The organism is Mesorhizobium australafricanum, assembly GCF_033977265.1.
Classification (GTDB): domain Bacteria; phylum Pseudomonadota; class Alphaproteobacteria; order Rhizobiales; family Rhizobiaceae; genus Mesorhizobium; species Mesorhizobium australafricanum.
In genome coordinates this window covers 110,020-167,224 of sequence record NZ_JAVIIT010000005.1, presented here as the reverse complement: position 1 = coordinate 167,224, position 57,205 = coordinate 110,020, and the positions used below count along the sequence as shown (strand labels likewise).

The 57,205-nt window shown below is 64.2% G+C and carries 48 protein-coding genes (1 of these 48 cut by a window edge); 23 read left to right on the top strand and 25 right to left on the bottom strand.

All coding sequences use genetic code 11. The features are described from left to right. Nucleotides 1-76: 76 nt before the first annotated feature. From RFM98_RS12105 to RFM98_RS12095, 3 genes are all read right to left on the bottom strand, one after another. The gene (locus RFM98_RS12105; RefSeq protein WP_320309086.1) at nt 77-2,182 is read right to left on the bottom strand and encodes a 3-hydroxyacyl-CoA dehydrogenase NAD-binding domain-containing protein; all 2,106 of its coding nucleotides are present in this window, start codon (nt 2,180-2,182) and stop codon (nt 77-79) included. A 362-nt stretch (nt 2,183-2,544) separates the two neighbouring features. Then, entirely contained in the window at nt 2,545-3,135 is a 591-nt protein-coding gene (locus RFM98_RS12100) for a hypothetical protein (protein WP_320309085.1), read from the bottom strand. Nucleotides 3,136-3,180: 45 nt separating this feature from the next. Then, a complete protein-coding gene (locus RFM98_RS12095; RefSeq protein ID WP_320309084.1) occupies nt 3,181-3,789 on the bottom strand; it encodes a TetR/AcrR family transcriptional regulator in 609 nt (202 codons plus the stop codon). Nucleotides 3,790-3,867: 78 nt separating this feature from the next. On the opposite strand from RFM98_RS12095, the gene RFM98_RS12090 reads away from it, so the two are divergent. Further along, a complete protein-coding gene (locus RFM98_RS12090) occupies nt 3,868-5,151 on the top strand; it encodes an MFS transporter (RefSeq protein ID WP_320309083.1) in 1,284 nt (427 codons plus the stop codon). Between the two features lie 305 nt (nt 5,152-5,456). Beyond that, the gene (locus RFM98_RS12085; protein ID WP_320309082.1) at nt 5,457-7,031 is read left to right on the top strand and encodes an alkaline phosphatase D family protein; all 1,575 of its coding nucleotides are present in this window, start codon (nt 5,457-5,459) and stop codon (nt 7,029-7,031) included. A gap of 232 nt (nt 7,032-7,263) precedes the next feature. Here RFM98_RS12085 and RFM98_RS12080 read toward each other — a convergent pair whose 3' ends face one another. Further along, nucleotides 7,264-7,551, bottom strand: coding sequence for a hypothetical protein (locus RFM98_RS12080; protein ID WP_320309081.1), 288 nt, complete (start codon nt 7,549-7,551; stop codon nt 7,264-7,266). Nucleotides 7,552-7,745: 194 nt separating this feature from the next. Between RFM98_RS12080 and typA the strand changes: the two genes are divergently transcribed. Beyond that, nucleotides 7,746-9,575 (top strand): translational GTPase TypA, encoded by a 1,830-nt coding sequence (gene typA, locus RFM98_RS12075; RefSeq protein ID WP_320217589.1) that lies wholly within the window; start codon nt 7,746-7,748, stop codon nt 9,573-9,575. A gap of 61 nt (nt 9,576-9,636) precedes the next feature. Here typA and RFM98_RS12070 read toward each other — a convergent pair whose 3' ends face one another. Beyond that, nucleotides 9,637-10,263: a DUF1062 domain-containing protein gene (locus RFM98_RS12070; protein ID WP_320309080.1), complete on the bottom strand. Its 627-nt coding sequence runs from the start codon at nt 10,261-10,263 to the stop codon at nt 9,637-9,639. Between the two features lie 660 nt (nt 10,264-10,923). Between RFM98_RS12070 and RFM98_RS12065 the strand changes: the two genes are divergently transcribed. Continuing rightward, nucleotides 10,924-11,538: a LysE family translocator gene (locus RFM98_RS12065; protein ID WP_320309079.1), complete on the top strand. Its 615-nt coding sequence runs from the start codon at nt 10,924-10,926 to the stop codon at nt 11,536-11,538. Between the two features lie 64 nt (nt 11,539-11,602). On the opposite strand, the gene RFM98_RS12060 is transcribed toward RFM98_RS12065, so the two are convergent. Together RFM98_RS12060 and RFM98_RS12055 are read right to left on the bottom strand one after the other, a co-directional pair. Next, nucleotides 11,603-11,926 carry a YciI family protein gene (locus RFM98_RS12060; protein WP_320217586.1) on the bottom strand — a complete coding sequence of 108 codons (324 nt, stop codon included), beginning with the start codon at nt 11,924-11,926 and terminating at the stop codon, nt 11,603-11,605. 193 nt (nt 11,927-12,119) lie between these two features. Next, on the bottom strand, nt 12,120-12,683 hold the full coding sequence (locus RFM98_RS12055) for a peroxidase-related enzyme (protein ID WP_320309078.1): 564 nt from the start codon (nt 12,681-12,683) through the stop codon (nt 12,120-12,122). Nucleotides 12,684-12,813: 130 nt separating this feature from the next. On the opposite strand from RFM98_RS12055, the gene RFM98_RS12050 reads away from it, so the two are divergent. Both RFM98_RS12050 and RFM98_RS12045 read left to right on the top strand, forming a co-directional pair. Beyond that, nucleotides 12,814-17,589, top strand: a complete 4,776-nt coding sequence (locus RFM98_RS12050; protein ID WP_320309077.1) for an NAD-glutamate dehydrogenase — start codon at nt 12,814-12,816, stop codon at nt 17,587-17,589. 244 nt (nt 17,590-17,833) lie between these two features. Continuing rightward, nucleotides 17,834-19,213 carry an MFS transporter gene (locus tag RFM98_RS12045; RefSeq protein WP_320309076.1) on the top strand — a complete coding sequence of 460 codons (1,380 nt, stop codon included), beginning with the start codon at nt 17,834-17,836 and terminating at the stop codon, nt 19,211-19,213. A gap of 42 nt (nt 19,214-19,255) precedes the next feature. Here RFM98_RS12045 and purH read toward each other — a convergent pair whose 3' ends face one another. The 3 genes from purH to RFM98_RS12030 form a co-directional block, all read right to left on the bottom strand. Continuing rightward, entirely contained in the window at nt 19,256-20,872 is a 1,617-nt protein-coding gene (purH, locus tag RFM98_RS12040) for a bifunctional phosphoribosylaminoimidazolecarboxamide formyltransferase/IMP cyclohydrolase (protein ID WP_320309075.1), read from the bottom strand. 107 nt (nt 20,873-20,979) lie between these two features. Then, nucleotides 20,980-22,725, bottom strand: a complete 1,746-nt coding sequence (locus tag RFM98_RS12035) for a heparinase II/III family protein (RefSeq protein ID WP_430682296.1) — start codon at nt 22,723-22,725, stop codon at nt 20,980-20,982. A gap of 168 nt (nt 22,726-22,893) precedes the next feature. Next, nucleotides 22,894-23,373, bottom strand: a complete 480-nt coding sequence (locus tag RFM98_RS12030) for an Lrp/AsnC family transcriptional regulator (RefSeq protein WP_320217733.1) — start codon at nt 23,371-23,373, stop codon at nt 22,894-22,896. An 84-nt stretch (nt 23,374-23,457) separates the two neighbouring features. On the opposite strand from RFM98_RS12030, the gene RFM98_RS12025 reads away from it, so the two are divergent. Beyond that, nucleotides 23,458-24,393 (top strand): DMT family transporter, encoded by a 936-nt coding sequence (locus RFM98_RS12025; protein WP_320309073.1) that lies wholly within the window; start codon nt 23,458-23,460, stop codon nt 24,391-24,393. 347 nt (nt 24,394-24,740) lie between these two features. On the opposite strand, the gene RFM98_RS12020 is transcribed toward RFM98_RS12025, so the two are convergent. Next, the gene (locus RFM98_RS12020) at nt 24,741-26,123 is read right to left on the bottom strand and encodes an RsmB/NOP family class I SAM-dependent RNA methyltransferase (protein WP_320309282.1); all 1,383 of its coding nucleotides are present in this window, start codon (nt 26,121-26,123) and stop codon (nt 24,741-24,743) included. Beyond that, nucleotides 26,114-27,148 (bottom strand): zinc metalloprotease HtpX, encoded by a 1,035-nt coding sequence (gene htpX / locus RFM98_RS12015; RefSeq protein WP_320309072.1) that lies wholly within the window; start codon nt 27,146-27,148, stop codon nt 26,114-26,116. Before htpX ends, RFM98_RS12020 begins: the two co-directional genes overlap by 10 nt. A 167-nt stretch (nt 27,149-27,315) precedes the next feature. On the opposite strand from htpX, the gene RFM98_RS12010 reads away from it, so the two are divergent. After that, on the top strand, nt 27,316-27,537 hold the full coding sequence (locus tag RFM98_RS12010) for a DUF1674 domain-containing protein (protein ID WP_320309071.1): 222 nt from the start codon (nt 27,316-27,318) through the stop codon (nt 27,535-27,537). A gap of 379 nt (nt 27,538-27,916) precedes the next feature. Here RFM98_RS12010 and RFM98_RS12005 read toward each other — a convergent pair whose 3' ends face one another. Next, on the bottom strand, nt 27,917-28,582 hold the full coding sequence (locus RFM98_RS12005; protein ID WP_320309070.1) for an HAD-IA family hydrolase: 666 nt from the start codon (nt 28,580-28,582) through the stop codon (nt 27,917-27,919). Nucleotides 28,583-28,751: 169 nt separating this feature from the next. Here RFM98_RS12005 and RFM98_RS12000 point away from each other — a divergent pair, with 169 nt between their 5' ends. From RFM98_RS12000 to RFM98_RS11990, 3 genes are all read left to right on the top strand, one after another. Continuing rightward, the gene (locus RFM98_RS12000; RefSeq protein ID WP_320309069.1) at nt 28,752-29,621 is read left to right on the top strand and encodes a transglutaminase-like domain-containing protein; all 870 of its coding nucleotides are present in this window, start codon (nt 28,752-28,754) and stop codon (nt 29,619-29,621) included. Nucleotides 29,622-29,969: 348 nt separating this feature from the next. After that, nucleotides 29,970-31,385 carry a pilus assembly protein TadG-related protein gene (locus RFM98_RS11995; RefSeq protein ID WP_320309068.1) on the top strand — a complete coding sequence of 472 codons (1,416 nt, stop codon included), beginning with the start codon at nt 29,970-29,972 and terminating at the stop codon, nt 31,383-31,385. Between the two features lie 412 nt (nt 31,386-31,797). Further along, entirely contained in the window at nt 31,798-33,066 is a 1,269-nt protein-coding gene (locus RFM98_RS11990; protein WP_320309067.1) for a class I SAM-dependent methyltransferase, read from the top strand. Nucleotides 33,067-33,084: 18 nt separating this feature from the next. Here RFM98_RS11990 and RFM98_RS11985 read toward each other — a convergent pair whose 3' ends face one another. Both RFM98_RS11985 and acs read right to left on the bottom strand, forming a co-directional pair. Further along, nucleotides 33,085-33,852 carry an MOSC domain-containing protein gene (locus RFM98_RS11985; protein WP_320309066.1) on the bottom strand — a complete coding sequence of 256 codons (768 nt, stop codon included), beginning with the start codon at nt 33,850-33,852 and terminating at the stop codon, nt 33,085-33,087. Next, entirely contained in the window at nt 33,852-35,807 is a 1,956-nt protein-coding gene (acs, locus tag RFM98_RS11980) for an acetate--CoA ligase (RefSeq protein WP_320309065.1), read from the bottom strand. Before acs ends, RFM98_RS11985 begins: the two co-directional genes overlap by 1 nt. A gap of 306 nt (nt 35,808-36,113) precedes the next feature. On the opposite strand from acs, the gene RFM98_RS11975 reads away from it, so the two are divergent. Further along, the gene (locus tag RFM98_RS11975) at nt 36,114-36,386 is read left to right on the top strand and encodes an usg protein (protein ID WP_320309064.1); all 273 of its coding nucleotides are present in this window, start codon (nt 36,114-36,116) and stop codon (nt 36,384-36,386) included. Nucleotides 36,387-36,692: 306 nt separating this feature from the next. Here the strand turns inward: RFM98_RS11975 and RFM98_RS11970 are convergent, their stop codons facing one another. Together RFM98_RS11970 and RFM98_RS11965 are read right to left on the bottom strand one after the other, a co-directional pair. Then, nucleotides 36,693-37,727, bottom strand: a complete 1,035-nt coding sequence (locus tag RFM98_RS11970; RefSeq protein WP_320309063.1) for an aldo/keto reductase — start codon at nt 37,725-37,727, stop codon at nt 36,693-36,695. Between the two features lie 36 nt (nt 37,728-37,763). After that, nucleotides 37,764-38,951 (bottom strand): MFS transporter, encoded by a 1,188-nt coding sequence (locus RFM98_RS11965; protein ID WP_320309062.1) that lies wholly within the window; start codon nt 38,949-38,951, stop codon nt 37,764-37,766. Nucleotides 38,952-39,074: 123 nt separating this feature from the next. On the opposite strand from RFM98_RS11965, the gene RFM98_RS11960 reads away from it, so the two are divergent. Next, entirely contained in the window at nt 39,075-39,980 is a 906-nt protein-coding gene (locus RFM98_RS11960) for a LysR family transcriptional regulator (RefSeq protein ID WP_320309061.1), read from the top strand. Between the two features lie 169 nt (nt 39,981-40,149). Here the strand turns inward: RFM98_RS11960 and RFM98_RS11955 are convergent, their stop codons facing one another. The 5 genes from RFM98_RS11955 to RFM98_RS11935 form a co-directional block, all read right to left on the bottom strand. Next, a complete protein-coding gene (locus RFM98_RS11955; RefSeq protein ID WP_320309060.1) occupies nt 40,150-41,199 on the bottom strand; it encodes an aldo/keto reductase in 1,050 nt (349 codons plus the stop codon). A gap of 384 nt (nt 41,200-41,583) precedes the next feature. Continuing rightward, nucleotides 41,584-41,736 (bottom strand): hypothetical protein, encoded by a 153-nt coding sequence (locus RFM98_RS11950; RefSeq protein ID WP_320309059.1) that lies wholly within the window; start codon nt 41,734-41,736, stop codon nt 41,584-41,586. A gap of 123 nt (nt 41,737-41,859) precedes the next feature. Then, nucleotides 41,860-42,267: a type II toxin-antitoxin system VapC family toxin gene (locus tag RFM98_RS11945; RefSeq protein ID WP_320309058.1), complete on the bottom strand. Its 408-nt coding sequence runs from the start codon at nt 42,265-42,267 to the stop codon at nt 41,860-41,862. After that, nucleotides 42,267-42,521 (bottom strand): type II toxin-antitoxin system Phd/YefM family antitoxin, encoded by a 255-nt coding sequence (locus tag RFM98_RS11940; protein WP_320309057.1) that lies wholly within the window; start codon nt 42,519-42,521, stop codon nt 42,267-42,269. Before RFM98_RS11940 ends, RFM98_RS11945 begins: the two co-directional genes overlap by 1 nt. 85 nt (nt 42,522-42,606) lie before the next feature. Next, complete coding sequence (locus RFM98_RS11935) at nt 42,607-43,269, bottom strand: YggS family pyridoxal phosphate-dependent enzyme (RefSeq protein ID WP_320309056.1); 663 nt, start codon at nt 43,267-43,269, stop codon at nt 42,607-42,609. A 147-nt stretch (nt 43,270-43,416) separates the two neighbouring features. Between RFM98_RS11935 and leuS the strand changes: the two genes are divergently transcribed. Next, nucleotides 43,417-46,044: a leucine--tRNA ligase gene (gene leuS / locus RFM98_RS11930; protein WP_320309055.1), complete on the top strand. Its 2,628-nt coding sequence runs from the start codon at nt 43,417-43,419 to the stop codon at nt 46,042-46,044. Beyond that, nucleotides 46,031-46,612: an LPS assembly lipoprotein LptE gene (gene lptE, locus RFM98_RS11925; protein ID WP_320309054.1), complete on the top strand. Its 582-nt coding sequence runs from the start codon at nt 46,031-46,033 to the stop codon at nt 46,610-46,612. Before leuS ends, lptE begins: the two co-directional genes overlap by 14 nt. A gap of 404 nt (nt 46,613-47,016) precedes the next feature. Here lptE and fsa read toward each other — a convergent pair whose 3' ends face one another. After that, entirely contained in the window at nt 47,017-47,673 is a 657-nt protein-coding gene (fsa, locus tag RFM98_RS11920; RefSeq protein WP_320309053.1) for a fructose-6-phosphate aldolase, read from the bottom strand. A gap of 90 nt (nt 47,674-47,763) precedes the next feature. Here fsa and RFM98_RS11915 point away from each other — a divergent pair, with 90 nt between their 5' ends. Continuing rightward, the gene (locus RFM98_RS11915) at nt 47,764-49,947 is read left to right on the top strand and encodes a primosomal protein N' (RefSeq protein WP_320309052.1); all 2,184 of its coding nucleotides are present in this window, start codon (nt 47,764-47,766) and stop codon (nt 49,945-49,947) included. On the opposite strand, the gene RFM98_RS11910 is transcribed toward RFM98_RS11915, so the two are convergent. Beyond that, nucleotides 49,948-50,403 (bottom strand): type II toxin-antitoxin system VapC family toxin, encoded by a 456-nt coding sequence (locus RFM98_RS11910; protein WP_320309051.1) that lies wholly within the window; start codon nt 50,401-50,403, stop codon nt 49,948-49,950. It abuts the gene before it with no gap. Next, nucleotides 50,400-50,642: a type II toxin-antitoxin system Phd/YefM family antitoxin gene (locus tag RFM98_RS11905; RefSeq protein WP_320309050.1), complete on the bottom strand. Its 243-nt coding sequence runs from the start codon at nt 50,640-50,642 to the stop codon at nt 50,400-50,402. The genes RFM98_RS11910 and RFM98_RS11905 overlap by 4 nt, the downstream gene beginning before the upstream one ends. A gap of 65 nt (nt 50,643-50,707) precedes the next feature. Between RFM98_RS11905 and RFM98_RS11900 the strand changes: the two genes are divergently transcribed. The 7 genes from RFM98_RS11900 to RFM98_RS11870 form a co-directional block, all read left to right on the top strand. Continuing rightward, on the top strand, nt 50,708-51,403 hold the full coding sequence (locus RFM98_RS11900) for an aspartate/glutamate racemase family protein (protein WP_320309049.1): 696 nt from the start codon (nt 50,708-50,710) through the stop codon (nt 51,401-51,403). Between the two features lie 94 nt (nt 51,404-51,497). Then, nucleotides 51,498-51,893: an AGROH133_08824 family phage infection protein gene (locus tag RFM98_RS11895; protein WP_320309048.1), complete on the top strand. Its 396-nt coding sequence runs from the start codon at nt 51,498-51,500 to the stop codon at nt 51,891-51,893. A gap of 350 nt (nt 51,894-52,243) precedes the next feature. Continuing rightward, a complete protein-coding gene (locus RFM98_RS11890) occupies nt 52,244-52,804 on the top strand; it encodes a F0F1 ATP synthase subunit delta (RefSeq protein ID WP_320215208.1) in 561 nt (186 codons plus the stop codon). Further along, complete coding sequence (atpA, locus tag RFM98_RS11885) at nt 52,804-54,333, top strand: F0F1 ATP synthase subunit alpha (protein ID WP_320309047.1); 1,530 nt, start codon at nt 52,804-52,806, stop codon at nt 54,331-54,333. The genes RFM98_RS11890 and atpA overlap by 1 nt, the downstream gene beginning before the upstream one ends. A 29-nt stretch (nt 54,334-54,362) precedes the next feature. After that, the gene (locus tag RFM98_RS11880) at nt 54,363-55,250 is read left to right on the top strand and encodes a F0F1 ATP synthase subunit gamma (RefSeq protein ID WP_320309046.1); all 888 of its coding nucleotides are present in this window, start codon (nt 54,363-54,365) and stop codon (nt 55,248-55,250) included. A gap of 71 nt (nt 55,251-55,321) precedes the next feature. Further along, nucleotides 55,322-56,905: a F0F1 ATP synthase subunit beta gene (gene atpD / locus RFM98_RS11875; RefSeq protein ID WP_320309045.1), complete on the top strand. Its 1,584-nt coding sequence runs from the start codon at nt 55,322-55,324 to the stop codon at nt 56,903-56,905. A 100-nt stretch (nt 56,906-57,005) separates the two neighbouring features. Beyond that, nucleotides 57,006-57,205 carry the 5' portion of a F0F1 ATP synthase subunit epsilon gene (locus tag RFM98_RS11870; protein ID WP_320309044.1) on the top strand. 208 nt of this gene lie beyond the right edge of the window, so only the first 200 of its 408 coding nucleotides appear in the window; it begins with the start codon at nt 57,006-57,008; the stop codon falls past the right edge of the window.

Below are 57,205 nucleotides of genomic sequence, written 5' to 3'. Positions count from 1 at the left end.
ATTAGCAAGGTGCAGCGCCAGCGCTTGTTCTGCGCCGTCGCGTTCGTCCTTGACGGAACGGCATGGATTCCAGGGTCTACGCTTCGCTTCGCCCTGGAATGACGAAGTTACCGGGCGCCGCTGCACCTTCCCAAGACCCCGCCTCGGCAAACCGCCTCAACACCGGCGCGGGCTCGAAAATCGCCCGTCCCGTTTGCCGGTGCCAATGTTCCAGCCGCTCGACGATTTTGCCGGCACCCTCAAGCCCGGCCCAGAACATCGGCCCGCCCTTGCCGATCGGAAAGCCGTAGCCGTTGACCCAGACGACATCGATGTCGGAGGCACGTGCCGCGATGCCTTCCGCGAGGATTTTTGCGCCCTCGTTGACGAGTGGATAGAGCGTGCGCTCGATGATCTCGTCGGCGCCGATCTCGTGCCGGGCGATGCCGAGTTCGGCCGCCTTGGCGCGGATCAGTTCCTCTACCTCCGGATCCGCAACCGGTCCGCGCGAGCCAGCCTCATAGCGGTACCAGCCGCGTCCGGTCTTCTGGCCGAAGTGGCCCTGCTCGCAAAGCGTATCGGCGATCACCGCCGTCTGGCCACGCGCCTTGCGGTTGCGCCAGCCGATGTCGAGGCCGGCCAGATCGCCCATCTGGAACGGTCCCATCGGCCAGCCGAAATCCGTGAACGCCTTGTCGACCCGGGCGGGTGTGGCGCCTTCGAGCAACAAAAGCTCGTTCTCGGTACCTCGCGCTGACAGCATACGGTTGCCGACGAAGCCGTGGCAGACGCCGACGACGACCGCCACCTTGCCGATGCGCCGGGCGAGATCGGTGACCGTAGCCAGCACCTCGGGCGCGGTCTTTTCGGCGCGCACGATCTCCAAGAGCTTCATGACATTTGCCGGCGAAAAGAAATGCATGCCAAGCACATCCTGCGGCCGGGAGGTCGATGCGGCGATCGCGTCGACGTCGAGATAGGAGGTGTTGGTGGCAAGGATCGCTCCGGGTTTGGCGATGGCGTCGAGCTTGCCGAATACTTCCTTCTTCACCGCCATGTCCTCGAACACGGCTTCGATGATCAGGTCGCAGTCGGCGAGGTCGGCATAGTCGGTGCTGCCCTTGAACAGGCCGAGCCGCTGCTGCCTGGCCTCTTCGCTCAGTGAGCCGCGGCTGACCGAGACGGCATAGTTTTTCTCGATGGTCGCCAGCCCGCGCTGCAGCGCCTCTCGGCTCGTCTCCAGCAGGGTCACCGGCAAGCCGCCATTGGTAAAAGCCATGGCGATGCCGCCGCCCATCGTGCCGGCGCCGATGATACCGACGCGTTCTATCCGGCGCTTGCGCAAATCCTTGCCTGGAATCTTCGCCGCCTCGCGCTCGGCGAAGAACAGATGGCGCTGCGCGCGCGACTGATCGCCCGAAACGAGTTTGAGAAAAAGTTGCCGCTCCGCCGCAAGCGCCTCGTCGAACGGCAAGGCGATCGCATTGCGCACCGCTTCGGCGCAGGCAAGCGGCGCTTCCAGTCCGCGGGCCTTCCTGGCCAGTTCAGCCGCCTGGACGTCGAAAGCGGCAAGATCGGCCTCGGCAAGCCGGTCATTGCGATCACGCACCGGCACGAATGGGCCGCCCCGATCAGCCATTTCGCTGGCGAAACGAACCGCCTCCGCCAACAGATCGCCATCGACAACCGCATCGGCAAGACCGACCGCTTTTGCCTCGCTTGCCGAGATCGGCGTTCCGGAAACGATCATGCCGAGCGCTTTCGCGGCACTCACCAGGCGCGGCAGGCGCACCGTACCGCCGCCGCCCGGCAACAGGCCGAGCTTCACTTCGGGCAGGCCGAGCCTGGCGCCGCGATCGGCGACGCGGAAATGGCAGCCCAGCGTCAGCTCCAGCCCGCCGCCGAGCGCCGTGCCATGGATGGCCGCGACTGTTGGCTTGGGAATCGTCTCCAGCAAGGCGACGATGGCGCGCAGCTCCGGCTGCTCGACAGGCTTGCCGAACTCGGTGATGTCGGCGCCGGCGACGAAAGTCCGTCCGGCGCAGGCGATGACGATCGTCCTGGCGGCGGGATCGTCGCGCAGCGCTGCCAGCGCCTCGTAAAGCGGCTTGCGGACGTGAAAGCTCAGGGCATTGACCGGCGGGTTGTCGATGGTGACCACCGCCACGCCGTTCTCGTTTGCGACGCTGACAAAACTGGACAAGCGGAACCTCCCGAGGCCGGCTGCGATCGGGCTAGGGTTTACTAGGCCCGCCGGCGAATGGGAACCCAATCGGGCACTGGCCCAACGGTTGGCGGAGAGCGGCTAGTTATCCAGCACAGGAATTTTGACCGCTCGACTCTTTGTTTGCGTTGGCAGGTGGCATGCCTTGGAGATTGGCCGAGACGTCCATCGCGATCGTCATTCTATGGTCTGCGCGCGTCGCTTCGCTCCTTGCTCCGCCATAGAATGACGACGTTGGGAGGCTTCAACCAAATCCCCGGCGTTTGCGCTGATTCACGGTAATGAACGGAAAAATCTTGCACCAAGACAAACGGCAACCTTTCAAAATCCCCGTGCCGGGACTAGTTATCCACCCTGCCGAAGGGAGGCACGTCACCGATCACTTCGCGCTTGTCCTTGCCGCAGGTGAAGGTCTTTGCCTTATCGTCGGCGAGCTTGCGCGCCTGGTCGTTGGCCTGCGGGTTGCCGGTGGCTAAAACCAGTCCGATCGTGCAGCCCTGGTGCTCTTCCGGTTGCGCGACCTTGGCGACGACCAGCACCTCGATCGACTTCTTCTCGTCCTGCGGGTTGCTGACCGAGCGACGGTGAATGGCGGCGAAGGGGGCGGCGACGTCGCCGTTGGTCTCGATGCGCCACTCGACCTTGGGGCCGGAGCCGTTGAAGGCGGAAAAACTCTCCCAGACCGCGGTCATGTCGTCGGACGGAAAGCCGTAATAGACGGATTCGCGCGCGTCGTCGTAGCCGATCAGCACCGGGTAGCCGCGATAGCCGGAGCAGACGAGGCTTGCCCAATCGCCGTCGCCTTCGGCGGCCTGCGCATAGGTCACGCAGTCCTTCTTCCAGTCGAGATCGGTGTAGGCGCTGGAAACGTCGCCGGCTCGGGCCGCCTGGCAGAACCCAGCGAGGGCAAGCGCGATCAGAAGAGCACGCATGGCAGACAACTCCGTTTCGAGTTGTCGAAAGCCTACCGTCGTTTGCTATTTCTTCAAGCTGGCTTCGATGAGCAGGTCGGCGTTGCGGGCGACGGCCGCGGCCGGTCCGCCCAGTCCGAAAAGCTGACCGCTGATATAGGCGCCCTCGATGAGAAGCAGCAGCCCGTCGCCGAGGGTGTCGGAATCGCTGGCACCCATCGCGGCCGCCATTTCGCGCAGGCGCCGGCGCAGTTCCACTTTGTTGGTTTCGCTCACCACCCGCGCGGGGTGCCCGTGCTCGGGATATTCGACGGCAGCATTGGTCATGCCGCAGCCGCGGTAATCCGGCTTTTGCGTGCGTTTGCCGACGCGGGTCAGGAAAGCGATGATCTGCGCGCGCGGATTGCCCGGATGCGCGTCGACGGCCTCGTCGAACCGTTCCCAGAATTCGAGGTCGTATTTGCGCAGATAGGAGGCAGCGAGCTCATCCTTGGACGGGAAGCTGCGGTAGAGGCTCGGCTTGGTGACGCCGGCGCGCCTGACGATCTCGTCGACGCCGATAGCCCTGATGCCTTCACGATAAAAAAGGTCGCGCGCCACGTCGAGGATCTTGTCCGCAGCCCTTGGGGCGGGGGCCTCGTTGATCGACGCTTCAATTTTATTGTCGGATGGCATGCAAACAACTCGCTTGACAATGTTACTGACCGGTACGTATGTATGGCATCATTCTTTTGCAACGTACCGGTCAGTAACATGATAGCCCAATCCCGTCCGTTTGGCCAGCGCTACGCTTTCGTCGTCGTTGCCGTCATTTTCTTCTGCCTCCTGATCGCGGCCGGGCTTCGCTCGGCGCCGTCCGTGATGATGGTTCCGCTGGAAGAAAGCTTCGGCTGGGGCCGCGACGTGACCTCCTGGGCCGCCAGCGTCGGCATCCTGCTTTACGGCCTGACCGGACCGTTCGCCGCGGCGCTGATGGAGCGCATCGGGCTGCGCCGCACGCTGCTTGGCGCGCTGCTGGTGATGTCGGGGTCGACCGCGCTCAGCCTGTTCATGACCGAGCCATGGCATCTTTTCCTCACCTGGGGCGTGTTTTCCGGCATCGGCTCGGGTGCGGTGGCGAGCGTGCTGGGCGCCACGATCGTCAATCGATGGTTCAAGACCAATCGCGGCCTGATGATGGGCCTGATGTCGGCGTCCAGCGCCACCGGCATGCTGGTGTTCCTGCCGCTGATCGCCTCGCTGGCGCAGAGCGGCGGCTGGAAGCCAGTGGCGATCGCCGTGGCGATCGCAACGGCGGCGCTGATACCGTTCGTCCTGCTGCTGGTGCCCGAGCGCCCCGCTTCGATCGGCCAGGTGCGCTACGGCGCCGATGGGGACGACGTGCCGCCGGTATCGCCGGCCTCGCAAGGCAACTTCCTCGCGCATACGCTGAACACGCTGCGCCGCGCGGCGGGTACCAGGGTGTTCTGGTATCTGTTCGCCACCTTTTTCGTCTGCGGCTTCACCACCAACGGCCTCGTCGGCACGCATCTCATCGCCTTCTGCGGCGATATGGGCATCGGCGAGGTGCAGGCCGCCGGGCTGCTGTCGATGATGGGGATTTTCGACCTGATCGGCACGACGCTCTCCGGCTGGCTCACCGACCGTTTCGATCCGCGCAAGCTGCTCGGCGTCTACTACGCCGTGCGCGGCCTGTCGTTGATCTACCTGCCTTACTCCGGCTTCTCGGCGACCAGCCTGATCATCTTCGCCGTGCTCTACGGGCTGGACTGGATCGCCACCGTGCCGCCGACGCTGCGGCTCGCCAACGAGGCTTTCGGCGACCGCAGCGGACCGATCGTGTTCGGCTGGATCGTCGCCGGCCACCAGATCGGCGCGGCCGCGGCGGCGGCCTTTGGCGGCACGATGCGCGAGCTGCAGGGCAATTACGAGCTGGCCTTCCTGATTGCCGGCATGACGGGCATCGCGGCGGCCTGTATCTCGCTCTTGATCAACACGAGCAGGCCGGCGTTCGAGCCGGAGCCGCAGGCGGCGTAGGTTTCCCCTTCTCCCCTTGTGGGAGAAGGTGGCCGAGCGAAGCTCGGTCGGATGAGGGGTGTTCCAGGGAACGCCGACGTCTCACTCCGCTGGAACACCAGCGCCGCCTCACCCACAGGAACGTCAACGCGTCACTCCGCTGGAACACCCCTCATCCGACTCGGCGCTAGCGCGCCGATCCTCCTTCTCCCACAAGGGGAGAAGGAGAAGAGTGCACTGTTATCAAAAGTTCATGGTTCCGAAATGCGCCTGAAACATTGAGGCGAGAGCTTGGCGGTCCCGTTCAACGCCATCCGGAGACAGCCATGAACAAGCTCTCGTTGACCCGCCGCGCTTTCGTCACCTCAGCCAGCGCCTTTGGCCTTGTCGGCGCCTCCGGTCTCGCGCTGCCTTACTATTCCCGCGCCAACCAGCGCCCGGCCTTCACGCACGGCGTCCAGTCCGGCGACGTCGACGCGACTTCCGGCATGGTCTGGACCCGCACCGGTCGCCCGGCACGCGTCATGTATGAAGTGTCGACGACCGAAAGCTTCGCCAACGCCACCAGGCTCGCGCCGCTCGATACCTCGCCGGCCAGCGACTACACGGTGAAGCGGCTGCTCACCGACCTCGCCTCCGACCAGGACATCTTCTACCGCATGGTCGCGGCCGATCTTTCCGACATCAACACCGTCTCCGAGCCGATCGTCGGCCGTTTCCGCACCGCGCCGTCGTCCAAGCGCGACGTGCGCTTCGCATGGTCGGGCGACACCGCCGGCCAGGGCTGGGGCATCGACGAGACCGGCATGAAGACCTACTCGACCATCGCCAAGCACACGCCGGACTTCTTCCTGCACTCCGGCGACACGATCTATGCCGACGGCGCCATGAAGGACGAGGTCGACCTGCCCGGCGGCGGCAAGTGGAAGAACGTTGTCATGATCGACGGCAAGCGCAAGGTCGCCGAGACGCTGGACGAGTACCGCGACCAGTGGAAGTACAACATGATGGACAAGCACGTGCTCGCGCTTAGCGCCATCTGCCCGACCTTCTACCAGTGGGACGACCACGAGGTGCTGAACAACTGGTCGGATTCGAAGAACCTGAGCGCCGACAACCGCTACACGGAAAAATCGATCCATGTGCTGGCGGCACGCGCGGCGCGCGCCTTCCATGAGATGACGACGATCCGCTACGAGCCGTCGGAGCCGGGTCGCGTCTACCGCAAGGTTTCGCATGGGCCGCTGCTCGACGTGTTCTTCCTCGACATGCGCTCCTATCGCGGCCCGAACGGCCCCGACCTGGAAGAAACGCTGACGCCGAAGTCGCGCATGATCGGCGAAGAGCAGTCCAAGTGGCTGAAGCGCGAGCTGGCGAATTCCAAGGCGACCTGGAAGATCATTGCGGCCGACATGCCGCTCAGCCTGGTCGTCTGGGACGACGCGGCGAAGAAGGCTGGCTTCGAGGCCGTCAGCAACAACGACAATGGCGCGCCGAAGGGCCGCGAGCTCGAATTCGCCGATGTGCTGCGCTTCATCAAGAACGCCGGCATCACCAACACGGTGTGGCTCACCGCGGACGTCCACTACACCGCGGCGCATTACTACAACCCCGACAAGGCGCAGTTCCAGGATTTCAACCCGTTCTGGGAATTCGTCTCAGGTCCGATCCACGCCGGCACCTTCGGCTCCAACGACCTCGACATGACTTTCGGACCGGAGCTGAAGTTCATCAAGGCGCCGACCGCAGAGCAAGGCCAGAACCTGCCGCCCTCGGCGGGCCTGCAGTTCTTCGGGCTGGTCGATATTTCCGGTGCGACCGAACAGCTCACCGTGCGGCTGATGGATCGCGACGACAACGAGCTTTACAAGGTGACGCTCGACCCGGTGCGGTCGGCGTAAGGCTACCGAGCAAATTAGAAGCGTCGGCGGGACAGCGCCCCCCTCTGGCCTGCCGGCCATCTCCCCCTCTTGGGGGGAGATCAGCAGTTTCGGCGCCTCGCTCCTTCTGCAACGTCGGCGATTGGCGAAAGCAAGCGCGACAGCCAATCTCCCCCCAAGAGGGGGAGATGCCCGGCAGGGCAGAGGGGGGCGCGAAGGATCGCTACGTTTGCCGCGTTATGCGCGGCCGCCGTCAATCCGGGTAGCAAGCTCGCGGAATGTTCGGCCAAACCGCCGTGTCGCAGTTGGCATCCTTCTGCCGTTGCTTGAAGGCGGCGCTGACCGGGCCGGTGACGATCGGGTCGACGCCGTCAGGGGCGTCGGCGAACATCTGCTGCGCGGTTTTGGCATCAGGCGGCGAGATTGGGTCAGCTTCCCGCAGGGCGGCGGCCGACTGCGCGGCGCCTGCCGCGACGAGCACGCCAAGTGCTGCCCACGTAAAAACCGGACGCAATCTGGACATCTGATCGGTCATGAACATCGAACTGCCCGGCCCCTCAAAGGTTCCGCCTTGGTTAACAGAATCATTTCACACCAAGACGTTTAAGAATCAGTGACCATTTATTTGGGGTCGGGCCTCCCCTTTCGCAATTGCGAAAAACCTTGTATGAGCCGCGCAACCGAAAAAGGCGGCGCTTCCGGGCCTGCCGCCTGCAACATTCCCGAGACCAGACAATGAACATCCGTAATATCGCGATCATCGCGCACGTCGACCATGGAAAGACCACCCTGGTCGATCAGCTCCTGAAACAGTCCGGATCATTCCGCGACAACCAGCGCGTCGCCGAGCGCGCCATGGATTCCAACGACCTGGAAAAGGAACGCGGCATCACCATCCTGGCCAAGGCGACCTCGGTCGACTGGCATGGCACCCGCATCAACATCGTCGACACGCCCGGACACGCCGATTTCGGCGGTGAGGTCGAGCGCATCCTGTCGATGGTGGATTCGGCAATCGTGCTGGTCGACGCCGCCGAAGGCCCGATGCCGCAGACCAAGTTCGTCGTCGGCAAGGCGCTCAAGGTCGGCCTGAAGCCCATCGTCGTCATCAACAAGATCGACCGTCCGGATGCCCGCCATATCGAAGTGGTCAACGAGGTGTTCGACCTCTTCGCCGCGCTCGACGCCACCGACGAGCAGCTCGATTTCCCGATCCTCTACGGGTCGGGCCGCGATGGCTGGGTGTCGGAAAACCCCGAGGGCCCGAAGGATCAGCAACTGGCGCCGCTGTTCGACCTCGTGGTCAAGCATGTGCCGGCGCCGACCGTGCATCCCGGTCCGTTCCGCATGATCGGCACCATCCTCGAAGCCAATCCGTTCCTCGGCCGCATCATTACCGGCCGCATCGAATCCGGCACGCTGAAGGCCAACCAGGCAGTCAAGGTGCTGCACAATGACGGCACCCAGATCGAAACCGGCCGCATCTCCAAGATCCTCGCCTTCCGTGGCCTCGAGCGCCAGCCGATCGACGAAGCCCAGGCGGGCGACATCGTGGCCATTGCCGGCCTGTCGAAGGGCACCGTCGCCGACACTTTCTGCGACCCTGCGGTGAGCGAACCGCTGCACGCCCAGCCGATCGATCCGCCGACCGTGACCATGTCCTTCCTGGTCAATGACAGCCCGCTTGCCGGCACCGAGGGCGACAAGGTTACCAGCCGCGTCATCCGCGACCGCCTGCTGCGCGAGGCCGAAGGCAATGTCGCGCTCAAGATCGAGGAATCGGCCGAGAAGGACTCCTTCTTCGTCTCCGGCCGCGGCGAATTGCAGCTCGCGGTGCTGATCGAAACGATGCGCCGCGAAGGCTTCGAGCTTGCCGTGTCGCGTCCGCGCGTCGTCATGCAGAAGGGCGATGACGGCCAGTTGCTGGAACCGGTCGAGGAGGTCGTCATCGACGTCGACGAGGAGCATGCCGGCGTCGTCGTGCAGAAAATGTCGGAGCGCAAGGCCGAGATGGTCGAGCTGCGCCCGTCAGGCGGCAACCGTCAGCGCCTCGTTTTCCATGCGCCGACGCGCGGTCTGATCGGCTACCAGTCGGAGCTGTTGACCGACACGCGCGGCACCGCGGTGATGAACCGGTTGTTCTTCGCCTATGAGCCGTATAAGGGCGAGCTGCCCGGCCGCACCAATGGCGTGCTGATCTCCAACGAGCAGGGCGAGTCGGTCGCTTACGCCATGTGGAACCTGGAAGACCGCGGCCCGATGGTCATCGACCCGGGCGTCAAGGTCTATCAGGGCATGATCATCGGCATCCACAGCAGAGACAACGACCTCGAAGTGAATGTGCTCAAGGGCAAGAAGCTGACCAACATCCGCGCCGCCGGCAAGGATGAAGCGGTCAAGCTGACGCCGCCGATCCGCATGACGCTGGAGCGGGCCCTGGCCTGGATCCAGGACGACGAGCTGGTCGAGGTGACACCGAAGACCATCCGGCTGCGCAAGCTCTATCTCGACCCGAACGAGCGCAAGCGTTTCGAGAAGTCGACCAAGGCGGTCGGCGCGGCGTAAGCTTTCCAGAGAAGGTTCAAAAGAGGGAGCTTCCGCTAGCGGAAGCTCCCTCTTTTCGTTTTCAGCGGCACGCGGCCGACAGGACAGCGCTGCAATCCACCTCGTCGGCCAGATCGATGCGCACCGCCAAGCCGTCGCGCACCGACTTTCGCAAGGCCTTGGCGCCATCCGGTTCGACGGTCAGCCGCTTCCGGTCCTCGAGGGCCTGAAGCCTTGATCGCGAAAGGCCGAGTTCGCCGGCAAGCAGGCGGTCGAGCCGCAAAGCCGTTGTGCCTTCGAGCCGAAGTTCGAGCCGGAGCGCGGTTGGGCGTTCCGGCTCGACGTCCAGAATCTCCTTTCGGACCGTGACATCGGGAAATTCCTCGATCCGGCCGGCCTTGTCGCGGAGTGCGGCACTATCGAAGGCGTGGCGCCACACAAGCGCCGGATCGTTGCTTTCAAGCGCTGTGAGCAGCGCCGGCTCGACGTCGCGGCGGTTTCGCCTTTCCAGGATGGTGAAATTCCACGTGTTGTCGCAGGCCGTGCAGCGGTAGATCAGCCACACGTCAATGCGTTTGCCATTGGCGTTGACGCGGAATTTCTCGCTGCATTTGTATGGCCTGAAGCCGCCGCAACGATTGCAGTTGACGAGAGGTCGAGGGGCGATCTTGGGCGTGATCGTCCAATGGATGCGCAAGATAGAAGACATGCCGGCAGGCCCTTCCCGTCGGGAAGTCCGTCAGGCCGGCACTGTCCGAGATGCCCTTTTTGTTTGAGCATGATCTTTTCCGAAACCGGGAACCACTTTTCGCTGGCGCGGACCTTTGGTTCGGGATCATGCTCGTGGGGGCGCGGCGTGGCGAAGGCTGCGTGTTTTGAAGTTCAGGCGTCGGCGCGGACTACGCGCGGCGGCTCAGCAATGCCAAACCGGTCTCGAACTGCCGCCTGAAGAACACGTAAAATGGATGCAGGTGCGGCTAATGCTGCGCCTGCGGTGCAATCAGAGGAGTTGGCGAGACCGGCGGTTACTGAGGCAAAGTGAAGCTCGAAAATTTATATCGGGCGAGCTTTCTAGCCGTGGGCAGGTGGAGGAGCAAGGGTTAACCGCGGATGTCGGCGCTGCTCCTCATTGTCCTGCCGGGCATTTCTCCGCGTGAACGGGAGAAAGAGGCTGACCGCGACGCCGGCGCCCATTCTGCGACGTTTGCGATTGGCGAAATCGCTGGCGCCATGTCCCTTCGCCCCGTTTACGGGGAGAAGATGGCGGTAGCCAGATGAGGGGCGGCGCTGGCGTCGGCGATTGTCCCATCTTTGCCAATGTTGTTTCCGCTGGCTAGTATGGCAGCCAATCCCAACCATGAGGTCCGCCATGCATCTCGCCTCGCTGCTGATCTTCGCCGCCGCCCTGTTTGTCGCCGCCGGCTCGCCCGGGCCGTCGATCGCAGCGCTTGTGGCTCGGGTGATCTCGAAGGGGTTCCGCGACGTCTTCCCGTTCCTGCTCGCCATGTGGATCGGCGAGGGCATCTGGCTGTCGCTGGCGGTGTTCGGGCTCGCCGTCGTGGCGCAGACCTTCCACTATGCCTTCGTCGTCGTGAAGTGGGCGGGCGTCGCCTATCTCGCCTATCTGGCGTTCAAGATGTGGACGGCGCCGGTGGAGGCAAAGGAAGGCGAGATGCCGCGCGAGGATTCGCCCCTGAAACTGTTCTTTGCCGGCATGGCGGTGACGCTCGGCAACCCGAAGATCATGATGTTCTACCTGGCGCTGCTGCCGACCATCATCGATCTTGCCTCAGTCACCGTGGCCGGCTGGGTCGAGCTGACGCTGACTATGGCCCTGGTGTTGGTCGTCATCGACCTCGCCTGGGTGCTGGCCGCCTCCCAGGCACGCCGGCTCCTGAAGAGCAAGCGCGCCATGAAGGTCGCCAACCGCGTCAGCGCCACGACGATGGCGGGCGCGGCCGCGGCAATCGCCGCGCGTTCTTAATGCATGTCGCCCAAAAGTGCACTGCGGTTTTGGGGTAACGACATGCATCAAAACGCTTTAAGCGCTACATCATTTCGATGATCGGCGCGATCTCGACGGTGAAAGCCGGGTCCATCAGGATCGGACAGTCCTTGGCTTTGGCGACGGCATCGTCGATGTTCTTGGCTTCGACGATTGTGTAGCCGGCGGTCGGATTGCTGCCGCCATTGCTCTCGACCTTGCCGCCTGGCAGAACCGTCTTCGACATGCCGACGGGATTGCCGCCATCGACGACAGCCGAGCCGAGCTTGTCGTACCAGCCGGTCCAGGCATCCATCGCCGCTTTGCGTTCGGCCTCCTCGGTCGGCATCTTGCCGGAGCCATGATAGACATAGAGAAATTTCGCCATGTTCTCCTCCTTTGTCGGCGGCGTCGAACCGGCATGCGGCCACGCCGCTTGCGATATGCGGCCCATGCCGCAATCCGATATGCGGCCAGGCTGCAATCCGATATGCGGCCAGGGCCGCAATCGTTGATCATCGGACCAAATAGCGGGATGGGCAATGAAAAATTCGAGTTTGCTAATGTAAAGCTGGCGAGCCTCACCTTGCCATGGCGTGGTATTCGGCGTTCGGCCGCATGTCGACCGCGGCGGCCACCCGGTTCGACATGTTGAAGAAGGCGGCGGTCGAAGCGATGTCCCAGATGTCGCGGTCGGTAAAGCCGGCCTGGCGCAAGGTTGCGCGGTCGGCCTCGACGATCTTGGCCGGCTCTTCCGTCAGCTTCACGGCGAATTCCAGCATGGCGTGCTGGCGGTCCGACAGATCGGCGGCGCGGAAATTCATCACCATCATCTCGCCAAGCGCCGGCTCGCCCGACAGCTGACGCACCGCCGCGCCGTGCGCGGCCAGGCAGTAGAAGCAGTGGTTGATCGAGGAGACGACCACCGCGATCATCTCGCGCTCCAGCTTCGACAGGCCGGACTCGCCCAGCATCAGATCATTGTACATGTCGGTGAAGGCGCGCAGCTTCTTCTCGTCGAAGGCGTAGGCCAGAAGCACGTTGGGGACGAGGCCGAGCTTCTCCTGGCATTTGGCGAAATAGGCCTTCGTCGCCTCGCTGAGCTGCGCCTGGACAAGGTCAAGCGCGGTAATCCTGCCGGTCATGGGTTCGTTCTCCTTGCAAGGCAACGGCGTCGGTTCGAATTTTTTAAAGCGTCGTCAAACCGTTGTCGCCAAACAGCGATCATCTGGCTACCATAGCCGCAAAAGCATGCCACGGGAGGGAATAAGCGTCATGGCCAGCGTGAAATCCAAGCCGAAGAAGAAAGCTGCCGCCGCCAAGGCGGACGACAAATCCGCAAGGCTTGCCGACTATCTGCTTGCCCGGGCGCCTGCCGAGGACGTCGCGGCCTATGACGCGGCCGACCTCGAACGCGCCGGCGAACTCGCCGCCCAAGCGGTCGCCGGCCACAGGAAGGGTGAAAGCGTCGTTGCGGTCGAAGCCGATTCGGGCGTTGCCTGCGACGGCCGGCCGGTCACGGTCATCACCGTCGTCAACGACAACATGCCGTTCCTGTTCGATTCCATCCTCGGCGAGATCACCGAGATCAGCGGCGAGCCGACGCTGGTCACCCATCCGATCGTCACGGTACGCCATGGCAAGAGCGGCGTCGCCGAGGTTCTCAGCGACGGCGGCAAGGAGGATGACGAGCACGACCGGTTGAGCGTCGTCCATGTCCACATTCCAAGGTTGAATGCCGAGCAGGCGAAGAACCTTACCGAGCGGCTCGGCAAGATGCTTTCCCAGGTCCGCGCCGCCGTCGTCGATTGGAAGCGGATGCTCGCCCGCCTCGACCAGGCGATTTCCGAATTCCGCTATTCGGCGGTGCCGCTCGACAAGAAGAGCGTCGCCGAAGCGATCGCCTTCCTCGAATGGCTGCGCGACGACAATTTCACCTTCCTCGGCATGCGCGAATTCAAATATGTCGGCGGCGAGGAGAGCGGCTCGCTGGAGCGCGCCGAGAAGCCCGGCCTCGGCATCCTATCCGATCCAGATGTGCTGGTGCTGCGGCGCGGCACCGAAGCGGTGACGACGACGCCGGAAATCCGTGCCTTCCTGCACGGGCCGGAGCCGCTGATCGTGACCAAGGCCAATGCCAAGTCGTCGGTGCATCGCCGCATCTATCTCGATTATATCGGCATCAAGACCTACACGGCGAAAGGCGCGCTGGCGGGCGAGCTGCGCATCGTCGGCCTTTTCACCTCGACCGCCTACACGCGCTCGGTGATGAAGATCCCCTATCTGCGCTCGAAGGCCGAAACGATCATCGCCAAGTCTGGTTTCAATCCGCACGACCATTCTGGCAAGGCGCTGATCAACGTGCTGGAGAGCTATCCGCGCGATGAGTTCTTCCAGGTCCCGGTGCCGATCCTCAGAAAGCACGCCAGCGCCATCCTCGGCCTGATCGAACGGCCGCGGGTGCGGGCGCTGGTGCGCGTCGACCAGTTCGACCGCTTCGTCTCGATCATCGTCTTCGTGCCGCGCGACCGCTACGACAGCGTGGTACGCGAGAAGATCGGCGCCTATCTCAAGACCGTGTTCGAGGGCCGGCTGTCGGCCTATTACCCGGCCTTTCCGGAAGGCGGGCTGGCGCGCATTCACTTCATCATCGGCCGTTCCGGCGGCAAGACGCCGAAGATCGAGCAGGCAACACTCGAGGCAGCGATCCGCGACATCGTGCGCACATGGGAGGACGCGCTTTCCGAAGCCGCGGAAGCCGCCGGCAGCGATCCGGCGCTGAAGGCGATCGCGGCGCGTTTCCCCGAAAGCTACCGCGACAGCTTTTCGGCCGCCGTGGCGCTGGCCGACGCCAGGCGCCTTGCGAAAATCAGCGCCGAAAATCCGATCGCCATCGATTATTACCGCCATGCCGACCAGAAGCCGGAGCAGGCGGCGCTGAAGATCTATCACCATGGCAGCCCGGTGGCGCTCTCGCGGCGCGTGCCGGTGCTGGAAAATATCGGCTTCCGCGTCATCAGCGAGCGCACCTTCGAGGTCGGCGACGATCCGGCCGGGACGGTCTTCATCCACGACATGGAACTGGAGAACAGCTACGGCGCGCGAATAGACCTCGCCGACGGCGGCGCGCTGTTCGAGGACGCGTTCCTGTCGGTCTGGCGCGGCGATGTCGACAATGACGGCTACAACGGCCTGGCGCAGACCGCCGGCCTGTGGTCGGGCGAGATCACCATCCTGCGCGCCTATGGCCGCTATTTGCAGCAGGCTGGCATTCCGCAGAGCCAGGATTTCATCGCCGCCGCTCTCAACCGCTATCCCGAGATCGCGCGCGGCCTGCATGCGCTGTTCGTCGCCCGTCTCGGGCCGGCGGCGGAAGGCGACGGCGTGGTCGCGGCCAAGCACCTCAAGGCCAAGATCAAGGACGCGCTGGAGGAGGTGCCCAATATCGATGACGACACCATCATCCGCCGCTATCTCAACCTCATCGAAGCCTCGCTGCGGACCAATCATTTCGTAGCCGATACGAAAGAAAAGGGGCAGTCGCTGGCGATCAAGCTCGACTCGCAGGCGGTCGAGGGCCTGCCGGCGCCACGACCGTGGCGCGAGATCTTCGTCTACGGGTCCGAGGTCGAGGGCGTGCATCTGCGCTTCGGCCCGGTGGCGCGCGGCGGCCTGCGCTGGTCGGACCGCGCCCAGGATTACCGCACCGAGGTGCTGGGCCTCGTCAAGGCGCAGCAGGTCAAGAACGCGGTCATCGTGCCGGTCGGCGCCAAGGGCGGCTTCTATCCGAAGAAACTGCCGATGAGCGGCGGGCGCGACGCCATTTTCGAAGCCGGCACCTCGGCCTATAAGAACTTCGTCTCCAGCCTGCTCTCGATCACCGACAATATCGGCGTCGACGGCGTCATCCCGCCGGCCGGCGTGGTGCGGCGCGACCAGGACGATCCGTATTTCGTCGTCGCCGCCGACAAGGGCACGGCGACCTTCTCCGACACCGCCAACGCCATTTCCGAGAAGCACAATTTCTGGCTGGACGACGCCTTCGCCAGCGGCGGCTCGGCCGGTTACGACCACAAGAAGATGGGCATCACCGCCAAGGGCGCCTGGGAGGCGGTGAAGCGCCATTTCCGCGAAATCAACCGCGACATCCAGACCTCGCCCTTCACCGTGGTCGGCGTCGGCGACATGTCGGGCGACGTGTTCGGCAACGGCATGCTGTTGTCGCCGCAGACCAGGCTGATCGCCGCTTTCGACCATCGCGACATCTTCATCGATCCGGATCCCGACATGGCGGCCTCGATGGCCGAGCGGGTGCGCATGTTCGCGCTGCCGCGCTCGTCCTGGCAGGACTACGACAAGTCGAAGCTGTCGGAAGGCGGCGTCATCGTCTCGCGCAACCAGAAATCGATCACGCTGCCGCAAGCGGCGGCGGCCGCGATCGGGCTCACCAAGACGACGGCGACGCCGGTCGAGATCATGAACGCCATCCTCAAGGCGCCGGTCGACCTTTTGTGGTTCGGCGGCATCGGCACCTATGTCCGTGCTTCCGGCGAGAGCAACGCCGATGTCGGCGACCGCGCCAACGACGCCATCCGTGTCATCGCGCTCGACGTGCGCGCCAAGGTGATCGGCGAGGGCGCCAATCTTGGCGTCACGCAGCGGGCGCGCATCGAGTTCGGCATGAATGGCGGCCGTTGCAACTCCGACGCCATCGACAATTCGGGCGGCGTCAACTGCTCCGACGTCGAGGTCAACATCAAGATCGCGCTGGCGTCGGCCATGCGCAAAGGTTCGCTGGCGAGACCGGCGCGCAACAAGCTGCTCGCCGAAATGACCGACGAGGTGGGCGCGCTGGTGCTCGCCAACAACTATCAGCAGACGCTGGCGCTCTCGCTGGCGCGCAAGCGCGGGCTGGCCGACATCGCGCACCAGGCGCGCTTCATGACGGCGCTGGAAGCGCGCGGACTGCTCGACCGCGCGGTTGAGACGCTGCCTTCACCGGCGGCCCTTGCCGAACGCGAGGCGCGCGGCGAGCCGCTGACCCGGGCCGAGCTCGGCGTGCTGCTTGCCTATGCCAAGATCGTGCTGTTCTCCGACATCGTCGCCAGCGACGTGCCGGACGATCAGCATTTCGACCGCGACCTGATGGGCTATTTCCCGGAGCGCATGGGCAAGAAATTCGCCGGCGAGATCCGCGACCACCGGCTGCGGCGCGAGATCATCGCGCGCGTCGTCGCCAACGATCTGGTCAATCGCGGCGGACCGTCCTTCGTCAACCGGCTGCAGGAAGCCACAGGCCGCACGGCGGCGGATGTCGTGCGCATCTTTGCCATGGTCCGCGACGGCTTCGCGCTGCCCGCGCTCTACAAGGAGATCGATGCGCTCGACAACCAGATCGACGGCCAGATCCAGCTCGATCTCTACCAGGCGGTTAGCCGGCTGATCTTCGTGACCAGCGGCTGGTACCTGAAGAACGAAGCGGGTTCCGTGCCGCTCGGCCAGCGCATCGGAGAATTGCTGGAAGCCCGCAAAGTGCTGGAGCCAAAGCTCGTCTCGCTGCTGCCGGCCTTCTCGCGCGAGCGCATAGAGGAGCGGCGGCATGGCCTGTTCAAGGCCGGCGCGCCGGAAAAGCTCGCCGAGAAGCTCGCTTTGGCCGAGGTCGCCGAGCTGATCCCGGACGTGGCGCTCACCGCGCGCACCGCCAATGCCGATATCGTCAGCGCCGCCAAGGCCTTCTTCGCCGTCAGCGACGCCTTCCGCATCCCGCGTGTCGAGGAGGCGGCGCGCTCGATCATGCCGTCCGACTATTACGACCAGCTGGCGCTGTCGCGCGCGACCGACACGATCGGCGTGGCGCGCCGCGGCATCGCGGTAGCGGCGCTCACTGCTCACGGCACCGCGGCGGATCCGGTCGCGGCGTGGCTGGAGGCCGGCGGCGAACGCGTCGCGCGCATCCGCGAGCGACTGCAGGCGCTGACCGAAGGCGGCGACATCACCGTGTCGCGGCTGTCGGTGGCGTCCGGCCTGATGAGCGACCTGACGGGGATGTGAGCTTACCCGCCCCCCTTGTGGGGAGGGTCGCTGCGAAGCAGCGGGGCGGGGGCGGCGCCGACCCCCCACCCGGACCTACGGTCCGACCTCTCCACAAGGGGGAGGTAGGGGGCTGGTGTTCTTCTTTCCCGCCGTCAGAAAAATCAAGACGAGCACCAATGGCCGGCGGCGCTTGTTCATTTGCATCGCTGCCTGAAAACATGCAGACATGGCGCCCGACGCGGGCGGGGCCAAGGGAATCAGCATGGCGGCAGTAGAGACAGTGCAGCGGGCATCGGGGCGCGGCATCTGGGGCTGGATGTTCTTCGACTGGGCGGCGCAGCCTTTCTTCACCGTCGTCACCACCTTCATCTTCGGGCCGTATTTCGTCTCGCGCATGGCGAGCGACCCGACCGCCGGACAAGCCGCCTGGGGTTACGGCATCGCCGCCGCGGGCCTGGTTATCGCGGTGCTTTCGCCGGTGCTCGGCTCGATCGCCGACCAGACGGGGCCGCGCAAGCCATGGATCGCCTTCTTCGCCGCGATCAAGATCGTCAGCCTCAGCCTCTTGTGGTTCGCAGCGCCGGGCTCGAACCTGTTCCTGGTCGTGCTTTTGTTCTCGCTGGCTTCGGTGGCGGCCGAATTCTCCACCGTGTTCAACGATTCCATGATGCCGCGGCTGGTGCCGAAGGCCGAAATCGGCCGGATCTCCAACATGGCCTGGGGGCTTGGCTATCTCGGCGGCATGATCGCGCTGATCTTTGTCGTCCTGTTCCTGGCCGGCAATCTGCAAACCGGCAAGACGCTCATCGGGCTCGACCCGCTGTTCGGGCTGGATCCGAAGCTGGGCGAGGATGCACGCTTCACCGGGCCGATGTCGGCCGGCTGGTATTTCCTGTTCATCCTGCCGATGTTCTTCTTCACGCCGGACGCCACCAGGGGGATCCCGATCGGCCCGGCGGTGCGCGAGGGCCTGTCCGAGTTGAAATCCACTCTGGTGGAAGTGCGCCAGCGCGGCGGCATCCTGCGCTTCCTTCTGGCCCGCATGATCTATCAGGACGGCGTCAACGCTCTGCTCGCGCTCGGCGGCACTTTCGCGGCCGGCATGTTCCAATGGTCGATCACCGAGATCGGCCTGTTCGGCATCATCCTCAACGTCGTCGCCATTTTCGGCTGCTGGATCGCGGCGCGGCTCGATACCGCACTCGGCTCGAAGCATGTGGTGATGATTGCGCTGGTGATGTTGTCGGTCGCCACGATCGGCGTCGTCTCGACCGGCCCGGGCTTCACTTTGCTCGGACTGATCCCGCTTTCGACCGCGGATTCAGGCGGCCTGTTCGGCACCGCGGCCGAGAAAGCCTACATTCTGTATGGCTTGCTGATCGGGCTCGCCTTCGGCCCGGTGCAGGCGTCGTCGCGATCCTACATGGCGCGCAGCGTGACAGCTGCGGAATCCGGCCGCTATTTCGGCATCTATGCGCTGGCCGGGCGGGCGACCAGCTTCCTGGCGCCGTTCATGGTGGCGACCATCACCACCGTCAGCGATTCACCACGGCTCGGCATGGCGGCGATCATCCTGTTCCTGGGCATCGGCATGGCGATCCTGGTGGGGACGCCGTACCCGGCGGACAAGCCGCGGGGGTAGCGCGCCTTTGCCTTCTCCCCTTGTGGGAGAAGGCAGAGGGCGCTAATGCCTGAAATGCCTTACCCCGGTAAACACCATGGCGATGCCGTGCTCGTCGGCGGCGGCGATCACGTCGTCGTCGCGCATCGAGCCGCCGGGCTGGATGACGGCCGTCGCGCCGGCCTCGATCGCAGACAGCAGGCCGTCGGCGAAGGGGAAGAAGGCGTCCGAGGCAACCACCGAACCCTTGGTCAGCGGTTCGGCGAGGCCGGCCGCTTCGGCCGCGTCGAGCGCCTTGCGGGCGGCGATGCGCGAGGAATCGACGCGGCTCATCTGGCCGGCGCCGATGCCGACCGTCGCCCCGTCCTTGGCATAGACGATGGCGTTGGACTTGACGTGCTTGGCAACGCGGAAAGCGAATTTGAGGTCGGCCATCTCGGCCGGCGTCGGCGCGCGCTTGGTCACCACTTTCAGCTCGAGGTCGTCGACGACGGCGTTGTCGCGGCTTTGCACAAGCAGCCCGCCGGCGACGGATTTGACAAGCGTGCCGGCGGCCCGCGGGTCGGGCAGGCCGGCGGTGACCAGCAGGCGCAGGTTCTTCTTTGCGGCGACGATCGCGGCCGCCTCGTCGGTGGCGTCGGGCGCGATGATGACCTCGGTGAAGGTCTTCACGATTTCTTCCGCCGCCTCGGCGTCGAGGATGCGATTCATAGCGACGATGCCGCCGAAGGCCGAGACCGGGTCGCAGGCCAGCGCCCTGGCGTAGGCCGCCTTCAGCGTCGCGCCTTCGGCGACGCCGCAGGGGTTGGCGTGCTTGATGATGGCGATCGCCGCCGACCGGGCGGGATCGAACTCGCCGACGAGCTCGAAGGCGGCGTCGGTGTCGTTGATGTTGTTGTAGGAGAGCTGCTTGCCCTGCAACTGCCTGGCGGTTGCGACGCCCGGCCGCCTGTCGCCCGACAGGTAGAAGCCGGCGCCCTGATGCGGGTTCTCGCCATAGCGCATCACCTGGTCGAGCCGGCCGCCGAAAGCGCGCCATGTCGGGTGCTCGATCTGGAGCGCCTCGGCGAACCAGCCTGAGATCGCCGCGTCATAGGTGGCGGTGCGGGCAAAGGCCTTGGCCGCCAGCTTCTTGCGGAAATCCAAAGACAGCGAGCCGAGATTCATCTCCAATGCGTTGACGACGGAAGCATAGTCGGCCGGATCGGTGACGATGGCGACGTAAGCGTGGTTCTTGGCCGAGGCGCGGATCATCGCCGGCCCGCCGATGTCGATGTTCTCGACGATCGAGGCATAGCCGGCGCCGGAGCGGCGGACCTCCTCGAACGGGTAGAGGTTCGAGACGACAAGGTCGATCGGCTCGATGTGATGGTCGCGCATGGCCTTGGCATGGTCGGCATCGTCGCGGATGCCGAGCAGCGCGCCGTGCACCGACGGATGCAGGGTCTTCACCCGGCCGTCCATGATCTCGGGAAAGCCGGTGAGCTCGGAAACGTCGCGCACCGCCAGGCCAGCTTCGGCGATGGCCTTTGCCGTGCCGCCGGTCGAAACCAGCTCGACGCCGGAAGTGGCGAGCGCCCTGGCGAAATCGATCAGGCCGGTCTTGTCGAAGACGGAAAGCAGCGCCCGGCGCACCGGAACGAGGTCGGGCGCCGGAATGTTTTTTGTGGGCACGGCCATGCGGAGGCCTTTCACGGCTGTTGGGGGCGTTGGCCGGCCCTAGCATATGAGTCTCGGAAATCAAGTGAATCTCGGAAATCAAGCTCGCAGCCGGATTTGTCCGGAACTCAGTTGTTTTCCGGATAGCCGGCGATGCCGGTGCGGGTCAGCTGCCAGTGAACCTCGGCGACCTCCGAGGCCTTGAAGGCGAGCACGATCTGCCGGCTGCGGCGCGGGCCGCTCAGTCCGGCGAAATAGATCGATTCCTCGACCTCCGGCACCACTTCGGCGCAGCTGAAAACCCAGGTGTCGCCTTGCGCGGCGGCGAGAGTCAGCCGGTCGTGGTCGTCCTGCAGCAGGCTGATGTCGGGATGCACGTGGAAGCGCACCGTGACGAAGTCGCGACCGTTGTTGCGGATCGCGGCATTGCCCGGGCGCAGGAAACGGTCGCGGCCGGCAAGTACGTTGCCGTTCGTGGTCAGCTTCAGCTCGCGCTCATGCAGGAAGCCGAATTGCGGGATATAGCCATCGTGGCGGGCAATGAAGCCATGCACGCCCTTCTGGTCGAGGCGCTTGCAGGGCACGTGCTGCGGACCGCCGATCAGCGGCGATCCCAACAGGTCGCTGACGCGCAGCGAGTGGCTGAAGCGCGCCGACGAGGTGTCGTTGATCGTCGCGGTCGAATGCGCGGCGGTGGCGCGCGCCAGCGGCCGGAATTCCGGGGCGCCGTAAGTGTCGATGCCGGCATTGACGATGAAATGCTGGCGCCCGGAGGAGAGTTCGAAGGCGAGGCAGCCGGCGTGTGCTGCGTTCGAGACGTCGACCGGCGGCGGCAGGCCGGTGTCGGCGATCACCGTCACGCCGCCCATCGAAAGGCGCTCATAGCCGGAATGCGGCGCGTGCAGCAGCGGCGCGCCGGCGGTGTCGTCGTGGCGCATGATGGTGGCGATGCGGTCATGGATGGTCGCGCCCATGCCGTTGAAGCGGGCAAGGCTGCCGTCCTGGTGGCGGAAGAAACGCAGCGCCGGCAACATGCGGTCGATGGCGCCGATCAAGGCCGCGGGCGGCGCCTCGGCCTGGTTGGCATAGGTCTGGCGCAGCGGCAGAAGGTCGGCCAGCAGCTCCAGCACCGCCATCGGTTTGCGCGAGATGTGGCCGCCGTCGGGCAGGATCTGATGCTCCAGCTCCTCGGCCAGGTGGCGCGTCGCGGAACGCAGCGCCGAGGCCGGCGCCGGCAGGGACAGCGCGGCGAAGGCGAGCGCGATGCGGGCGCGCAGCCTGCCCTCGCCATCCGGCATCTCGCGCGCCATCGAGCGCAGGTAGCGGATCTGCACGGCCAGCGATTTGAGGAAGGCGCGGTAGAAGGGAAATTCGGCGCCCTGCAGCACCACCGAGGAATGCTGCAGCCAGGCGATCACCCGCTTGGCTGTCGTTCCCGGTTCCCAGGCGATGCCGGAGATCTGGTTGCCGTGCATGGCGATCCAGTCGGTCACCAGGGCCCTGGCGTTGGCGGCGGCAAGCTCGGTGCCGGTGGCGCGCATGTGGCGCAGCCAGCGGAAGCCGTGCAGCGATTTCTGCCAGCCGCGATTGGGCACGTCGAGCTGAAAGGGCGAGGCGCCGCCGGTCTCGACCAGATGGCCGGACAGCGGGTAGCGGCCATAATAAATCTCCAGCGCGATCTGCGGATCGGCGAGCCGCAAATCCGGCGGAGCGATCAGGACACGTTCTGGCGTGCGCCCGGAATAGCGCCAGCGATAGAGCGGACCGGCGCGCAAACGCCGGCGCGTCTTGCGCCAGAACTCCTTCGCGACAAGCGTCCAAAGACGTGTCGTGCTGCCGGCAACAAGTGCCAATAGCCCTCCTGATTTCCCCATAACCCAAGCACAAGCTTATGCGATTCAAGAACTTATGCGAAGGCGGAATTCGCCTAAGTGAACCGCTTCGCGCGGTGGCGTGGAGACCGTCTCCAAAAAGTCAGCTGGTTGAGTGGATCTGGTTGCGTTTTCTTGCCGATCATCAGCGTTTGCCGCGACGCCTGCGCGCTATAGGGGTGGCAATCGCCGTTTGACGGAAGTTCCTTTGATGACGGCCGTGCTGGTGACGGCATGCTCGGAGAGAGACTCAAGAACATCGTCCATCTGCTCGATCGAATGAACGACTAGGCGCGCAAGAAAGGGATCGTCGCCGGTGATCTTGTCGCATTCGACAAACTTCGGCTGCTCCTGAATGAGCTTCTCGACCAGATGCAGCTTGCCGGGCAGCGGCCTGATCCTCACCATCGCCCGGATTTCGTAGCCGATCGCACGCGTATCCACATCGACCGTGAACCCTCGAACGACACCGCCGGCTTCCAGCCTACGGACCCGTTCAGACACGCTCGGCGCCGACATGCCGACAGACCGGGCGAGCTCGCTCATCGACAATCGCGCATCGGAATCGAGCGCGGCAACAATGCGCGCGTCGGTCTCGTCTAGCGTGGAGTTTCCAAATTGAAGGTGTCGAGGGGGTCTTGCCTTCGTCATGGTATGGAAACTAGCCGATTATCCCTTGTCATTCCATATAAAACGGCCGGTCAAATTGCATGATGACTCCAACAGGAGAAAGTCATGCTGCTCGGGATCATCGCCGGCCTCACCACTTGCGCCTTGTGGGGCCTGACCTTCGTCGCGCCTCGGGCCGTCGCCCCGTTTACGGCATGGGATCTAACCATTGCACGCTATGGCATCTTCGGCTTGGCCTGCCTCCTCCTGATGCTCGATAGACGGTTCCGGCCCACCGGCTTTGCGCTTTCCCGGCTCGTGACAGGCCTGCTTCTCGGCGGTGCGGGATATGTGGGGTATTTCGTCAGCGCCTCGTTCGCCGTGCAGCTCGCGGGCGCGGCCATCCCGCCTGTTGTCATCGGCACAATGCCAGTGTTTTTGGCGATCATCGCCAACGTCAGGGACCGGTCCGTGCCGTGGCAGGCTCTCGCGCTGCCATTGATGTTGATCGCGGCAGGCGTCGCTATGGTCAATGCCGTGACGATCAGCGCGGCGGCCGTTTCCGATGCGGCGTCGATCATACTCGGCATTCTCGCCAGCTCCGCGGCGTTGGCGATCTGGATTGCCTACGGGCTGGCAAACGCGGCCGTGATGCGGTCAGACGACGCACCGGACGGGCTGCGGTGGACAGGGCTACAAGGCATCGGTGCGGCCATCGGAAGCCTGCTCCTGTTGCCGCTGGCCTCCTTCGGGCTGGCGAATACGGCCTCGGCTTTCGAGTTCTTCCGCTTCATCGGATGGGCGCTGCTGATGGGACTGGCCGGCTCCTGGTTCGCAACCTGGTGCTGGGCCGTCGCTTCCCGCCGCCTGCCGCTCGCACTATCGGCGCAACTCATCGTTGCCGAAACGGTGTTCGGCCTTGCCTACGGCTTCATGTTCGAAGGGCGGTTGCCGTCTCCCGCAGAAGCGATAGGGGCCGCGTTGCAGTGCGCGGGTGTCTGCTCCGCCGTTGCGGCGTTCAGTAAGCCGGCAATCTTGGCACAATCGCCGCAAATCCCATGAATTCCGCGGCAGGCCGGTTTGAAACCGGGTCGGCGCTGCCAGGATCTCACTTCTCGTTTCGATGCCAAGGTTTGCGATTGGCCGAAGCCTCCGCGACGTCGTCATCCACGGGCGGAGCGCCGCGAAGCGGCGCGCAGACCCGAGGATCCATTCCGTGACCGCCGCCGAAGGGCGCAGCGGAGCAGAATTCTGCACCGTCGCAACGCTTCGAAGTCACGGAATGGATTCTATGGTCTGCGCCGCGTCGCTTCGCTCCTTGCTTCGCCATAGAATGACGAGGTTCGAAAGCCTCGGCTAATCGCCGAAGCGTGCGATTCGCAACCGGCAACGCTTCAGTGCCAAGAATCCTACGCTACCCGTCTCATCCGGGCCGCGAAGAAGCCGTCCAGTCCTGAAATCGCTGGCGATCCCAAGGCCAGATCGGCTGGCGTCGTGCGTAGCGTGCCCTCGGGCGTGACGTACGAATCGATGCCTGCGAACTCGCCCGGGTGGATCGGATCGGCGATCACGCCGGGAGTCTCGGCAATGAAAGCACGATAAAGCTCCTCGCCCTCTATGGGGTCGAGCGAGCAGTTGGAAAAGACGATGCGGCCGCCAGGCCTGACGAGCGTAACGGCGTGAGCAAGCAGCCGGCGCTGGAGGTCGGCGAGCTTTTCGACATCGGCCATGGTCTTGGTCCACGGCACGTCAGGATGACGGCGCACGGTGCCGGTCGAGGAGCAGGGCGCGTCCAGCAGAACGGCGTCGAACAATTGCGCCGGCCGGTAGTCCAGGAGGTCGGTCTGGACGAGATCGGCTATCAAACCGAGGCGGTCGAGATTCTGCGCCAGCCGCGCCAGCCGGTTTTTCGAGGTGTCGACCGCGGTCACGCCGGCGCCGGCCAGGATAAGCTGGGCCGTCTTGCCGCCGGGCGCGGCGCAGAGATCGGCGACGCGCTGGCCCCTGATGTCGCCGAACAGGCGCGCCGGCAGGCTGGCGGCGGCATCCTGCACCCACCAGGCGCCGTCGGCGAAACCGGGGAGGTCGACAACGTTGGCGGAAAGCTTCTCGACACGCACCGTGCCGGTCGGCAGCACGATGCCGCTTAGACGCTCGGCCCAGAGCGCGGGATCGGCCTTGACGGTGAAGTCGACCGGCGCCTCGTGACGGTGCGCGGCAAGGATGGCGCGCGCCTTGTCGGCTCCGTAGGCGGCGGTCAGGCGCTCGGAAAACCATTGCGGCGCCTCGCGGGTGGCGGCAAGTGCCGGGGCAAGCTCGGCCTGCTTGGCGCGGGCAAGCGAACGCAGCACGCCGTTGACGAGGCCGGAGAAGCGCGTGGTGCGCGGATCGGACTTGGCGTGGGTGACGGCAAGGTCGACCGCGGCGCTGTCGGGAACGTCGAGAAACAGGATCTGCGCGGCGGCGACATGCAGGATATGCGAGAGCGCGGTGGCATTGGGCGGCAGCGGCTTTTCCAAGCGCCTGCCCAGCAGCCCGGCGATGGTCATGCGATGGCGCAGCGCGGTGACCAGGATGGCGCGCACCAGCGCGCGGTCGCGGCCGTCCAGCGCCTTGTACTGCGGATGACCGTGCTCGTTGTCGGTCAACCCGTCCAGTGGTGTGCGGGCATCGATGACGGCGGCAAGCAGCCGCGCCGCGGCCTTGCGCGCGGGAAGGCCGGCGATGCTCTCGTCATCGGCATTGTGTTGCGGACTGCCTGAATGTCCGCGCCTCGGCGGCGTCACGACCAGGGACCTTTCGACCGGACATTGCGCGGCCCGGTCGGATTGCGGCCCCAGGGATTTGGCTTCGGTGGCGCTGGTTCGGCAGGCGGCGCGGGCTCCGCTGGCTTGCCCCATGGACCGGCCGGCGGCTCCTCGGGCTGGATGGGTGGAGGCGAAGCCTGACGCCGGGTGGCTTGCGATGCGCCACCCATTTCGCGCGCCATGTCCTGCAGCGCCGCGATGCGGTTATCCGTGCTCGGGTGGGTCGAGAACAGATTGTCCATGCGCTCGCCGGAGAGCGGATTGATGATGAAGAGATGCGCCATCGCCGGATTGCGCTCGGCATCGGCGTTGGGAATGCGCTCAGCGCCGCGCGCGATCTTGTCGAGCGCCGAGGCCAGCCACAGCGGATTGCCGCAGATCTCGGCGCCGCGCCGGTCGGCCTCGTATTCGCGGGTGCGGCTCACCGCCATCTGCACGATCATCGCGGCGAAGGGCGCCACCAGCATGGCGACCAGCACGCCGACAAAGCCGAACGGGTTGTTGTTGTCGCGATTGCCGCCGAAGAAGAAAGCGAAATTGCCGAGCATGGAGATGGCGCCGGCAAGCGTCGCCACGATCGTCATGGTCAGCGTGTCGCGATGCTGCACATGGGCAAGCTCATGCGCCATCACCGCCGCGACCTCTTCATGGGAGAGCCGCTCAAGCAGGCCCGTGGACGCGGCCACGGCGGCGTTCTCGGGGTTACGGCCGGTGGCGAAGGCGTTGGGCTGAGGGTTGTCGATCAGGTAGGTCTTCGGCATCGGCAGGCCGGCCTGCTTCGCCAGCGCCTGGACGATCGCGTAATATTCGGGCGCGTTCTTCTCGTTGACCTCGACGGCACGGTTCATCGACAGCACCATCTTGTCGGCATTCCAATAGCTGAACAGATTGGTGCCGGCGGCGATCAAGAGCGCGATGATCATGCCACTCGAGCCGCCGATCATATAGCCGACGCCCATGAACAGCGCCGTCATCGCGGCAAGAAGCATGGCGGTACGAAGCGTGTTCATCGTTTCATCCGTCTGGCTTGGTGGCGGAGGGGGCCAGAGCATCGGACCGAAAAATGGAATCCGGTTTTCGGGATATTCCGATGCTCATCAATAGGGGTCGATCCTTCTGTCGTCATGGCTATATGATGGGAGACGCCGGTCTCCGTTTCAATCGGCGGGAGTATCACATGACTGACGAGACAGGCAAAACCGAAGCTTCCGTTGACGGCAACAAGCCGGAAAAAACGCTGACACCGGAAGCGCAGCGGGCGTTAGCAGAGGCTGATGCTCGTCGTCAAAAGTATCGAGCGGCGAAAGCGCAGCTGCCGAAGGAAATCGGCGGCCGCGGCGGCAAGGAACCCGGGCGCTATGGCGACTGGGAGGTCAAGGGGCTCACCAGCGACTTCTGACGAGTACCGGTTTTCGAGCGGAAATCTTGGTCGGTGGTCACGCAGTGATCGGTGGTCACGCAGATTGCTTGCTTGGCGATTGGCTGAACGCCTATGAACTTCGTCATCCACGGGCGGAGGAAGGAGCGAAGCGACGCGCGCAGACCCGAGGATCCATGCCGTGACTTCGAGGCGTTGATACGGTGCAGTATTCTGCTCCGCTGCATTCCTCGGCCAAGGTCACGGAATGGATCCTCGGGTCTGCGCTTCGCTCCGCCCGTGGATGACGAAGTTCGTAGGCTTCGGCCAATCGCGAAGGTTTGGTTGATTCGGCGAAATGAACGGTGAAAATCTCGCCTGCCGACAAGTCTCCAATCCGTCAAAGTCTCTGCACGAGGGACTAGGCCGCCGCCTGGGTTGGCGACAAAACGATGAAACCACTGTCGTCCACCGCGATGCCGATTTCATCGTAACTGGCAATGCTGTCGTGCGGGGTGTGCATCGGATGGACATGCGTGGCGCTGATCACCATCACCGATGCGCCGGAAGCCTCGCCCGCCGCGATGCCCGCCGGCGCATCCTCGAACACCAGGCAGTCGCGCACCTCGACGCCGAGACGCTTTGCCGCCAGAAGGAAGCAGTCCGGCGCGGGCTTGCCATGGGTCACATCTTCCGCCGTCACCATCATGGCGGGAACCGGAATGCCGGCCGCCTTGATGCGCAGCAGCGCCAGCTCGCGCGGCGCCGAAGTGACGATGGCCCAGCGCTCCGGCGGCAGCGATTTCAGGAACGCGACGGCGCCGGGAATCGGGACGATGCCTTCGAGATCGTCGGCTTCGGCCTTGAGCAGCGCGTCGGCTTCCGCAACCGCGTCGACGCCCGGAAGCATCAATCCGGCGATCGTCTCGATCGCGCGCTTGCCGTGGATCGTCGGCAGGAAGCTCGCCACATCGAGGCCGTGAAGCTGTGCCCACTTTGTCCACACCCGTTCCGCCGCGGCGATCGAGTTGAGCACCGTGCCGTCCATGTCAAAAAGGAAGGCGGCGAACTTTGAGCCTGCAAACATAGGATGTCCTGGAGAATCGTTTTCGGGGAGGGGGAACGTAAAACTCAGTTTAGACTGGCCGGCACCGCCTGAGAAGACAGATGCGGGCATTTCGATTCCGCACGGGAACAACCTCCGGTTCGTTGCGTTGAAGTGGCTGTCTTTCCAAAATTACCAAAGGGGGCATGCGATGCTGATCCGGCTCGGCTACGAAATCGCAATCGAATGCGCGGCGGCGACGCCGATCATCTCGCTGCTCGATATCCACCCCGACCGGCATGCCGACATCAAACGGCAGACGCGGGTTCTGACCTCGCCTTCGTTGCCGACCCGGACCTATCGCGACAGCCAAGGCAATATCTGCCGTCGTTTCACAGCGCCCGCCGGAAGCTTCCGCATCCTTTACGACGCGGCAATCGAGGACAGCGGCGAGACCGACACGGTCAATGTGCTGGCTCGGGAGACGCCGGTCGCGGAACTGCCCGACGATGTGCTGGTCTATCTGCTCGGCAGCCGTTACTGCGAGACCGATCACCTCAGCAATATCGCCTGGCAGCTTTTCGGGCATTTGCCGCCCGGCTGGACGCGCGTTCAGGCGATCGTCGACTACGTCAACAGCCGGCTCTCCTTCGGCTACGGCTATGCGCGCGCCACCCGCACGGCCGCCCAGGCGCATGACGAACGCGTGGGCGTCTGCCGCGATTTCGCGCATCTGGCGATCGCGCTTTGCCGATGCATGAACATTCCGGCGCGCTACGTGAACGGCTATCTCGGCGATATCGGCGTGCCGGCCGATCCGGCGCCGATGGACTTTTCGGCCTGGATGGAAGTTTTCCTCGATGGCAAGTGGTACACGTTCGATCCGCGTCACAACCGGCCACGCATCGGCCGGGTCGTCATCGCGCGCGGCCGCGACGCCACCGACGTGCCGCTGCTGCACAGTTTCGGTCCGCACCGGCTCACCCTGTTCAAGGTCTGGACCTACGAGCAGGAAGGCAACCGCTTCAATCCTCCGCATCACGGCGTCAACCGGACGGCCAGCGCGCAGATGCTGGCGTAGGGTCTATCGATATTCAGGTGATGGCGCCTGCGCATGGCGGCTTCCTACGCTTCAGTGCCTGCTTCATCGCGGCTCGTGGCAGCCGCTGACCCGCTTCGGCACAGCCGGATTGTGCCGAAGAGGGAACGCCGGCGACGGCCATAAAGATCATGGTAAGCGCTTCATGAAGGTCGCCTCGCCAGCGCATTTTTGTTTACTTCCCATTCACCGTTAAATTTCACAAAATCTAGCAAAAACAATGGATTAACCGACCGTTAAGCGTCGTTCGACGGCTGCCGGCCAGGTCTGGCCGAAATCCTGCACCGCCCTGGTCGAGCGGCACGAAGCCGCGGACAGGAGGCGGAAGGGATGCGGCGGTTCAAAGGTGTCGTTCGTGGGGTGGACGGCTTTGCCCGCAATCGCGAGGGCAATTTCGCGGTTCTGTTCGGAGTTGCCGCGTCGGTCCTTGCGCTGGGAGTGGGATTCGCAGTCAATATCTCGCAGCTCTACAATGCGAGATCGAGCTTGCAGGGCGTCGTCGACGCCGCCGTGACCTCGACGGCCCGCGATCTCACCCTCGGCGTCATCACGGAAAGCGATGCCAACAAAATGGTGCAGGCGTTTCTCGACGCCAACAGCACAGCCGGCATCCTGCAGGCCAACCAGATCGTGCTGGACAAACTTACCGTCGACAGGACGGCCAGCACGGTGCAGGCGGACGCGCATGCCGATGTCGGCCTCTTTTTCCCGCTGTTCAGCACGGACAACATGCGGCGCGTGACCGCTTCGACCACCGCGCTCTATTCCGACAAGACGGTCGAGGTCGCGATGATGCTCGACGTCACCGGTTCGATGGCCGCCAACCGGCGCGCCAAGACCAACAAGATCGGCGACTTGAAGGCAGCCGCGTCACAGACGGTCAAGGATCTCCTGGATCAGAACCGGGATCCCAGCGATCCTCGGATTCGAGTGTCGATCATCCCCTACGCCGAGGCCGTCAATACGGGCGTCCTAGCCGATACCGTCTTCGTCGAGGCCGAGATGGGGCCGAAAGTGCCGCCGCCGATTGATGCCGCGGTATCGGTTTCCGCGACGGTGTCCGACAATTGTGCAACCGAGCGTAAGGACAAGGACGGCTACGCCGACTATTCATCGGACGGGCCTTACACGCAGCGCCGGGATAACCAGGGAAAGATCTATTTGGCCAAAGTCAACCGCGATTACCGCATGAGGGTATGTCCCACTGCTGCCCTGGTTCCGCTGACCGCCGATGAGGACAAGTTGCTTACGGCAATCGATCGTTTTCAGGCCGGGGGCGTCACCGCAGGCGGCATTGCCGCGCAATGGGGTTACTATATGCTCTCGCCTTCCTGGCGTTCGGCAATCACGGGTGCCCGCCTGGGCGCTGGTCCCGCCAACTTCGATCGGAACAGGGTAGCCAAGATCGCCATCCTAATGACGGATGGCCAGTTCAACACTGCCTTCGCCGGCGCGCGCGGCGCATCCAGGTCGCAGGACCAAGGCCAAAAGTCGCGCGCTAATGCCGAAACCATCTGCGATAATATGAAACGCGATGGCATCGAGATATTCACCATCGGCTTCGATCTCAATGATCCGGCGATGACCACGACCGAACGGGATCAGGCCAAGTCCGTTCTGAAAGACTGCTCGACCGCCGACACGTCCGCCCTGAAGCACTATTACGAGGCCGCCGACGGCGCCGAACTGTCGGATGCGTTCGGCGAAATCAGCCGCAACATCGAAAAGCTGACCGTCAGTCGGTGACCTGAAACTCCAGCACAAACGGAAAAGGCCGCCGCTTCTTGACGAAGCCGGCGGCCTTCCGTGTTTCCGTCCGTGACGCGGCTCATGGCGGCGACCCCTTCGGGTCACCTGCCGCGCATCTCGCGCCTTAACGGGAAGACTGCTTCCCGAAAGTGCAATCCGCTGAGCTCACGTTCTGGAAAACGAAATCACTCGACATCGGATCACCTCCTTTCGATTGGTTGAAGACACCCTCATGATGGGGTGCGTCGCGGCAAATGACAAGGTGCCGCTGCGGAATGGCCATGCCTCAGGTGGCAAATCCTCTGCCCGCGGTGCTTTTGCGCAACATATCGGGATTGCGGTCCCCGGGCCGGTGGACGACAGTGGCGCCTGGGGAATGGGGCGTTCGACGTATCGGGAGGAGCCGGGAATGGACGCCGCCGACAGAGCCGCGCGGATCGTACGCAGGGTCGTCGAAACGCTGAAGCCAGGTTTCGCGGTCAGGCTATGGACCGGCGAGCGGATCGGGCCTGCCGGCGGCCCGGTGCTCGCCATCAACGATCAGGACATTGTCTGGCAGCTTGTGCGGCGGCCAACCTTCTCGACGCTGGTCGAGATGTGGATCTCCAAGACCGTCGACATCGAAGAAGGGACGCTGTTCGATTTCTACGCCCTGCCTTCGCAGGGCAAGCTCAAGACAAAGCTCAAATCCCTCCCCAAGCTGGCGATCCTGCGCGACCTGCCGGCGGTACTGTTTTCGCGAAAACAGATGACGGCGCGCAGCGATCTCTCCGGCCGCAATCCCTTCGTCAGCGGGTCGAACAAGCAGGCTATCGAGCATCATTACGACATCTCGAATGCCTTCTACCGCCTCTTCCTCGATGAGCGCATGGTCTACAGCTGCGGCTATTTCACGGATTTCGCCAACGGCATCGACCAGGCGCAAATCGACAAGCTCGATCATATCTGCCGCAAGCTCAGGCTGAAGCCCGGCGAAAGGCTGCTCGATATCGGCTGCGGCTGGGGTGCGATGCTCATCCATGCCGCGAAGAATTATGGTGTTATCGGCCATGGTGTTTCGCTGTCCGAAGAGCAGACGAAGCTGGCGCGCGAGCGTATCCGCGCCGAGGGTCTCGAGGACCGGATCGCCATCGACATAAAATCCTACACCGAGCTCTCCGGCGCCTTCGACAAGATTTCGTCCATCGGCATGTTCGAGCATCTCGGGCTCGCCAATCATGCGACCTATTTCTCGGCGGTTCACCGCCTCCTTAAACCAGGCGGTATCTACCTGCACCACGCCATCACCCGGCGCAGCAAGGGCGACCCGAAGAAGACCCTGCGCAAGGGGCCGGAATACAAGGCGCTGATCAAATACATCTTCCCCGGCGGCGAGCTCGACACGATCGGCATGACGCTCGGCAATCTCGAGGCGCACGGCTTCCTGGTTTACGATGTCGAGAACCTGCGCGAGCATTATGCGCGCACCTGCCGCCTGTGGGCGGAGCGCCTGCACGCGCGCTTCGACGAGGCCATCGCCGAGGTCGGCGAGCCCAAGGCGCGGCTGTGGCTGCTCTATCTGACGGGTTGCTCGATCACCTTCGAGCGCGCCTCGGCGCAGATTTTCCAGACCGTCGCCACCAGGCGCGCCCGCGGCCCTAGCGGCCTGCCGTCGACAAGAGCGGATTTGTACCGGTAGCGCGAGATACGACCTGCTTCAGTCCATCAAGCGCATGGGCGCCCCGATCCCGACGCGCGCGGGCCTGTCCACCGTGCAATAGACGCCGAGATTATGGGCATTGTGGCGCACGAGATTGCGCAGGATGCCGGGATCGCTGTCGAAACCGTCCTGGGCGATGATGGTGAAGCCGCAGCGCCGGCAGGGTTCGGAGACGGTGAGCAGCAGATCGCCGACCGCGAGTTTCCTGCCGATCCATTCCGTCTCGGGAAAGGCGCCTTCGACCGGAACCATGTCGACGACGATGTTGGGGCGGAAGCGGCGCGGGTCGGGCGTGCCCTCGGGATGCAACGCCTTCAGCCTGGCCAGCGAGGCGGTGGTGAGCAGATGGATCGGCGCCTTGGCATAGCGGGCTTCGGTCCGCGGGCCGGCATAGGAGGGAGCCGGGTTCTCAGCGCCGAAGGGACGGATGGAGGCCTCGAAGCCGAGAAAGGCGGATACGGCGCGGTCGCTTTCAGGATCGGGCGCCGGCAGCCAGCCGCCGCCGGGAACGGCCACTTCGAGCCGCCATTCCTTGCTCATCGGGGCCTCGCTCAGCCGGGTGCGGATCATCGGCACCTTGTGCCATCTGGCTTCCCGGTCGGGCCTGGCGATCTCGCCGTCGGCCGCATCGACCAGCCCGAACAGCCGGTCGCCGGCCACGGTTTTCAGTCCGACGGAGATGGCGTCAAGCCGCTCGCCGGCGAGCGAGCTCGCCGGATAGCGCCAGAGCTGGCTGACGGTGCCGAGGATTGCCTCGCCCGTCATCAGCCTTTCTTGTTCTGCCGGTTGGCGACGAGGTCGTCGACGACGGCCGGATCGGCGAGCGTCGAGGTGTCGCCAAGCGCGCCGAAATCGTCCTCGGCGATCTTGCGCAGGATGCGCCGCATGATCTTGCCCGAGCGGGTCTTCGGCAGGCCCGGCGCGAACTGGATCTTGTCGGGCGTGGCGATGGCGCCGATCTCCTTGCGGACATGCGAGACCAGCTCCTTGCGCAGGTCCTCGCTCGACGTGGCGCCGGCCATCAGCGTGACATAGCAGTAGATTCCCTGCCCCTTGATGTCGTGCGGATAGCCGACGACGGCGGCTTCGGAAACCTTGTCGTGGCTGACCAACGCCGATTCGACTTCGGCCGTACCCATGCGGTGGCCCGAGACGTTGATGACGTCGTCGACGCGGCCGGTGATCCAGTAATAGCCGTCGGCGTCGCGCCGGCAGCCGTCGCCGGTGAAGTATTTGCCCTTGTAGGTCGAGAAATAGGTCTGCACGAAACGGTCGTGGTCGCCATAGACGGTGCGCATCTGGCCGGGCCAGGAATCGGTGATGCAGAGATTGCCGTCGGTGGCACCCTCCAGCACCTTGCCTTCGCCGTCGACCAGCTGCGGCTGGACGCCAAAGAAGGGCCGCGTGGCGGAGCCGGCCTTGAGGTCGGTGGCGCCCGGCAGCGGCGTGATCATGATGCCGCCGGTCTCGGTCTGCCACCATGTGTCGACGATCGGCACCTTGGCGTTGCCGACGACGTTGTAATACCACTCCCAGGCTTCCGGATTGATCGGTTCGCCGACGGTACCCAGCACGCGCAGCGACCTGCGCGAGGTCTTCTTCACATGGCTGTCGCCGGCGCCCATAAGCGCGCGCAGCGCCGTCGGCGCGGTGTAGAAGATGTTGACCTGGTGCTTGTCGATCACGTCCCAAAAGCGCGATTGCGAGGGATAGTTCGGCACGCCTTCGAACATCAGCGTCGTGGCGCCGTTGGCCAAAGGTCCGTAAACGATGTAGCTGTGCCCGGTGACCCAGCCGACATCGGCCGTGCACCAGTAGATGTCGCCGTCATGGTAATCGAAGACATATTGGTGCGTCATCGAGACATAGACGAGATAGCCGGCGGTGGTGTGCAGCACGCCTTTCGGCTTGCCGGTCGAGCCGGAGGTGTAGAGGATGAAAAGCGGATCTTCCGCCTTCATCTTCTCCGGCTTGCACTCGGCCTTAACGGTCGCTGCCTCCTCGTGGTACCAAACGTCGCGGCCCGGCACCCAGCCGGTCTTGCCGCCGGTGCGGCGCACGACCACGACCTTCTCGACCTTCGTGCCGGCCTTGGCGGCGATGTCGATAGCCTTGTCGGTATTGTCCTTGAGCGGGATCGGCTTGCCGCCGCGCAGGCCCTCGTCGGCGGTGATTACGATGGTCGACTTGCAGTCGTCGATGCGCCCGGCCAGCGCATCGGGCGAGAAGCCACCGAAGACCACCGAATGGATGGCGCCGATACGGGTGCAGGCGAGCATCGCATAGGCCGTTTCCGGGATCATCGGCATGTAGATGGTGACGCGGTCGCCCTTCTTGACGCCGTGCTTCTTCAGCACGTTGGCGAAGCGACAGACATGCGCGTAAAGCTCGTTATAGGTGACCTTCTTGTCGTCATAAGGGTTGTCGCCTTCCCAGATGATGGCGGTCTGGTCGCCGCGCTTCTTCAAATGCCGGTCGATGCAATTCCATGAAACATTGGTCTGGCCGTCCTCGAACCACTTGATCGATACCTTGCCGTTGAAGGAGGTGTTCTTGACCTTGGTGAAAGGCTTGAACCAGTCGATGCGCTTGCCGTGCTTGCCCCAGAACTTGTCTGGATTTTTCACGCTGTCGGCATACCATTTGAGGTAGGTATCGTTGTCGATCAACGCGTTCTTCTTCCACGCCGGCTGGACGCGGTGGACATGCACATCGGACATTTCTTGCTTTTCCTCCCGAAGCGTTCCGCCGGCTTGACGGCCGGCGGCATCGCGGCGAAGCGGCCACGAATTCGCGGGCATTATTAACAGTTCCGCCGTGACGGCAATATTAGACGTTGGATTCGCGCGGCGGGATGACGCAGGGGCAGCCGCGGAATGCTGTCAGCAGTCGGCTGCGGTCGCTGCTAAGCATATGTTTTTTCGTGACAAAACCGAAGGCGATCACTAGAATATCAATAGACGGGTAAGCAATAGCGCGCACAATTTCGTGTTGGGAGGAAAGGAGAATCAAATCTGGGGGCTGCAATGCGCGATCATTCCGAAATGGACCTGATGCTCAGAGGCTACGGGCTGACCACGGCCAAGATCCTCTATCACTTTCCCGACCACCCGCATTTGCTGCAAAGCTTCGTCTGGCAGGACTACGACATCGCGCCGACGTTCCCGGTGCTGATCCGTTTTATCGAATTCTGGAAGACGAAGCTCGACGGGCCGCTGCATTCGGTGACCTATACGCACCAGAAACTGATCGCGCCGAACGAGTGGCGGAAGGTGGATGGCGAGTTCGTACTTCACTAGGGTGTAGTTGCGCAGGAATCCTATCGACCGCGAGTGATTGGCGGAAACGCCCATCGCTTCGTCATCCACGGGCGGAGCAAGGAGCGAAGCGACGCGGCGCAGACCCGAGGATCCATGCCGCGACCCTGAAGTGTTGCGACGGTCCAGAATTCTGCGCCGCCGCGCCTGCGATCAAGGTAACGGCATGGATCCTCGGGTCTTCGCGACGCCGCTTCGCGGCTGCTTCGCCCGTGGATGACGAAGTTGCGAGGCGACGGCTAATCGCAAATGTTCACGATCGCCCTGATAGGGACGGTCGCGACATAGTCACACCGCCGGCGGGTTCAGCCGGGCGAAACCCTCCTGGCGCCGATAGGGGAAATACGGATAAGGCGCCGTCACCGCGCTGGCCCCGTCGAGCGCCTTGATCTGCTCCGGTGTCAGCGCCCAACCGACGGCGCCGAGGTTCTGCCGCAACTGCTCCTCGTTGCGCGCGCCGATGATGACCGACGACACGGTCGGCCGCTGCAAGAGCCAGTTGATGGCGACCTGCGGCACGGTCTTGCCGGTCTCGGCGGCGACCGCTTCGAGCGCATCGATCACTTTGAAGAGATGCTCGTCCTCGACAGGCGGGCCAAAGCTCGCGGTGTCGTGCAGCCGGCTCTTCTGCGGCAAGGGTTGTCCACGGCGGATCTTGCCGGTCAGCCGGCCCCAGCCGAGCGGGCTCCACACCAGCGCGCCGACGCCCTGGTCGAGGCCAAGCGGCATCAGGTCCCACTCATAGTCGCGGCCGACCAGCGAATAGTAGACCTGGTGGGCGACGTAGCGCGGGTAGCCGCGCTTTTCGGCGAGCGCGAGCGACTTCATCACCTGCCAGCCGGAGAAATTGGACACGCCGACATAGCGCAGCTTGCCTGAGCGCACGAGGTGATCAAATGTCGACAGCACTTCCTCGACCGGCGTCGAGGCGTCGAAGGCATGAAGCTGCAGCAGGTCGATATAGTCGGTGCCGAGGCGCTTCAGCGCCGCGTCGACGGAGCGGATCAGCCGCGAACGGGACGAGCCCCAGTCGGCCGGGCCGTCGCCCATCGGCAGCGCGGTCTTGGTCGAGATCAGCACCGCGTCGCGGCGGCCTTTGATGGCCTCGCCCAGCACCGACTCCGACGCGCCGTTGGAATAGACGTCGGCGGTGTCGAAGAGATTGACGCCGGCCTCCAGGCAGATGTCGACGAGGCGGCGTGCCTCCTTTGCGTCGCTGTTGCCCCAGTGGCTGAAGAGCGGGCCGGAGCCGCCGAAGGTTCCGGCGCCGAAGGAAAGTGCCGGCACCTTCAGGCCGGAAGCGCCGAGAGGTCGATAGTCCATCTTTTTTCTCCTGATTGGATGTCGAAGGATCCGCGCTCAGCCCTGCGCCGTGACCGGCTTGCCGATCGCTCGGCCGCGTTCGAGACGCAGCGCCATGAGCACCACGCCGAGCGCCGCGAGCGGCACTAGGCCGGCAACGAGGGGGACGGCGCCGAGGCCGGGGCCGTGGTCGATGACGAAGCCGCCGAGCCAGGCGCCGATGGCGTTGCCGAGATTGAAGGCGGCGATGTTGAAGGAGGAGGCCAGGCCCTGGCCGGCACCCTTGGCCTTCTCCAGCACCCACATCTGCAGCGGCGCGACGGTGGCGAAGGCGGCCGCGCCGAGCAGGCCGACGGCGACGATCGCCGCGATAGGCTGATGGATCGCGGCGGTCATGAGGAACAGCGCCGCCGACAGCGCGACCAGCGTGCCGATGACCGTCGGCACCAAATGGCGGTCGGCGAGGCGTCCGCCAAGCAGGTTGCCGGCGACCAGTCCGCCGCCGAAGACGAGCAGGATCGGCGATACGGCGGCCTCGGAAAAGCCTGTGACGCGGGTGAGGATCGGCGCCAGATAGGTGAAGGCGGCAAAGACGCCGACCCAACTCAGCACCGTGGTCAAGAGGCCGAGCAGCACCGGCCGGCGACCGAGCACGGCGAGCGTGCCTTCGGAGGTCTCCTCCTCGTCCACTGCTGCCGGTTCGTCGCGCGGCACCAGCAGCGCGATCACGGCAAAGGCGATGACGCCGACCAGCGTGACGGCGAGGAAGGTGGAGCGCCAGCCATAGGCCTGGCCAAGCCAGGTGCCGAACGGCACGCCGAGGATGTTGGCGACGGTGAGGCCTGTGAACATCAGCGCGATGGCCGAGGCCTTCCTGTTGGGCGCGACCAGGCCGGTGGCGACGACCGAGCCGACACCGAAGAAGGAGGCGTGGGCGAAAGCGGTGAGCACGCGCGCGGCCATCAGCGTCCAGTAGTCGGGCGCCAGCGCACAGGCGAGGTTGCCGATGGTGAAGACCACCATCAGGGCTAGCAGCAAAGTCTTCTTTGCCAGGCGGCCAGTGAGCGCTCCAAGCAGCGGCGCGCCGACGACGACGCCCAGCGCATAGCCGGAAATGAGCAGGCCCGCCGCCGAGATCGAGACGCCGAGATCGGCGCTGACATCGAGCAGCAGGCCCATGATGACGAATTCGGTGACGCCGATGCCGAAGGCGCCGGCGGTGAGGGCGTAAAGAGCGAGAGGCATGGCTGCGGTCCGGTTGATCGGGAAAGGGACGCCCAATCCCGCGCCCCGACCGGGAAGATCGTGATCCGCCAAGCTATGAACCAGCCTTGCATCGGGCATATTTTCTGTGAAATAGATTCACGAATGGCACGGCCCGAAATCAACCGTTCCGGCGAGATCGAAGTGTTCGTCCGCGTCGTCGAGGCGGGCAGCTTCTCGGCCGCGGCGCGGGCGCTGCGCATGACGCCCTCGGCAGTGAGCAAGCTGATCGCGCGGCTGGAGACGCGGCTTGGCGCCCGGCTCATCAGCCGCTCGACGCGCAAGCTGCAGTTGACGCCGGAGGGGGCTGCCTTCCACGACAGCGGCATGCGGATCCTCGCCGATCTCGATGCGGCCGAGCGCGAAGCCGCGGCGGGCGCGGCACCGCGCGGCAGGCTGAGGGTCAACTCCTATGTGCCGTTCGGCCAGCACCGGCTGATGCCGCTGTTGCCGCGCTTCCTCGAACGCTACCCGGAAATCTCCGTCGAGACGGTGCTGACCGACAGCGTCATCGACCTGATGGAGGAGCGCGCCGACGTCGCCATCCGCGCCGGCCCGCTGCGCGAGTCACGGCTGGTGGCGCGCAAGCTCGGTCAGAGCCGGATGGTGGTGGTCGCGGCACCCGCTTATCTCGAAGCGCGCGGCGCGCCGCGGACGCCGGCCGAATTGACCAGCCACAATCTGCTCGCTTTCGGCTTCGTGCGGCATATCGACGGCCTGCCATTCGTGGATGCGAAAGGTGCGCCGATCATGATCCCGATCGCCGGCAACGCGATGGTCAGCGACGGCGAAGCGATGCGGCTTACGACATTGGCGGGAGCGGGCATCGCGAGGCTGGCACGCTGGCACGTCGAGCCCGATATTGCCGCCGGGCGGCTTGTGCAGTTGCTGGAAGCGTTCAATCCCGGCGACGAGGAGCAGACGCATGCCGTCTATGTCGGCCAGGGCAAGCATCTGCCGGCGCGCGTCAGGGCGTTCCTCGACTTTCTCGCGGAGACTGTTCGTCTTTGAAAAGGGAAAGCCGCGCGTCCAAGGGACACGCGGCTCCGGAAAAGTCGGCCTAAAGCGCGTCGCGCTGAACCCGATTCAGGCGACGCGCTTTAAGTCTTTGTTTTGATGCAAGTCGTTGTCCCAGAACCGCTGCACACTTCTGGGCGACATGCATTAATTCAAAGACGGATCACGCCTTCGGCACGAAAGGCGCCGGACGACGGCCGGCGCCCTGCCGCTCCAGCATCCAGCCGGGATATTCGGCGGGCAACGCGCTCACCTCATCGAGCCTGGCGAGATCGTCGGCGTCGAGCTTCAAACCGGTCGCGGCCAGGTTCTGCTCGAGTTGGTCCATGCGGCTGGCGCCGATGATGACGCTCATCACGAACGGCTTGGCCAGCACATAGCCCAGCGCCACCGTGGCGACGCTGACATCGTGCTTGCTGGCGACCTCGCGCATGACGGCAACCGCCGCCCAGGCGCGGTCCTCGTTGACCGGCGGGAAGTTGAAGGAGGCGCGGCGGCCTTCGCCATTGCCGGGCGCGCCCGGGCCGTATTTGCCCGAGAGCAGCCCGCCCGCCATCGGCGACCAGACCATCAGGCCAAGCTTCTCTTCATTGACAAGCGGCACGATCTCACGCTCGAGATCGCGGCCGGCGATCGAGTAATAGGACTGGATGGTCTCGAATCGGGCCAAGCCTTTGCGATCGGCAATGCCCAGCGCCTTGGCGATGCGCCAGGCCTGCCAGTTGGAGACGCCGACATAGCGCACCTTGCCGCTGGCGACGAGATCGTCGAGCGCGCGCAGCGTCTCGTCGATCGGCGTCACGGTGTCGGTGCCGTGCAGCTGGTAAAGGTCGATATGGTCGGTCTGCAGCCGCTCCAGGCTGCTGTCGACGGAGTCCATGATGTGGCCGCGCGAGGAGCCGCGCTCGTTAGGCCCGCTGCCCATGGCGCCATGCACCTTGGTGGCGACGATGACATCCGAACGTTTGATGCCGAGGTCCTTGAGCGATTGGCCGAGCAGTTGCTCCGACTGGCCGAAGGAATAGACATCGGCCGTGTCGAAGAAATTGACCCCGGCGGCGATCGAGCGGCCGACGATCTCGTTGACGCCCTTCTGATCGAGGCTGGCGATCAGGCCCCATTGAGCATTCTCGCCGGCGGCGCCGAAGGTCATGGTGCCTAGGCAGAGTTCGGATACGAACAGGCCGGTGTTGCCGAGCTGGTTATAGCGCATGGTGAGCTTTCTCCGAGAGAAGGATTGAATGACATCAGCCAAATAGGAACGGTCCGTTTCGTTTCAAGCGCTGGTGCAACAATACCGTCCTGCAGGCGGGCCGGTAACGAGATCGTGACGATTGCCGGGCGGCTCAGCCTTCCACCAGCGCAAGGATCGCGAATGCCGTCATGCCGAGGGCGACTGCGGCAAGCGGCAGCAGGATTTCGATCGTCGCAGTGCGGGCCTTCACCGGGCGCTCGCCGGTATCAAATTCGCCTGCCAACCAGTCGGCGAGTGTCTTGGTCCTGCCGGGAGAGCTAATTCGGTGATGACGCCAGACACGGCCGGGATGGCCGGCAAAGCAACCGACATCACGATGAATCCCGCCACGACGAACAGCAGTTAGTCGTCAAGGCCGCTGCCTGCCAAGCCGATCCAGGCCGAAAGCGCGTAACAGGCTGCAAGCCCTATCATGGCGAAATAGACCCATCGGTGCAGTCCGCGGGAGATATGGCGGTCGTGCATGGTTTGCTGGTCGTGGCGTGTGGCAGCCACGGAGGACCTCCTTTGCGTTGAAAGGAGCCATTTGTTTCCTGCGCACGCAGCCGGCGTTGCGATCCCACGCGACAATGCGGTGGTATGACGCGCCCGCCTTTGCGGCCGACGATCCGGCGAGCCTCAGGATGAGCTTTCCCAAGGATTGAAAATCGTAACCCCCGTGTCATTGAAATCGGCAACGTTGCGTGTCACCAATATGAGATCATGGACGAGGGCCGTAGCGGCAATCAGACCATCCGCGTCGCCGCGCGTGCGTAAGGCTGAGATTCGGCCCCATTCAGCCGCTATTTTCTCGTCGATGTCGAGAATTCGATTCTCGTAGCTGTGGCGCAAGCCATGAAACCACGTCGCAAGATGGTTTGCCGCGTCCGAATCGTTTCGCCGCTTCATTTCGATTCCGCGAGCGATTTCGCCGAGTGTAATCACGCTCAGAAAGAAAGACTGCCTGTCCTGTCGGACCAACCAATCCGCCACTGAACCTTTGCGCTTTCGAGCGGCCGAGACGACATTTGTGTCCAGAAGAAACATCAAAGGTCAACGTCTCTGCCGGGACCTTTGGAGCGGCGGTTAACCTCCTCAGCAAATTCGTCGTCCCATTCAGGGCCAGATAGAAGATACTCCACCAATGAAGGCTTGGATCCAACCAGCCTTTCATATTCCTCGGCGGCCAGGACAACTGCAGCGGGCTTTCCGCGCAACGTGATGGTCTGCGGCCCTTTTTCACGCGCCTCCTGAACCAGTTTCGAAAGATTGTTTTTTGCGTCTTGCAGATGCCAGTTCATTTGGAATCACCTAGCTAGCTTGGCTAGGTATATAGCTAGCGCAATGGATTAGCAACGAGGTGCTCTTGGAGCGGCGGCATGGATGTCAGCGGCTGCCGAAGATCGCCGAGCCCACCCGAACGCTGGTCGCACCGAAGGCTATGGCCGTCTCGTAGTCGCCGGACATGCCCATCGACAGTTTTTCGACGCCGGCGTCGCGCGCGAGCTTTTCCAGCAGCGCGAAATGCGGACCGGGATTTTCGTCGGCCGGCGGAATGCACATCAGGCCTTCGATGGCGAGGCCATGCACATCGCGACAGCGCTTGACGAAGGCGACCGCCTCGCGCGGTTCGATGCCGGCTTTTTGCGGCTCGGAACCGGTGTTGACCTGGACATAGAGTTTTGGCGAGCGGCCCTGCCGGACGATCTCCTTGGCGATCTCGGCGGCGATCTTCTCGCGGTCGACTGTCTCGATGACATCGAAGAGCGTGACGGCTTCCTTCGCCTTGTTGGATTGCAGCGGGCCGATCAGATGCAGCTCGATATCGGGAAATGCTTCTCTTAGCGCCGGCCACTTACCTTGGGCTTCCTGCACACGGTTCTCGCCGAAGATCCGCTGGCCAGCCTCGATCACAGGGCGGATATCTTCAGCATCGAAGGTTTTCGAAACCGCGACCAGCGTGACGGCGCCGGGCTCGCGCCTTGCCCCGCGTTCGGCGCTTGCGATCTTCGCCTTGACCGCGTGAAGCTGCTCTACGGCGCTCGTCATGCCACTATCCTGCCTATGGTTTTCACGCGGGCGCCGGCTCGCCGCAGTTGACGGGTCCGGCAATCCATGGTGAACACCGCGACGACATTTCCTCGGCCGCCGGCCCGGTGCGGCGGCCTGTGCCTGCTTTTAAGTGAAAAACATCCGATGGCAACCGAACGTTACAATCCGCGCACGTCAGAGCCCAAATGGCAGAAGGCCTGGGCCGAAAAGAAGCTGTTCGAGGCCAGCAACGACGACCCGAAGCCGAAATACTACGTGCTCGAGATGTTCCCCTATCCGTCGGGCAAGATCCATATCGGCCACACCCGCAACTACACGATGGGCGACGTGGTTGCGCGCTACAAGCGCGCCAAGGGCTTCAACGTGCTGCATCCGATGGGCTGGGACGCTTTCGGCATGCCGGCCGAAAATGCCGCCATGCAGAACAAGGTCCATCCCAAGGACTGGACCTACGAAAACATCGCCGTCATGCGCGAACAGCTCAAGATGATGGGCCTGTCGCTCGACTGGGCGCGCGAGTTCGCGACCTGCGACGTCGACTACTATCACCGCCAGCAGATGCTGTTCCTCGACTTTGTCGAGAAGGGGCTGGTGACGCGCAAATCCTCCAAGGTCAACTGGGACCCGGAGGACATGACCGTGCTTGCCAACGAGCAGGTCATCGACGGTCGCGGCTGGCGCTCGGGCGCGCTGGTCGAGCAGCGCGAGCTGACGCAGTGGTTCTTCAAGATCACCGACTTCGCACAGGATCTGCTGGACTCGCTCAACCTGCTCGAGGAGTGGCCGGAGAAGGTCAAGCTGATGCAGCACAATTGGATCGGCCGCTCCGAAGGGCTGCTGATCCGCTGGCCGCTGGCGGCACCGGTCGGCGATGCGCATGAGCTGGAAGTTTACACGACCCGGCCCGACACCATCTTCGGCGCGTCCTTCATGGCGGTCGCCGCCGACCACCCGCTGGCCAGGAAGGCCGCCGAGAACAATGTCGAGCTGGCGAAGTTCATCGAGGAGGTGCGTCACATGGGCACCTCGGTGGCGGCGCTCGAGACCGCCGAGAAGAAAGGCTTCGACACCGGCATCCGTGTCGTCCACCCGTTCGACGAGAACTGGACGCTGCCGGTCTATGTCGCCAATTTCGTGCTGATGGAATACGGCACCGGCGCCATTTTCGGCTGCCCGTCGGGCGACCAGCGCGACCTCGATTTCGCCAACAAATACGGCCTGCCGGTGGTTCCGGTGGTGATGCCGGAAGACGGCGATGCCAAGACCTTCCAGATCGTCGAGGAGGCCTATGTCGACGACGGCGTGATGATCAATTCGCGCTTCCTCGACGGCATGAAGCCCGAGAGGGCTTTTGACGAAGTGGCGAAGCTTCTGGAAGAAAAGACGATCGGCGGCCGGCCGATGGCGGAGCGCAAGGTGAATTTCCGCCTGCGCGACTGGGGCATTTCGCGCCAGCGCTACTGGGGCTGCCCTATCCCGATGATCCATTGCGAAGCCTGCGGCGTCGTCCCGGTGCCGAAGGCCGACCTGCCGGTGAAACTGCCCGACGACATCGAGTTCGACCGTCCGGGCAATCCGCTCGACCGTCATCCGACCTGGCGGCATGTGAAATGCCCGCAATGCGGCCGCGATGCGCGGCGCGAGACCGACACGATGGATACCTTCGTCGATTCGTCGTGGTATTTCGCGCGCTTCACCGCGCCTTGGGCGAATGAGCCGACCGAGCCGAAAGCGGCCGACGAATGGCTGGCGGTCGACCAGTATATCGGCGGCATCGAGCACGCGATCCTGCATCTGCTCTATTCGCGCTTCTTCACCCGCGCCATGCGCGAGACCGGTCACCTCAATCTGGCCGAGCCGTTCAAGGGCCTGTTCACGCAAGGCATGGTGGTGCACGAGACCTACCGCGTCGGCGGCCCGTCCAACAATGGACGCTGGCTGTCGCCGAGCGAGGTCAGGCTCGAGGACGTTGGCGGCAAGCGCCGCGCCGTCGAGATCGCCACCGGCGAAGAGGCGACGGTCGGCGCGCTGGAGAAGATGTCGAAGTCGAAGAAGAACACGGTGAGCCCAGAAGAGATCACCGACGGCTACGGCGCCGACACGGCGCGCTGGTTCATGCTGTCGGACTCGCCGCCGGAGCGCGATGTCGAATGGACCGACGATGGCGCCGCCGGCGCGCACCGCTTCATGCAGCGCATCTGGCGCCTGGTGCAGATCGCGGCCGAATCGCTTCCCGGCGTCAAGTCCGCGGCGGCGAAGGATGGCGATGCGGGCGCCGTTTCCAAGGCAGCGCACAAGATCCTGAAGGCGGTCGGCGAGGACATCGAGAAGCTCGGCTTCAACCGCGCGATCGCCCGCATCTATGAGCTCGCCAATGTGCTGGCGACGCCGCTCAACGACGTTGCCGAAGGCAAGGCCGACGCGGTGCTGAAGGGCGCCTGCCGCGAGGCGGTGGAGATACTGGTGCACATCATCGCGCCGGTCATGCCGCATCTGGCGGAGGAATGCTGGCAGGCGCTTGGTGATACCGAGATGGTCGCCGAGCGGCCCTGGCCGGTCTACGATCCGGCGCTGGTCGTCGACAACGAGATCGTGCTGCCGGTGCAGGTCAACGGCAAGAAGCGCGGGGATTTGACAATTGCCCGCGACGCGGATCAAGGTGCCGTCGAAAAAGCGGTGCTGGCCCTCGACTTCGTGCAAAAAGCACTGGAAGGTAAGGCTCCGCGCAAGGTGATCATCGTCCCGCAGAGGATCGTCAATGTCGTTGCCTGATCCGGTGAAGTCAGAAGCGGCCCGCCTGCGCGGCCGCTTGGCGATCTGCGGCATGGTCGCCGTTTTGGCGCTGGTCTCGGCCTGCACGGTGCGGCCGCTCTATTCCAACCAGCCGCTGTCGCCCGGATCGCAGCTCAGCGCGTCCGCCGAGCTCGCCTCGATCTCGATCAAGCCGGTCAGCACCCGTTACGGGCAGCAAGTGCGCAACAATCTGATCTTCGCCTTCGGGCAAGGCTCGGGCGAGCCCGCTTCACCGGCCTACACGCTCGACCTCGGCGTCACCGAACTGGTCGAATCGGCGGCCATCGTGCAGGTGCAGACCGAGGAAGACGAGCCGACGGCGGGCACGGTGACGCTGAGCGCCAATTATGTGCTGCGGGATACCGCGACCAACACGGTGATTGCCGTCGGCAAGCGCTCGATCCCGTCGTCGTTCGACCGGCCGCGCCAGGAATTCGCGGCCTACCGCGCGCAGATCGACGCCGAGAACCGTGCCGCGCGCGAACTGGCCGACCTGTTGCGGCTGTCGATCGCCCAGGACCTGACAAAGCACGGCAAGAAAGCCTAGTTCCTCGACACAGGGATTTTGAAAGGTTGCAGGCTTGTCGGCGGCAAGATTTTCACCGTTCGGCTCGGTGAAAACGGCGCAAACGCCGGGGATTGGCTAAAGCCTCCCAACCTCGTCATCCCTGGGCGGAGCAGCCGCGAAGCGGCGTCGCGGAGACCCTGGGATCCATTCCGTGACCTTAGCCGTGGAATGCAGCGGAGCAGAATTCTGCATCGCAGCAGCGCTCGGAAGTCACGGCATGGATCCTAGGGTCTGCGCGCGTCGCTTCGCTCCTTGCTTCGCCCTAGGATGACGATCGCGATGGGCGTTTCGGCCATCTCCAAGGCATGCCACCTGCCAAGGCATGGCACTCTGCCAAGAAAAAAGGCCGGTTGCCCGGCCTCTTTTTTGCCCGATGTCCGGCTTCAGCCGATCTTCTGGCCGGTCTTGGCCCAGTCGGCTAGGAAGGCGGCAAGGCCCTTGTCGGTCAGCGGGTGATTGACCAGCGCCTTCAGCGTTGCCGGCGGCGCGGTGATGACATCGGCGCCGATCAGCGCGGCCTGCTTGACGTGGTTCACCGTGCGCACCGACGCGGTCAGGATCTCGGTCTTGAAATCGTAATTGTCGTAGATGGTGCGGATTTCCGAGATCAGCTCCATGCCGTCCGAGCCGGTGTCGTCGATGCGGCCGACGAAAGGCGAGATGAAGGAGGCGCCGGCCTTGGCGGCAAGCAGCGCCTGGTTGGCCGAGAAGCAGAGCGTGACGTTCACCATGCGCTTCATCTCGGTGCGGATCGTCTTGCAGGCCTTCAAGCCGTCCAGCGTCAGCGGCACCTTGATGCAGACATTCGGCGCGATCTTGGCCAGCACCTCTGCCTCGCCCATCATGTCCTTGAACTCGGTCGCCACGACCTCGGCCGAGACCGGGCCTTCGACGATGTCGCAGATCTGCTTGGTGACTTCGGAGATCTTGCCGCCCGATTTCAGGATCAGGGATGGGTTGGTGGTGACGCCATCGAGCAGCCCCAGGTCGTTCAGTTCCTTGATCTCCTTGATGTCGGCGGTATCGACAAAAAACTTCATAGCTGTCTCCTTGGGGATTGCCTGGCGCCGGCCAGGCAGATGCGAGGGTCCCCTTTGATCTAGAGCAAAGTCGGGGCAAGGTCACGCCTCATGATCGAAGATTCGCCCTTTGTCGCGGCCGCACCGGTGCTGGTGCCGATGCCGGCCGAACGGCCCTACACCTATGCCGTGCCGCCGGGCATGCGCGTGGTGCCGGGCTCGATCGTGCGCGTGCCGCTCGGGCCACGCCAGGTCGCGGGCATCGTCTGGGACGGCGCGGTCGAGACGGTCGATGCCAGGAAACTGCGGCCGATCGAAGCGGTCTTCGATTGCCCGCCGATCGACAGGGCGATGCGCCGTTTTGTCGACTGGATCGCGCAATACACCTTGTCGGCTCCCGGCATGGTGGCGCGCATGCTGCTCAGGGCGCCCGAGGCTTTCGATCCGGAGCCATGGATCGAAGGATTGCAGCGCACCCTGGCCGAGCCCGATCGGCTGACCGATGCGCGGCGACGCGTGCTGGAGACGGCCGAAGGCGGGCTGGCCTGGACGCGCTCGGGGCTGGCGCACGCGGCTGGCGTGTCCTCGACCGTCATCGACGGCCTAAGGGCGCAGGGCGTGTTCGAGACGGTGAAGATCCCGCCGCGTCCGGTGGTGGCGGCACCGGACACCAGTCATGCCGTGCCGGAATTGATGCCGGATCAAAAGGCTGCCGCAGAGAAGCTGCGCGCGGCGATCGCGGCCGACACCTTCAATGTCACCCTCCTCGACGGCGTCACCGGATCCGGCAAGACGGAAGTCTATTTCGAAGCGGTGGCGGCGGCACTCGACAAGGGCAAGCAGGTGCTGATCCTGTTGCCGGAAATCGCCCTGACGCATGCTTTCCTCGAACGGTTCCAGGACCGGTTCGGCGCCAAGCCGGGGGAGTGGCATTCGGACCTGCCGCCCCGGATGCGTGAGCGCGTCTGGCGGCAGGTGGCCGAAGGCGGCGTGCGCGTCGTCGCCGGCGCGCGCTCGGCGCTGTTCCTGCCGTTCAAGGAACTCGGCCTGATCGTCGTCGACGAGGAACACGACCCCGCCTACAAGCAGGAGGACCGCGTCTTCTACAATGCGCGCGACATGGCGGTGGTGCGCGGCCATATCGGCGGCTTCCCGGTCGTGCTTGCCTCGGCCACTCCCTCGGTGGAAAGCCGGGTCAACGCCAGCCAGGGCCGCTATGACCGGGCGGTGCTCTCGTCGCGTTTCGCCGAGGCAGCACTCCCGGACCTGAAGTCGATCGACATGCGGCGTTCACCGCCGGCGCGCGGCGGCTTCCTGTCGCCTCTCCTTTTGGAGCAGATGCAGCGCACGCTGGAGAGACAAGAGCAGTCGCTGCTCTTCCTCAACCGGCGCGGCTATGCGCCGCTGACGCTCTGCCGCGTCTGCGGCCATCGCTTCGGCTGCCCGGTCTGCTCGGCCTGGCTGGTCGAGCACCGCTTTCGCGGCCAGCTCGTCTGCCACCATTGCGGCCACAACGAGCGCCGGCCGGAAGCCTGCCCGGAATGCGGCACGCTCGACCATCTGGTGGCCTGCGGTCCGGGCGTCGAGCGCATCGCCGAGGAAGTGGTTGGCCATTTCCCGGATGCCCGTACCATCGTGCTTTCGTCGGATATTCTGGGCGGCGTTCGGCGGCTGAGGCTTGAGCTGGAGGCCGTCGCCAATGGCGAGGCCGACATCGTCATCGGCACGCAGCTCGTCGCCAAGGGTCATAATTTTCCCGGCATGACGCTGGTCGGCGTCGTCGACGCCGATCTGGGATTGGCCAATGGCGATCCGCGCGCGGCCGAGCGCACTTTCCAGCTGCTCAGCCAGGTGACTGGGCGCGCCGGCCGCACCGGCAAGAAGAGCCTCGGCCTCTTACAGACCTACCAGCCGGACCATCCGGTGATGCGGGCGATCGTCTCGGGCGATTCGGAGGCCTTTTACGAACGCGAGATCGCCGAGCGCGAGCGGGCGGCGCTGCCGCCTTTCGGCCGGCTCGCCGGCATCATCGTCAGTGCCGCGACGCGAGGCGAGGCTGAGGGCCATGCGCGCGGCTTGCGCCGTGCCGCGCCCACTGCCTCCGATCTCTTCGTGCTTGGCCCGGCCGAGGCGCCGCTGTCGCTGATCGGCGGCCGCCACCGCTTCCGCCTGCTGGTGCAGGGCGAGCGGCGCGCCGACATGCAAGGTTTCATCCGCGCCATGCTGGCCGAGGGCCCAAAGCTGCGCGGCTCGGTGCGGGTGCAAGTCGACATCGACCCGCAGAGCTTTTTGTAATTAGTCGGGGCTTGGCGGGTCTTGCAGGATATTCCAGCACCAAACGCCCAGCGCCTCAAAGTGCCTGATGTTTGCGGTTATCACAGTGAGTTCGTTGGTTGCCGCCGTGGCCGCGATCAATATGTCCGCCAGCCCCGGATTCTTTCCTTGCGCGGAGGCCGCTTCCTCCATTTGACCCGCCCTTCGTGCTATATCAGAATTGACCTCTAGAATTTGATCCGCGAAGTCTTCGATAGTTTCGTTGAGCCAAGCAGCGAGACCCTCAGCGCGTTTTGTGGCTCCGGCGCGAGCCAGCTTGCAAATGCCTTTCTCGATCTCGGTGATCGCAATAACCGGTACGAAGAGAGTTTGCTTTCCGCCTTGCATCTCGATCCAGCTGGCGATGTCTTTTGCAAGAGGCGGTTTTCCAGGCGCGAGTGCCGATAAGATGGACGTATCGATAAGATAGCCGCTCAAAGGTCGACATCTCGCGACGGTGACTCGTTTCTTTCAAGATCGATCCCTCCAGGATAAGTCAGAAGGAACTCCCCGAAGTTTCGGCGCTTGGCCGGATAAAGCCTCTGCAAGTCCTCGACCGAAACGATAGCCGCTGCTGGCTTACCATGCTTTGTAATGATGGTGGGCTCGCCGCCCTCTGCGGCCTCGACGAGCGCTGAAAACCCTGCCTTGGCTTCCCGAACCTGCATCGTTTTCACGGCAACCTCCTTGTGGTCTCATGTAGTCATAATATAGGAATTGCTGAGGAAAGGAACAGCCCGTCATGAAAACCCTCGGCCTTATCGGCGGCATGAGCTGGGAATCGACGGCGATCTATTATCGCCTGCTCAACGAGATCGTGCGCGAGCGGTTGGGCGGTTTGCATTCGGCGAAGCTCTTGTTGTGGTCGTTCGATTTCGCCGAGATCGCCGAACGGCAGCATGCCGGCGACTGGGAGGGCGCGGGCGCCCTTCTGGTGGAAGCCGCGCGCAGGCTGGAGGCGGGCGGCGCCGAGGGCCTGGTGATCTGCACCAACACCATGCACAAGCTGGCCGACGCTGTGCGGGCGGCAATATCTGTGCCGCTCATCCATATCGCCGATGCGACGGCGCGCGCCGTCGTCGACGCAGGCGTGAAGCGACCGGCGCTGCTCGCGACACGCTTCACCATGGAGCAGGATTTCTACAAGGGGCGACTCGCCGACAAATACGGCCTTGAGCCCGTGGTGCCGGACCAGGCCGGCCGCGACATGGTGCATAATGTGATCTATGACGAGCTCTGCCAGGGCATCGTCAAACCCGAATCGAAATCCGCCTACCTCGAGGAAGTCGGCCGGATGCGGCGCACCGGTCGGGTGGACGGCGTCATCATGGGCTGCACCGAGATCACCATGCTGATCGGCCAGGGCGATTTCGACGTACCGGTGTTCGATACAACGCACATCCATGCCGAGGCCGCGGTCGATTTCGCGCTTTCCTGATGCGTCATTCCTAATGTGCGCGCCGTCCTCTGGCGCGCTTTCATTCCCTCGCTAGAATGCCGCTGTTTCAGAACAAGAAATATGAGGGGGACATATGGAGTTTGCATTTCCGTGGCCAGCGAGCCAGGGCGAATGGCTGGCATGGTCGAGCGCCGTCGTCACCCTGGCGCTAGGGCTTTTCCTGTTCCTGGCGCCGGGGCTTGCCTTTCGGGTGCTGCGCCTACAGCCAAGGCCGGAGAAAGCGGCGGCGATCGCCGAGGGACGCGGCCGCATGTCGGGCTTCTATCTCGGCGTCGGCCTGTGCTGCATCCTTCTGGCGCAGCCGCTGCTCTACATGGCGCTGGGCTTCTCCTGGCTGTTCACGGCTTTCGGCCGGCTGCTGTCGATGATGTCGGACGGCGCCAACACCCCTTTCAACTGGACTTCCATCGTGGTTGAATTGGCGCTGGCGGCGTTGCCGCTGGCCTTTGCCTTCGGCTTCGTGCCGTGAATTCGTGACTAAAGCGCGTCGCGCTGAAACGGATTCAAGCGACGCGCTTTAGGTCCCTGTTTTGATGCATGTCGTTCTCCCAAAACCGCTGCACACTTTTGGGCGACATGCATTAATTCTGCGATTAGGGTTGGCCTTCGCCGCCTGATGCGACAAAAGTGCCTAAAAAGCATGCCGGACGATGCATTGCGGTCTTAAAAGGCCTGTGCTAGACGGCAATCGACTTTCGACCGGGGATAGCGGAAGCCGCGCCTCCGTGCTTGGAAAAATGCAGTAAGGTCAAAGATTTAGCCAGAGTTTTCGCTCGCGCCAACAATCTGCGGCCTGTCAGACAAGAGAAAAGACGGTCCGTGGCCCAATCGTCATCGCCAATCTCAGCTGTCGCAGAGCGCTATGCAGGCTCGCTGTTCGAGCTCGCGCTGCAGGACAATTCGGTCGCCAAGGTCGAGGCCGACCTCGCCAGCTTCGAGGCGATGCTCAATGGCAGCGACGATCTCTCCCGGCTGATCAACAGCCCGGTGTTTTCCAGCGAGGACCAGGCAAAGGCTATCGCCGCCATCGCCGACAAGGCCAACATCACCGGCCTGGTCGGCAATTTCCTGCGCGTCGTGGCCAAGAACCGCCGCCTGTTCGCGGTGCCCGGCATGATCAAGGCATTCCGCCGGATCGCCGCCGACCATCGCGGCGAGGCATCCGCCGAGGTCACCTCGGCGCATGCGCTGACGGACGCGCAGCAGACTGAACTCAAGGCGGCGCTGAAGGGCATCGCCGGCAAGGACGTGGCCATCGCCATGACCGTCGATCCGTCGCTGCTCGGCGGGCTGATCGTCAAGATGGGCTCGCGCCAGATCGATACGTCGCTCAAAACCAAACTCAATTCGCTCAAGCTTGCACTGAAAGAGGTCGGCTGATGGACATCCGCGCCGCGGAAATTTCCGCAATTCTGAAAGACCAGATCAAGAATTTCGGCAAGGAGGCCGAGGTCTCCGAAGTCGGTCAGGTTCTGTCCGTCGGTGACGGCATCGCCCGCGTCTACGGCCTCGACAATGTCCAGGCCGGTGAAATGGTCGAGTTCCCCGGCGGCATCCGCGGCATGGCGCTCAACCTCGAAGCCGACAATGTCGGCGTCGTCATCTTCGGCAACGACCGCGACATCAAGGAAGGCGATACCGTCAAGCGCACCGGCGCCATCGTGGACGCGCCTGTCGGCATGGGCCTGCTTGGCCGCGTCGTCGACGCGCTCGGCAATCCGATCGACGGCAAGGGCCCGATCAAGGCGACCGAGCGCAAGCGCGTCGACGTCAAGGCGCCCGGCATCATTCCGCGCAAGTCGGTGAACGAGCCGATGTCGACCGGCCTCAAGGCCATCGATGCGCTGATCCCGGTCGGCCGCGGCCAGCGCGAGCTGGTCATCGGCGACCGCCAGACAGGCAAGACCGCCATCATCCTGGACACGATGCTGAACCAGAAATCGGTGCACGACAACGGCCCGGAGAAGGAGAAGCTCTACTGCGTCTACGTCGCCGTCGGCCAGAAGCGCTCGACCGTGGCGCAGTTCGTGAAAGTGCTCGAAGAGCGCGGCGCGCTCGAGTATTCGATCATCGTCGCAGCCACCGCGTCCGACCCGGCGCCGATGCAGTTCCTGGCGCCGTTCACGGCGTGCACGATGGGCGAATATTTCCGCGACAACGGCATGCATGCGCTGATCAGCTATGACGATCTGTCGAAGCAGGCCGTCGCCTACCGCCAGATGTCGCTCCTGCTGCGCCGCCCGCCGGGCCGCGAAGCCTATCCGGGCGACGTCTTCTATTTGCACTCGCGCCTCCTGGAGCGCGCCGCCAAGCTCAACGACGACAATGGCAATGGTTCGCTGACCGCGCTGCCGATCATCGAGACGCAGGCCAACGACGTGTCGGCCTACATCCCGACCAACGTCATCTCGATCACCGACGGCCAGATATTCCTCGAGACCAACCTGTTCTTCCAGGGCATCCGCCCGGCGGTGAACGTCGGCCTGTCGGTGTCGCGCGTCGGCTCGTCGGCGCAGATCAAGGCGATGAAGCAGGTTGCAGGCTCGATCAAGGGCGAGCTCGCGCAGTACCGCGAAATGGCGGCCTTCGCGCAGTTCGGCTCGGACCTCGACGCCGCCACGCAGCGCCTGCTCAACCGCGGCTCACGCCTGACCGAACTGCTCAAGCAGCCGCAGTTCTCGCCGCTCAAGACTGAAGAGCAGGTCGCGGTGATCTTCGCCGGCGTCAACGGCTATCTCGACAAGCTGCCCCTCAATCAGGTCGGCAAGTTCGAGCATGGCCTGCTCAGCCACATGCGCTCGGCCGGCAAGGAAGTGCTCGATGGCATCCGCAAGGAGAAGGCGCTGTCGGACGACCTGCGCGCCAAGCTGAAGGCGGAAATCGACGCCTTCGCCAAGACCTTTGCTTGAACGAAGCCGGACGGGATCGGGTTTGAAGCATGGCTTCGTTAAAAGACCTTCGTAACCGTATCGCCTCGGTCAAGGCGACGCAGAAGATCACCAAGGCGATGCAGATGGTCGCCGCGGCCAAGCTGCGTCGCGCGCAGGAAGCGGCGGAAGCAGCTCGTCCCTATTCCGAGCGCATGGGCGCGGTTCTGGCCAACATCACCCAGGCGATCGGCGGCGGCGGCGATGCCCCGGCGCTGATGACCGGCACCGGCAAGGACGACGTGCATCTGCTCATCGTCTGCACCGCCGAGCGCGGCCTTTGCGGCGGCTTCAACTCGCAGATCGCGCGCCTTGCCCGCGACCATATCCGCCGGCTTCTCGCCGACGGCAAGCAGGTCAAGATCATCTGCGTCGGCAAGAAGGGTTTTGACATCCTGCGCCGCGACTACGGCTCGATGATCCTCGAGCGTGTCGACTTGCGTGAGGTCAAGACGCTCGGCTTCGTCAACGCCGACGCGATCGCGCGCAAGGTCATCCACCTGTTCAACCAGGGCGACTTCGATATCTGCACGCTGTTCTATTCGCAGTTCAAGTCGGTGATCAGCCAGATCCCGACGGCGCAGCAGATCATCCCGGCCGCGGCCGCGGCGGCGACCGCACCCGAGGCGGCCAATGGCGGCAACGCCGTCTACGAATACGAGCCGGAGCCGGGCGAGATCCTCTCCGACCTCATCCCGCGCAACATCGCTGTGCAGATCTTCCGGGCGCTGCTTGAAAACGCGGCCGGCGAGATGGGCGCCAAGATGAGCGCGATGGACAATGCGACGCGCAACGCCGGCGACATGATCAACAAGCTGTCGATCACCTACAACCGCCAGCGGCAGGCGCAGATCACCAAGGAACTGATCGAAATCATTTCGGGCGCCGAGGCGCTCTAAGCGCGCCGCGCGGGGTCGATGGCCTCGCCGCGGACAGCGTGAGCAACAGATAGACGAAAAGGGCAAAGACGATGGCGAAAGCAGCTACTCCGAAGACCGCCGCCAAGGCGGCACCGGCGGAAAAGGCTCCGGCGGCAGCCGCGAAAGCCGCTCCGGCAAAGAAGGCGGCCGCTCCGGCCAAGGCGTCGGCTCCGGCGAAGACCGCCGCAGCGAAGGCGCCGAGCGCTTCGGCAAGGGTCGGCGCCGCCGGCAAGGTTCGCCAGGTCATCGGTGCCGTCGTCGACGTGCAGTTCGAAGATCATCTGCCGGCCATTTTGAACGCGATCGAGACAATCAATGTCGGCAATCGCCTCGTGCTCGAGGTTGCCCAGCATCTGGGCGAGAACACGGTGCGCTGCATTGCCATGGACTCGACCGAAGGTCTGGTGCGCGGCCAGGACGTCTATGACACCGGCGCTCCGATCACCGTGCCGGTCGGCCCGGGCATGCTCGGCCGCATCATCAACGTCATCGGCGAGCCGGTCGACGAAGAAGGTCCGGTCGACGGCATCGAGATGCGCGCCATCCACCAGCCGGCTCCGGCCTATGTCGACCAGTCGACGGAAGCACAGATCCTGGTCACCGGCATCAAGGTTCTCGATCTGCTGGCACCCTATGCCCGCGGCGGCAAGATCGGCCTGTTCGGCGGCGCCGGCGTCGGCAAGACCGTGCTGATCCAGGAACTGATCAACAACGTCGCCAAGGCGCATGGCGGCTTCTCGGTGTTCGCCGGCGTCGGCGAGCGCACCCGCGAAGGCAACGACCTCTATCACGAGTTCATCGAATCGGGCGTCAACAAGAAGGGCGGCGGCCAGGGCTCGAAGGCAGCACTTGTGTACGGCCAGATGAACGAACCGCCGGGCGCGCGCGCCCGCGTCGGCCTGACCGGCCTCACCGTCGCCGAATATTTCCGCGACCAGGGCCAGGACGTGCTGTTCTTCGTCGACAACATCTTCCGCTTCACGCAGGCGGGCTCGGAAGTGTCGGCGCTGCTCGGCCGTATTCCTTCGGCCGTGGGTTACCAGCCGACGCTGGCCACCGACATGGGCGCGCTGCAGGAACGCATCACGACGACGACCAAGGGCTCGATCACCTCGGTGCAGGCGATCTACGTGCCGGCCGACGACTTGACCGACCCGGCGCCGGCGACCTCGTTCGCTCACCTCGACGCCACGACCGTGCTCAACCGCGCTATCTCGGAAAAGGGCATCTACCCGGCCGTCGATCCGCTGGATTCCACCTCGCGCATGCTCGACCCGATGGTCGTCGGCGAGGAGCACTACCAGGTCGCCCGCCAGGTGCAGTCGATCCTCCAGCGCTACAAGTCGCTGCAGGACATCATCGCCATCCTGGGCATGGACGAGCTGTCGGAAGAGGACAAGCAGACGGTTGCCCGCGCCCGCAAGATCGAGCGCTTCCTGTCGCAGCCGTTCTTCGTCGCCGAAGTGTTCACGGGATCGCCGGGCAAGCTGGTCGACCTCGCCGACACCATCAAGGGCTTCAAGGGCCTTTGCGCCGGCGACTACGACCATCTGCCGGAAGCCGCCTTCTACATGGTCGGCGGCATCGACGAAGCAGTCGAGAAGGCACAGCGCCTGGCGGCTGAAGCGGCGTAAAGAAGCGAATAGCGAATAGGGAGTAGCGAATAGGGACAAGTGGGCCGGCCGAGTTTCTTCACTACTCGCTACTCGCTATTCCCTACTCGCTAAGTTGATCATGGCTGAAGCTTTCAAGTTCGAACTGGTCTCGCCGGAGCGGCTGCTCGTCTCCGAGCAGGTCGAGTCCGTGGTCATTCCGGGCGCCGAAGGCGAAATGACTGTGATGGCGCAGCATGCACCGGTCATGACGACGATCAAGCCCGGCGTCGTCACGATCAAGGCGGCCGCCGGCAAGGAAGACCGCTATGTCGTGTTCGG

Excerpts from the sequence above, each read along its gene's own strand:
- lptE (WP_320309054.1), top strand. The coding sequence starts at position 46,031 with ATGTCGTTGCCTGATCCGGTGAAGTCAGAAGCGGCCCGCCTGCGCGGC.
- acs (WP_320309065.1), bottom strand. The coding sequence starts at position 35,807 with ATGTCCGATGTGCATGTCCACCGCGTCCAGCCGGCGTGGAAGAAGAAC.
- atpA (WP_320309047.1), top strand. The coding sequence starts at position 52,804 with ATGGACATCCGCGCCGCGGAAATTTCCGCAATTCTGAAAGACCAGATC.
- purH (WP_320309075.1), bottom strand. The coding sequence starts at position 20,872 with ATGGCCGTGCCCACAAAAAACATTCCGGCGCCCGACCTCGTTCCGGTG.
- leuS (WP_320309055.1), top strand. The coding sequence starts at position 43,417 with ATGGCAACCGAACGTTACAATCCGCGCACGTCAGAGCCCAAATGGCAG.
- RFM98_RS12050 (WP_320309077.1), top strand. The coding sequence starts at position 12,814 with ATGGCCAGCGTGAAATCCAAGCCGAAGAAGAAAGCTGCCGCCGCCAAG.
- RFM98_RS11975 (WP_320309064.1), top strand. The coding sequence starts at position 36,114 with ATGCGCGATCATTCCGAAATGGACCTGATGCTCAGAGGCTACGGGCTG.
- RFM98_RS12005 (WP_320309070.1), bottom strand. The coding sequence starts at position 28,582 with ATGTTTGCAGGCTCAAAGTTCGCCGCCTTCCTTTTTGACATGGACGGC.
- RFM98_RS12000 (WP_320309069.1), top strand. The coding sequence starts at position 28,752 with ATGCTGATCCGGCTCGGCTACGAAATCGCAATCGAATGCGCGGCGGCG.
- RFM98_RS12045 (WP_320309076.1), top strand. The coding sequence starts at position 17,834 with ATGGCGGCAGTAGAGACAGTGCAGCGGGCATCGGGGCGCGGCATCTGG.
- RFM98_RS11900 (WP_320309049.1), top strand. The coding sequence starts at position 50,708 with ATGAAAACCCTCGGCCTTATCGGCGGCATGAGCTGGGAATCGACGGCG.
- RFM98_RS12035 (WP_430682296.1), bottom strand. The coding sequence starts at position 22,725 with ATGGGGAAATCAGGAGGGCTATTGGCACTTGTTGCCGGCAGCACGACA.
- RFM98_RS12090 (WP_320309083.1), top strand. The coding sequence starts at position 3,868 with ATGATAGCCCAATCCCGTCCGTTTGGCCAGCGCTACGCTTTCGTCGTC.
- htpX (WP_320309072.1), bottom strand. The coding sequence starts at position 27,148 with ATGAACACGCTTCGTACCGCCATGCTTCTTGCCGCGATGACGGCGCTG.
- RFM98_RS11895 (WP_320309048.1), top strand. The coding sequence starts at position 51,498 with ATGGAGTTTGCATTTCCGTGGCCAGCGAGCCAGGGCGAATGGCTGGCA.
- fsa (WP_320309053.1), bottom strand. The coding sequence starts at position 47,673 with ATGAAGTTTTTTGTCGATACCGCCGACATCAAGGAGATCAAGGAACTG.
- RFM98_RS11965 (WP_320309062.1), bottom strand. The coding sequence starts at position 38,951 with ATGCCTCTCGCTCTTTACGCCCTCACCGCCGGCGCCTTCGGCATCGGC.
- RFM98_RS11985 (WP_320309066.1), bottom strand. The coding sequence starts at position 33,852 with ATGACGGGCGAGGCAATCCTCGGCACCGTCAGCCAGCTCTGGCGCTAT.
- RFM98_RS11880 (WP_320309046.1), top strand. The coding sequence starts at position 54,363 with ATGGCTTCGTTAAAAGACCTTCGTAACCGTATCGCCTCGGTCAAGGCG.
- RFM98_RS11995 (WP_320309068.1), top strand. The coding sequence starts at position 29,970 with ATGCGGCGGTTCAAAGGTGTCGTTCGTGGGGTGGACGGCTTTGCCCGC.
- RFM98_RS11945 (WP_320309058.1), bottom strand. The coding sequence starts at position 42,267 with ATGTTTCTTCTGGACACAAATGTCGTCTCGGCCGCTCGAAAGCGCAAA.
- RFM98_RS12055 (WP_320309078.1), bottom strand. The coding sequence starts at position 12,683 with ATGACCGGCAGGATTACCGCGCTTGACCTTGTCCAGGCGCAGCTCAGC.
- RFM98_RS11940 (WP_320309057.1), bottom strand. The coding sequence starts at position 42,521 with ATGAACTGGCATCTGCAAGACGCAAAAAACAATCTTTCGAAACTGGTT.
- atpD (WP_320309045.1), top strand. The coding sequence starts at position 55,322 with ATGGCGAAAGCAGCTACTCCGAAGACCGCCGCCAAGGCGGCACCGGCG.
- RFM98_RS12085 (WP_320309082.1), top strand. The coding sequence starts at position 5,457 with ATGAACAAGCTCTCGTTGACCCGCCGCGCTTTCGTCACCTCAGCCAGC.
- RFM98_RS12095 (WP_320309084.1), bottom strand. The coding sequence starts at position 3,789 with ATGCCATCCGACAATAAAATTGAAGCGTCGATCAACGAGGCCCCCGCC.
- RFM98_RS12025 (WP_320309073.1), top strand. The coding sequence starts at position 23,458 with ATGCTGCTCGGGATCATCGCCGGCCTCACCACTTGCGCCTTGTGGGGC.
- RFM98_RS12060 (WP_320217586.1), bottom strand. The coding sequence starts at position 11,926 with ATGGCGAAATTTCTCTATGTCTATCATGGCTCCGGCAAGATGCCGACC.
- RFM98_RS11915 (WP_320309052.1), top strand. The coding sequence starts at position 47,764 with ATGATCGAAGATTCGCCCTTTGTCGCGGCCGCACCGGTGCTGGTGCCG.
- RFM98_RS12010 (WP_320309071.1), top strand. The coding sequence starts at position 27,316 with ATGACTGACGAGACAGGCAAAACCGAAGCTTCCGTTGACGGCAACAAG.
- RFM98_RS11935 (WP_320309056.1), bottom strand. The coding sequence starts at position 43,269 with ATGACGAGCGCCGTAGAGCAGCTTCACGCGGTCAAGGCGAAGATCGCA.
- RFM98_RS12080 (WP_320309081.1), bottom strand. The coding sequence starts at position 7,551 with ATGTTCATGACCGATCAGATGTCCAGATTGCGTCCGGTTTTTACGTGG.
- RFM98_RS11990 (WP_320309067.1), top strand. The coding sequence starts at position 31,798 with ATGGACGCCGCCGACAGAGCCGCGCGGATCGTACGCAGGGTCGTCGAA.
- RFM98_RS11970 (WP_320309063.1), bottom strand. The coding sequence starts at position 37,727 with ATGGACTATCGACCTCTCGGCGCTTCCGGCCTGAAGGTGCCGGCACTT.
- RFM98_RS12070 (WP_320309080.1), bottom strand. The coding sequence starts at position 10,263 with ATGTCTTCTATCTTGCGCATCCATTGGACGATCACGCCCAAGATCGCC.
- RFM98_RS11960 (WP_320309061.1), top strand. The coding sequence starts at position 39,075 with ATGGCACGGCCCGAAATCAACCGTTCCGGCGAGATCGAAGTGTTCGTC.
- typA (WP_320217589.1), top strand. The coding sequence starts at position 7,746 with ATGAACATCCGTAATATCGCGATCATCGCGCACGTCGACCATGGAAAG.
- RFM98_RS11955 (WP_320309060.1), bottom strand. The coding sequence starts at position 41,199 with ATGCGCTATAACCAGCTCGGCAACACCGGCCTGTTCGTATCCGAACTC.
- RFM98_RS12065 (WP_320309079.1), top strand. The coding sequence starts at position 10,924 with ATGCATCTCGCCTCGCTGCTGATCTTCGCCGCCGCCCTGTTTGTCGCC.
- RFM98_RS12100 (WP_320309085.1), bottom strand. The coding sequence starts at position 3,135 with ATGCGTGCTCTTCTGATCGCGCTTGCCCTCGCTGGGTTCTGCCAGGCG.
- RFM98_RS12030 (WP_320217733.1), bottom strand. The coding sequence starts at position 23,373 with ATGACGAAGGCAAGACCCCCTCGACACCTTCAATTTGGAAACTCCACG.